At 65.3% G+C, this 42,980-nt stretch carries 38 protein-coding genes and 1 tRNA gene; 22 read left to right on the top strand and 17 right to left on the bottom strand.

The window, feature by feature from the left end:
- Both U1E26_08810 and U1E26_08805 read right to left on the bottom strand, forming a co-directional pair.
- On the bottom strand, positions 1-1,016 hold a 1,016-nt coding region (locus tag U1E26_08810; GenBank protein ID MDZ4169740.1), incomplete at its 3' end, for an ice-binding family protein.
- A gap of 221 nt (positions 1,017-1,237) precedes the next feature.
- Positions 1,238-2,542, bottom strand: a complete 1,305-nt coding sequence (locus U1E26_08805; GenBank protein ID MDZ4169739.1) for a sensor domain-containing diguanylate cyclase — start codon at positions 2,540-2,542, stop codon at positions 1,238-1,240.
- Between the two features lie 468 nt (positions 2,543-3,010).
- On the opposite strand from U1E26_08805, the gene U1E26_08800 reads away from it, so the two are divergent.
- Complete coding sequence (locus tag U1E26_08800) at positions 3,011-3,583, top strand: hypothetical protein (GenBank protein ID MDZ4169738.1); 573 nt, start codon at positions 3,011-3,013, stop codon at positions 3,581-3,583.
- A 98-nt stretch (positions 3,584-3,681) separates the two neighbouring features.
- On the opposite strand, the gene U1E26_08795 is transcribed toward U1E26_08800, so the two are convergent.
- The 3 genes from U1E26_08795 to U1E26_08785 form a co-directional block, all read right to left on the bottom strand.
- Positions 3,682-3,767: transfer RNA gene (locus U1E26_08795), tRNA-Leu, on the bottom strand.
- A gap of 110 nt (positions 3,768-3,877) precedes the next feature.
- Entirely contained in the window at positions 3,878-4,660 is a 783-nt protein-coding gene (locus tag U1E26_08790; GenBank protein ID MDZ4169737.1) for a hypothetical protein, read from the bottom strand.
- A gap of 251 nt (positions 4,661-4,911) precedes the next feature.
- Positions 4,912-5,511, bottom strand: coding sequence for a hypothetical protein (locus U1E26_08785; protein ID MDZ4169736.1), 600 nt, complete (start codon positions 5,509-5,511; stop codon positions 4,912-4,914).
- A gap of 67 nt (positions 5,512-5,578) precedes the next feature.
- Between U1E26_08785 and U1E26_08780 the strand changes: the two genes are divergently transcribed.
- On the top strand, positions 5,579-6,331 hold the full coding sequence (locus tag U1E26_08780; GenBank protein ID MDZ4169735.1) for a hypothetical protein: 753 nt from the start codon (positions 5,579-5,581) through the stop codon (positions 6,329-6,331).
- A gap of 113 nt (positions 6,332-6,444) precedes the next feature.
- Here the strand turns inward: U1E26_08780 and U1E26_08775 are convergent, their stop codons facing one another.
- Together U1E26_08775 and U1E26_08770 are read right to left on the bottom strand one after the other, a co-directional pair.
- Entirely contained in the window at positions 6,445-7,143 is a 699-nt protein-coding gene (locus U1E26_08775) for a hypothetical protein (protein ID MDZ4169734.1), read from the bottom strand.
- 145 nt (positions 7,144-7,288) lie between these two features.
- Entirely contained in the window at positions 7,289-9,949 is a 2,661-nt protein-coding gene (locus U1E26_08770) for a bifunctional acetate--CoA ligase family protein/GNAT family N-acetyltransferase (GenBank protein MDZ4169733.1), read from the bottom strand.
- A gap of 121 nt (positions 9,950-10,070) precedes the next feature.
- On the opposite strand from U1E26_08770, the gene U1E26_08765 reads away from it, so the two are divergent.
- Entirely contained in the window at positions 10,071-11,234 is a 1,164-nt protein-coding gene (locus U1E26_08765) for an acetoin utilization protein AcuC (protein MDZ4169732.1), read from the top strand.
- A 36-nt stretch (positions 11,235-11,270) separates the two neighbouring features.
- On the opposite strand, the gene U1E26_08760 is transcribed toward U1E26_08765, so the two are convergent.
- The 5 genes from U1E26_08760 to U1E26_08740 all read right to left on the bottom strand — a co-directional run bounded on the left by U1E26_08760 (position 11,271) and on the right by U1E26_08740 (position 14,490).
- Positions 11,271-11,717 (bottom strand): DUF5684 domain-containing protein, encoded by a 447-nt coding sequence (locus U1E26_08760; GenBank protein ID MDZ4169731.1) that lies wholly within the window; start codon positions 11,715-11,717, stop codon positions 11,271-11,273.
- Positions 11,718-11,823: 106 nt separating this feature from the next.
- Entirely contained in the window at positions 11,824-12,906 is a 1,083-nt protein-coding gene (locus U1E26_08755; GenBank protein ID MDZ4169730.1) for a hypothetical protein, read from the bottom strand.
- A complete protein-coding gene (locus U1E26_08750) occupies positions 12,890-13,231 on the bottom strand; it encodes a hypothetical protein (protein MDZ4169729.1) in 342 nt (113 codons plus the stop codon). Before U1E26_08750 ends, U1E26_08755 begins: the two co-directional genes overlap by 17 nt.
- A gap of 57 nt (positions 13,232-13,288) precedes the next feature.
- Entirely contained in the window at positions 13,289-14,077 is a 789-nt protein-coding gene (locus U1E26_08745; protein MDZ4169728.1) for a PPC domain-containing protein, read from the bottom strand.
- Between the two features lie 5 nt (positions 14,078-14,082).
- Positions 14,083-14,490 (bottom strand): hypothetical protein, encoded by a 408-nt coding sequence (locus U1E26_08740; protein ID MDZ4169727.1) that lies wholly within the window; start codon positions 14,488-14,490, stop codon positions 14,083-14,085.
- A 161-nt stretch (positions 14,491-14,651) separates the two neighbouring features.
- On the opposite strand from U1E26_08740, the gene U1E26_08735 reads away from it, so the two are divergent.
- From U1E26_08735 to U1E26_08655, 17 genes are all read left to right on the top strand, one after another.
- Positions 14,652-16,424 (top strand): serine/threonine-protein kinase, encoded by a 1,773-nt coding sequence (locus U1E26_08735; protein MDZ4169726.1) that lies wholly within the window; start codon positions 14,652-14,654, stop codon positions 16,422-16,424.
- Positions 16,421-17,305 (top strand): DUF3662 and FHA domain-containing protein, encoded by an 885-nt coding sequence (locus U1E26_08730; GenBank protein ID MDZ4169725.1) that lies wholly within the window; start codon positions 16,421-16,423, stop codon positions 17,303-17,305. Before U1E26_08735 ends, U1E26_08730 begins: the two co-directional genes overlap by 4 nt.
- Complete coding sequence (locus tag U1E26_08725) at positions 17,302-17,718, top strand: FHA domain-containing protein (GenBank protein MDZ4169724.1); 417 nt, start codon at positions 17,302-17,304, stop codon at positions 17,716-17,718. Before U1E26_08730 ends, U1E26_08725 begins: the two co-directional genes overlap by 4 nt.
- The gene (locus U1E26_08720) at positions 17,715-18,785 is read left to right on the top strand and encodes a Stp1/IreP family PP2C-type Ser/Thr phosphatase (protein ID MDZ4169723.1); all 1,071 of its coding nucleotides are present in this window, start codon (positions 17,715-17,717) and stop codon (positions 18,783-18,785) included. The genes U1E26_08725 and U1E26_08720 overlap by 4 nt, the downstream gene beginning before the upstream one ends.
- A 10-nt stretch (positions 18,786-18,795) precedes the next feature.
- Positions 18,796-21,552 carry an FtsW/RodA/SpoVE family cell cycle protein gene (locus tag U1E26_08715; GenBank protein ID MDZ4169722.1) on the top strand — a complete coding sequence of 919 codons (2,757 nt, stop codon included), beginning with the start codon at positions 18,796-18,798 and terminating at the stop codon, positions 21,550-21,552.
- 80 nt (positions 21,553-21,632) lie between these two features.
- Positions 21,633-23,471: a Stk1 family PASTA domain-containing Ser/Thr kinase gene (pknB, locus tag U1E26_08710; GenBank protein MDZ4169721.1), complete on the top strand. Its 1,839-nt coding sequence runs from the start codon at positions 21,633-21,635 to the stop codon at positions 23,469-23,471.
- A gap of 82 nt (positions 23,472-23,553) precedes the next feature.
- A complete protein-coding gene (locus tag U1E26_08705) occupies positions 23,554-24,795 on the top strand; it encodes a hypothetical protein (GenBank protein MDZ4169720.1) in 1,242 nt (413 codons plus the stop codon).
- Between the two features lie 78 nt (positions 24,796-24,873).
- Positions 24,874-25,326, top strand: a complete 453-nt coding sequence (locus U1E26_08700) for a MarR family transcriptional regulator (GenBank protein ID MDZ4169719.1) — start codon at positions 24,874-24,876, stop codon at positions 25,324-25,326.
- A gap of 40 nt (positions 25,327-25,366) precedes the next feature.
- Positions 25,367-28,954: an efflux RND transporter permease subunit gene (locus U1E26_08695; protein ID MDZ4169718.1), complete on the top strand. Its 3,588-nt coding sequence runs from the start codon at positions 25,367-25,369 to the stop codon at positions 28,952-28,954.
- 36 nt (positions 28,955-28,990) lie between these two features.
- Positions 28,991-29,353, top strand: a complete 363-nt coding sequence (locus U1E26_08690; GenBank protein ID MDZ4169717.1) for a molybdenum cofactor biosynthesis protein MoaE — start codon at positions 28,991-28,993, stop codon at positions 29,351-29,353.
- A gap of 104 nt (positions 29,354-29,457) precedes the next feature.
- The gene (locus tag U1E26_08685; GenBank protein ID MDZ4169716.1) at positions 29,458-29,895 is read left to right on the top strand and encodes a PadR family transcriptional regulator; all 438 of its coding nucleotides are present in this window, start codon (positions 29,458-29,460) and stop codon (positions 29,893-29,895) included.
- Positions 29,896-30,116: 221 nt separating this feature from the next.
- Positions 30,117-30,488, top strand: coding sequence for a NifB/NifX family molybdenum-iron cluster-binding protein (locus U1E26_08680; GenBank protein MDZ4169715.1), 372 nt, complete (start codon positions 30,117-30,119; stop codon positions 30,486-30,488).
- 37 nt (positions 30,489-30,525) lie between these two features.
- Complete coding sequence (locus U1E26_08675) at positions 30,526-30,903, top strand: NifB/NifX family molybdenum-iron cluster-binding protein (protein MDZ4169714.1); 378 nt, start codon at positions 30,526-30,528, stop codon at positions 30,901-30,903.
- 2 nt (positions 30,904-30,905) lie between these two features.
- Complete coding sequence (locus tag U1E26_08670) at positions 30,906-31,820, top strand: 4Fe-4S binding protein (protein MDZ4169713.1); 915 nt, start codon at positions 30,906-30,908, stop codon at positions 31,818-31,820.
- Positions 31,821-31,831: 11 nt separating this feature from the next.
- Positions 31,832-32,710, top strand: a complete 879-nt coding sequence (locus U1E26_08665) for an ATP-binding protein (GenBank protein ID MDZ4169712.1) — start codon at positions 31,832-31,834, stop codon at positions 32,708-32,710.
- A 146-nt stretch (positions 32,711-32,856) separates the two neighbouring features.
- Positions 32,857-33,570, top strand: coding sequence for a thioredoxin-dependent peroxiredoxin (prxU, locus tag U1E26_08660; protein ID MDZ4169711.1), 714 nt, complete (start codon positions 32,857-32,859; stop codon positions 33,568-33,570).
- Between the two features lie 70 nt (positions 33,571-33,640).
- Positions 33,641-33,769, top strand: a complete 129-nt coding sequence (locus U1E26_08655) for a hypothetical protein (protein MDZ4169710.1) — start codon at positions 33,641-33,643, stop codon at positions 33,767-33,769.
- 24 nt (positions 33,770-33,793) lie between these two features.
- Here the strand turns inward: U1E26_08655 and U1E26_08650 are convergent, their stop codons facing one another.
- From U1E26_08650 to U1E26_08640, 3 genes are all read right to left on the bottom strand, one after another.
- Entirely contained in the window at positions 33,794-35,062 is a 1,269-nt protein-coding gene (locus tag U1E26_08650; protein MDZ4169709.1) for a radical SAM protein, read from the bottom strand.
- A gap of 3 nt (positions 35,063-35,065) precedes the next feature.
- Positions 35,066-35,947 carry a radical SAM protein gene (locus tag U1E26_08645; GenBank protein ID MDZ4169708.1) on the bottom strand — a complete coding sequence of 294 codons (882 nt, stop codon included), beginning with the start codon at positions 35,945-35,947 and terminating at the stop codon, positions 35,066-35,068.
- A gap of 176 nt (positions 35,948-36,123) precedes the next feature.
- Entirely contained in the window at positions 36,124-37,209 is a 1,086-nt protein-coding gene (locus U1E26_08640) for a response regulator (protein MDZ4169707.1), read from the bottom strand.
- 140 nt (positions 37,210-37,349) lie between these two features.
- Here U1E26_08640 and U1E26_08635 point away from each other — a divergent pair, with 140 nt between their 5' ends.
- Together U1E26_08635 and U1E26_08630 are read left to right on the top strand one after the other, a co-directional pair.
- The gene (locus tag U1E26_08635) at positions 37,350-38,174 is read left to right on the top strand and encodes an alpha/beta fold hydrolase (GenBank protein MDZ4169706.1); all 825 of its coding nucleotides are present in this window, start codon (positions 37,350-37,352) and stop codon (positions 38,172-38,174) included.
- Positions 38,158-40,140, top strand: coding sequence for a response regulator (locus tag U1E26_08630; protein ID MDZ4169705.1), 1,983 nt, complete (start codon positions 38,158-38,160; stop codon positions 40,138-40,140). Before U1E26_08635 ends, U1E26_08630 begins: the two co-directional genes overlap by 17 nt.
- A gap of 12 nt (positions 40,141-40,152) precedes the next feature.
- Here the strand turns inward: U1E26_08630 and U1E26_08625 are convergent, their stop codons facing one another.
- Together U1E26_08625 and U1E26_08620 are read right to left on the bottom strand one after the other, a co-directional pair.
- On the bottom strand, positions 40,153-41,481 hold the full coding sequence (locus U1E26_08625) for an ATP-binding protein (GenBank protein ID MDZ4169704.1): 1,329 nt from the start codon (positions 41,479-41,481) through the stop codon (positions 40,153-40,155).
- Between the two features lie 136 nt (positions 41,482-41,617).
- On the bottom strand, positions 41,618-42,980 hold a 1,363-nt coding region (locus U1E26_08620; GenBank protein MDZ4169703.1), incomplete at its 5' end, for a 4Fe-4S binding protein.

The following is a 42,980-nucleotide window of genomic DNA, read 5'->3' as shown; positions in this document are numbered from 1 at the left end:
CCCGGAGCCAGCGTGATGTTGCCGTTCGCGTCACCATCGCCGCTGAACGTCGCGGTGTACGCGGCCGAGGCGTCCTCGCTCACCGCGTAGGTACCGGCGGGGACCGTGTAGGTCGTTCCCGGCGATTCAGCACCGGCGGCCGGACTACCGACGACGTCGGTGCCTCCCGATTTGACGTGAACGTTGTAGTCCGATGCGACCGACGTTCCCCCTCTGTCGTTGATGTCGTGCTTGATCACGTGAAGGGTTGCTGCCGATGAACAGACATCGTTTCGGATCACATTGGAGTCGAGGGTGACTGCACCGTTGCGCGCAAGAAGTCGCCCGTCAACCGCTGCACCCGTGACTAGAGTGATCGACGTCAGCGCAAGGATGTTCCCCTTGAACTGAGTGCCCGATCCCAAGGTCGCGGAACTGCCGACCTGCCAGTAGACGTTGCAAGACTGGGCGCCGTTGATGAACACGACGCTGCTGTTTGACGCTGTGGTAAGGGTCGTGCCGATCTTGAATATGAAGACGGCGTCCGGATTGCCCAGACCGTTGAGAGTGAGCTGGCCTGTCAACTGCGCCGACGAGCTGAACGAGTAGACTCCCGGCGTCAACGTAAGTCCGCCCAGGTCTTGGCCGGTGAGGTCCTGAGTCGTCGAACGGCCTGCGGCATCGAGGTACGCGGCGGTCAATGCCGTCTGGGCCTGGCTGGCGGCAGCGTCTGCTGAATGCATGACGCCAGATATCACCCCAGGCGGGAAGCCGGTGATCGCCGTGCCCGGAGACACGCCGATGTCTCCACCGGCCAAGCCGCTGATTGTCGTCGGCCCCGTATTGGTGATCGTGGAGCCAGCCAGCACCGCGAAGGATGAGGCTGCCCCCAAGTTGAGCGGTGCGTCTGCCGCCAGAGCAGTGACAGGGGTCGCGTGCTGAAGTCCAAACGGCAGAACGAGCAGAGCAAAAACCAGCCCCCACGAAATCGCATGCCTCGACAGATGGCTAAGTCGGACGGATTGGGCCGAATTCATGATATCCCCAAACATAGAGCTTCCAAGGCAGGGTTCCCTAGTGATACCTTGGTAAGTTTGTTTCTTCATACCCGCCACCAGCAGCACTCAACCCTATGCGGACGGCACCCGGAGGCTTCAGGCGCGTTCTCCTGGCCAATTCGTGCTGGCGAGTCGGTTACGATGCGCACGGGTACATGGACCTGAACCATGCGCGTCTGCCATTCCGCCACACCCGCGTCTCAGGCAGCGCCCGCCGATTCTCGACGCATCGGAAGCACGGCGGTGGCCTGCAGTTCCTCGCCCCACACGCGCCAGACCACGCCTTCACGCTTCGCCGCGTACATCGCGCTGTCTGCCTTCGCGAGAAGGGTGTCCGCATCATCGTGCCGGGGGTCGAACAGCGCGGCACCTATGCTGGCGGTGACCGAGATGTCCTGACCTGAAATGCGGGTAGGTTTCGCAGCGCACCTGGCGACCTTGCGGGCCGCCGCGTGGATCGACTCGGCTTCTGAGAGCCGGGGAAGGATGACCGCGAACTCGTCGCCGCCCATGCGGGCCACGGTATCGGTCGTACGCAGGCCGGATTTCAAGCTCCGGGCCAGCTCGACCAGAACCTGGTCGCCCGCCGCATGGCCCAACCGATCGTTCACCGGCTTGAAATCGTCCAGGTCCAAGAACAGCACCGCTAGGGCGTCTCCGTGGCGGCGCGCATCGGCGATCGCCAGCTCCAGCGCTTGCTCGAAGTGAGCGCGGTTCGAAAGGCCGGTGAGCGGATCGCTCAACGCCATCCGGTGTATCGCCTCGTTGGCCTTGACGCGTTCCGTGATGTCTCGCACCACCGAGATGACCGCCGCGTCCTCACCCAGTTGCACGACGCTCGCGTGGACCTCGACAGGATACGTTTCACCCTCTGCCGATGTGTCCTGACTCTCGAAGACACGTGAGCCCTCCTCCAGAAGGAGTGTCAGACGTTCAGGGGCTGTGCTCCGGGCGTCCTCGGCCAGCCATTCCCAAGGTCCCAGCAGCATGAACTCCTCGGGGGTCATGCCTGCGGAAGCGGCGGCTGCGCTGTTCGCAAGCACGAGGTTGCCCTCGAGATCGTGGACAATGATCGGGTCCAGAACGGCGTCGAGCACATCGGATCTGAGGTGCAACTCTGCCTCAAGCCGTACGCGTTCACCGATGTCGCGAACGTGCGCTACCAGCAGCTCGCAGCAGCCGACGGAACTCTGCTTCCAGCCGACCTCGACCGGAAACGCGGTGCCATCCTTGCGCACGTGGGTCGAAGGAGCCAGCAGCCCCTCGCCACGCGCCGTCGAGGGTACGTCGCAGGGCGCCCGGCTTGACTCCTCCGTGCACAGCCGTGATACGTGCATGCCGATGAGTTCCTCGGCTCGGTACCCGTACAGCCGTGCGGCCTCGTCATTGGCCTCGAGAATCACGGCATCGGTGTCCATGACCAGGCACGCGTCACGTGTGAGTTCCGCAATTGCGTGGATGATACTGGGGTTGCACGGGCGCCGAGTAGTCTGCTGACTACTCATGGTGCCTCCTTGGTCAAGCCTCTGGTCCTACACTATGTGTATCGGCACCATTGAGGACGGGCATCATCATGGGCTGGCGAACGGTAGTCGTAGCGGCCTATCGAGTCCACGGAAGACAATGCCGATGGAGCACTGATAGGGTTCATCTAGACGCCAAACTGGGGAAGGCGCACATGGGGACACGGACCGGCATCCGAATCTCAGACACGGCGGCGAATTCCGACTCACCGTCAGTGACGACGGTGCGGGGTTCGACCCTGAAGAACGGGAGTCAACGCTCCTTGAGGGTGGGGGCTTCGGACTGTTCAACATAAGCGAGCACATCGCCTAACTGGACGGTGAACTCACGATGTCTTCCAGCCCCGGAGCGGGAACGACCGTCGCATCACCGTCCCGTGCTCGAGTGAAGAGTCCGATTCCGGGTACACAATTCCTTGACGGCTGCTCTCTCGCGGGGAGGCGAAAGACGTGCACTCACGAATCGCGTTTACGGTCCTACTGCTCTGTGCTGTGATCATCTCGGGCTGCGGTGGCGGAGCGACTGAGGCTCCCCCGCCTACGGGTAGCGAAACCGCGCCCGACGCATCCGAAGCTCCCGCACAGGCCCCTGCGGTCATCAAACTGGAGGACGGCTGGGCAATCAACGACATCATCACACCGGAGGACGTGGGCGCCGTCACCGGGAAGAAGATGACCTACTTCCCTGAGGCCAGCAGCGCGGCACAGAACGGCAAGCCGAAGGCCGGCTACACGAATGACGGAGCTCCGAACTCGAAGCTCTTCATCTCGGTGGACGTAGCGGGTGGCGAAGAGGGCTTCGAATCGAACAAGCAGTTCACGGAAGAAGCAACCATCCGTGACGTCCCGGGACTTGGCGACGCCGCCATCGCGTGCTCGTTCCCCAATGACAACGTCGGAGTGATCGTGCTTCGCGGGGATGCGGTCATCCGCATCGACTGGCCGCCGGCGGTGTATGGAGACGATGCAGAGGCCTTGGGCGCAGAAATCGCGAACCTCCTCATGGGCAAGATGTTCGAGTAGGCGATTCTCTACCGCAGCGTCTCATCCGCAACTGCAATCGCGCACAGAAGACAAAAGTGCCTTCCGCGTACGAATGCGGAAGGCACTGGTCTTCGTTGTGGTGCGGGTGAAAGGAGTTGAACCTTCACGGGGTTGCCCCCACATGGACCTGAACCATGCGCGTCTGCCATTCCGCCACACCCGCGTAGCGCGAAACGTGATGTTAGCACCGCGGGTGGGAGCGAGCAAACGGAAAGGTGCGGTGCGGCGGTCGACAGATCGAAATGTCACTCACGAACAGGGAGCCGATCACGCCTACTTCACGGTGAACTCGCGCCACGCGGTGTAGCGGCGTTTCATGGTCTCGTCTCCGATGGACGCCCTCACACGCCAGCGTCCGGCGGACAGCTTCGCGCGCGCGGCGTACGTGCAGCCCCTCAGGTAGACCGTGATGTCATCGCTTCCATACGGGGCCGTACGATACGAGAGCAGGTACCCGCTCTTCGTGGACCAGCGGCTACCGACCTTCTTCTGCACCTGGACGGTCACCGGCTTTCCGTCGAACAAGTATCCGGGCTTGATGGCCCCGCTGATGGTGAAGTACCGGTTGCGGACGATCCGCGAGGGGAGCGAGGGGCGCCCTATCGAGTAGACGGGCGCGGTCGAGGCGTGCACCGCGTAGCCGCCATCAGCACTTGCCTCGTACATGACCACGCGAATCGAGTAGAGTCCGCCCTCCGGCGCCTTCCAGATGAGTGACTGCTGCGTCGCGTCAGAGGCGACGGTGCGCGAAACCGCCCGCGGTTCCATGCCCGCGGTCGCGTACGGTCCGTAGAGATACACACCGAATCGCGTCCCGGTCCCACTGCGCATCAGCACCGTGAGCGTCTGCCCCTCGCCCAGGAGGAACTCGGAGTAGTCGCTCCAATCATCGGGCGACGCGAGGGTGTCGATGTAGCCGAACGGCAGTATGCGCGCCGTGCCAGGGAGTCCGTCATCGCTGGCGAGCGCCCCAGCCGGCATCCACAAGGCCGAGAGCATCACTCCGGACAGCACGACCAGCCTGCACAGCAGCCGTCTCGCATTCTCACTCGTCATCCGAGAACCCCCGTTCCGTGTCCCGCATCCGGATGGACTCTGGCTGATCGGTCGATTCGTGAAGGCCTCGTGCGGCATGTTCATCGAGGAACGCTCGACACGACAAGCGTACTCCCTCTTCAAACCCGCGTCGACACGCTCCTGGGAGCGGAGCGCGTATGAGTTTGAGGGAGTCTGCTCACCGTTCGACGCAAGCGACTATGGCGACGCGCACGTGGCGACCCACTGCTCCTGATCGCGCATCGTCCGATTCACTCAGCGGGTGCTGCGATCACGTTGGTGAAGCCGACTCCCTTGGAGTCCGCGTTCTGAGACCATGAGCCGGGGTCGGAGTCCACAACCTTGTAGGTACCGGGCGGTACCACCTCGTCAGGCTTGGCTACCCATGTCGCATTCGGGACGCCACCTTGACCGGGCAGCCCGCTCGTCTGCCACGGACCATAGGTCTTGCCGTCCCCGGACTGAAGTGCGAGAGTGCCGGGCGACTTACCCTTCCCGTCGTTCCAGTGGTAGGTGTTGATCTCGGTCACAATCATCGACGTCTCGGCCTCCCACGTCGGCGAGGTTCCGCCGTTCTGAACCGCCTTCGGATTGCCGATCGCGACGACGGGTTCGGCCGACGCGGCATCGGTTCCGCCTCCCGAAGGCTGTTCCTGAGGCTCGGCCTGCCCAGCGCTGGGATCATCGCGCTGCAAAGCCTCCTTTTGGTATCTCCTCTTCTCGTAGAACGCCCTGTCGTAGTCGCCGCAGGAGTCCGTTATGAGACAACCGGCGCTCAGAGCGGCGAGTACCGCAATCGCCAGCAACATGGTCTTGGCCTTGCCGTGAATGTGCGCTCGTTCGCTACTCATCTTTCGCGCTCCTCCCCCGTCTTCGCGCGCTGCTTCGCGGGCGGCCCCTGCGCTCCGCAAGCAAGGTATGGATACCCACCGCGCGCGAGATCATGCCGAGCGCATCGGCTATTCTGGCTGCATGGATACGCGACAGACACCGCGCCCGCCTGCGCGCGCGCTCGCGGCCGTGTTGGGCGGCTTCGCCGTTTCGGCGGGGTTCACCCTGACCAGCGACCTGTCACTGGCCGGCTTCTGCTGGTCTTTCTGGCTGGTGGGCTTGTACTCAGCGTACTTCGCTGCCCTGCGCTTCGCCCTGAGCCTATTCGTTCACCGCGCCACCCTGCTCAAGGAGCGGTTCGTGCCGAACGCGACAGTCGCTCCGGCGACGCTTATGCTTGTCGCGATCGCGGTGACCGGGATCGTCGGCGCTGCGCTCTTGTACGCCGCGAGCTGGGTCTACGGGTTCTACGGGCTGTTCCTGTCGGTCTGGGTCAGGATGCCACCGGAAGAGCTGTTCGGCCCCAACGGGTTCATCAACTCCGACTTCTGGACCCCCGTCGCCTACCTGACCCGTGCGTACTGGCCGCTTGTGGCGGGACAACTCGTGAGCGAAGCTGCTTGGCTGCTTTCGACGGGTAGTCTGTGGAGTGTCCAGGGCGGAGCTCCGGAGAGGCGCATCGTGGCGCTTCACGTCATGATCATGGCCCTGCCGTTCGCTGCGATGCTCTCGTGGATGCTGCTGGGTGGCCGCTACGAGACGCTGACGCTACTGATCCTGCTCGCGCTCAAGAGTGCTTTCGACCTGAGGCCGGCGCGGGCCACCGCCGCCACCGCCTGAAGCGCCGCGCTCCTCGGATGCTGTTCGTGATGAGCGCGGGAGAAGCAGAAGCGCCCACCGCAGCGGTGGGCGCTTCTTGAAGAATCGTACTGCCGTGACAGATGCTCGTGGCGCTACTTCACCCTGAAGCGGACCAACCTGCTCGCACCAGGTGAATGAGTTGCATCGTCGTAGTAGGCCCGGGCCTCGTAGTCGCCCTTCGCCGGAATCGCGAAGCTGGCCTTCCACAGCGACATCTGGCTGCCGGACTTGTAGACCTTGCCGGTGAACTCACCGACAAGCTCGCGCACCAGGACGGGCCTTCCGAACCCATTACCGCGATGCCATGACCGCTTGATGCTCGTCTTCCACACCTTGACCGTGATCGTCGAATCGACCGACAGCGTGGGCATGATCGATCCCTTCACCACAACCCGCTCGCCGCGACGGTAGGAGCCGCGCGAGGACGCCATGAGCGTCGAGCGCACACCGCCCGTCGCAATCGCGCTCTCGAGCGCGCCCTGGACCGCGCGAATCTCGAAGTCAGCGGAAGGCTTGGGCAACACGACCGTCGCGGGCTTGGTCGATTCAACCGCACGCGTGGCAGAAATGGTCCTGAACGTCCGCCATTCTCCGCCGGCGTACCGAACCTGCACGTCAATCGGCTGCGAAGCCGGCTCGCTCCAGCGCACGGTGAACTGCGCCGGATGCGGGTAGGTCACTACCTTGGCGCCGCGCGCCGAAACACCGAGCGTACCGACGGCGCCCGCTACTGCGGACACCGCAAGTACTCCGATGAGCGCCGCGACGCCGATCATGCGCTTCGTCTTCATATGCAACCTCCTTGTACTCGTCAATCAGCCGGGATTCGGCGCACGCGCCGATCGACCCCATGGTTACTCTCTACCCCGCACGACGTTGATTGCTGACGTTTCTTTCACCTACCGGACGGTGAGCGCGTGTCGCCGGGCCACCCCACTACTTGAGCCCGAGCCGAATCTCGATCACTCCCTCGACCGTCCTGACGCGCTCGAAGCCCAGCTGATCGACGACTCGGAGCATGCGTCGATTCTCAACGGCAACGAAGCCGGTCACCTCTTGGTACTGCTTGTCCTGCGCGATACCTATGATCGTGTCTACCAACTTGAATCCGAGCCCCTTGCCGTGGAACTCATCGTGCACCAGCGTGGCGAACTCCCCGGTGCCGCGGTCCGGATCCCCCATCAGTCGGGCCACGCCGATGATCCGCTTGGTCTGCCCGCGCGTCAGCTCAGCAACGATCGCGATCTCACGGTCGTAGTCGTTGTTGGTGAACCTGACCAGCCGCGCGTGATCGAAGTTCGGGACGTTACCGAAGAATCTGAATCGCAGCGACTGCTCCGAGACGGTGTTCAGCATCTCGCCAAGCATCGGCTCATCTTCGGGCCTGATCGGACGAAGGAGCACATCCGTACCGTCCGTCAGGCGCCACGGTGCCACGTACCGCGTCGGGTACGGAGTGATGACGAGATGCGGCGACGAACTGTCGCCGCCGAGCACCGACTCGTCCATCACGATCCGTGCGTCGACCACCTGCGCCCGACCCTCGGAGATCACGACGGGATTGATGTCGATCTCGGAGATCTCGGGGAAGTCGACGACGAGGTTTGAGAGCATCGTGAGCAGCTCCTCGAGTTCGCAGAAGTCGGGGGGCTGAACCCCTTTGGGGGGCTTGCGCATGGTCCGGTAGATCCGCGTCTCCTCCATCATCCGCTGCGCCAGCACCTGATTCAGAGGCGGGAGACTGACCGAGAAGTCCGCAAGGCCCTCCGCTCTCACGCCGCCGGCCCCGAACACCAGCACCGAGCCGAACTGCCAGTCCTTCTTCATGCCGAGGATGAGCTCGTAGTCGATGTGGCGCACCATCTTCTGAACGGCTATGCCTTCCACCTTCGCGTCAGGCGAGACCTCGGACACCCGGGCCATGATGCGCGCGTACGCCTTCTCGAGGTCCTGGGGCGAACACACCCCCACCTCCACGCCTCCGGAGGCGTTCTTGTGGGTGATCTCATGTGACACCACTTTGAGAACCACCGGGTACTCGAGTTCTGCGGCGATACACAGCGCCTCATCGACGCTGCGCGCCGTGCTCTGCCGCACGATCGGCATCCCGTAGGTGGTGACGAAGTGCTTCGACTCCTCCTCGGTGAGCACCAACCGCCCAGTCGCCGCGACTCGTCGCAGCAGAGCCTTGAGGTTGTGCTTGGGCGGCGACACGTCGATGGGCAGCTCGGCGGGGGTCTCGTACAGGAGTTCGAGGTTGCGCGAGTATCGGTACATCCCGAGGTACGTCTTGACCGCCGCCTCAGGCGTGTCGTAGCACGGCACCCCCGCATCGTGGAGGATCCGCCGGCCGTTCTCGACCGTCGCTCCGCCCATGAGTGCGGTGATGACGGGCTTGCGCGAACCCTTCGCCAGAACTGCGATCTTCTCGGCGATCTCGTCGGGTCGTGCGTTGCCCTGCGGTGTGTACAGAAGCAGCACGCCGTTGATCCCGGGCTCGGCAAGGCAGGCCTCGAGTGCGACGACGAAGCGTTCGCTCGTGGCGTCGCCCAGCACGTCGATGGGGTTCGAGTGGCTCCAGAAGGGCGGGAGGGCCGCATCGAGCGCCTCGATCATCTCGTCCGGAAGCCTCGCCAGATGACCCCCGTTCTCGATGAGTGAGTCAGTCGCCATGACTCCGAGGCCGCCGGCGTTGGTGACGATGGCCACGTCGCGCCCGCCGGGCAAGCGCCGTGAGTCGAGCACCTCCGCCGCGTGGAACAGGTCGGCCACCTCGTGGACACGCACGACTCCGACGCGCCTGAATGCGGCCTCGTAGATCTCGTCGCCCCCAGCCATCGAGCCGGTGTGGGACAGGGCCGCGGCGGCGCTCTCAGCGTAGCGACCGGGCTTGAGCACGATGATCGGCTTGTTGCGAGCGAACGCCCGCGCCGCGCTCATGAAGCGGCGCGCATTGCCGATGTTCTCCATGTAGATGAGGATCGACCGCGTGTGCGGGTCCTCACCCAGGAAGTCCACGAGGTCAGCGAAGTCGACGTCGAGCATGCTACCCACCGAAGCGAACAGCGAGAAGCCGACGCTCGCGCTCACCGCCCAGTCGAGCATGCCGGTACCCAGTGCACCGCTTTGGGATATGAGCGCGATATTGCCTGGCTCCGGTTCGACGGTCAGGAACGAGGCGTTGAGGCCCACGGTAGGGCGAATGATGCCTAGGCAGTTCGGCCCGATGACGCGCATCGGGCTGTCACGCAGCACCGCCTTGATCTGTGCCTCAAGCTCTCTACCTGCCGCTCCGGTCTCTCCAAAACCGGCAGACACGACGACCGCACCGCCCGCTCCAGCCGCAACGCACTGCGCGATGACCCCCGGCACGGTCGCGGCGGGTGTCGCGACGACGACGAGGTCGACCGGATCGGGCACATCACCGATGCTGCCGAAACACGGTATGCCGAGAATCGATTCATGGTGAGGGTTGACGGGGAACAGCCCACGCGCGCCTGAGCGCATCAAGTTGTCCATGATGGTCCGCCCGACGGCACCCTCCGTCTCCGTGGCTCCGATGATCGCCACGGACCTGGGGTCGAACATGCGCTTCATGTGGGTTACCTCCATCGGTGACTCTTCCCCTAAACTACGCTGCAGCCGCGCTTGCGTGGTGCGCGCCGACGGCGGAGTGCACCAAGGCAGCCCCGAGAGGCGCGGCCGTGAAAGGGCCAAAGTGTCAAACGCGGCGTTCATATGGGATCCGGGTCTGGCCGACTACGACCTGGGCCCGCACCATCCACTCAACCCATTGCGGCTCAAGCTCACCGTCGATCTTCTCGATGCCTACGATGTCTTCAGCCGCTGCGAGACGCTCGCGCCCCGTGCTGCATCCGAGCGCCAGATTGCCCTGGTGCACACGCCGGGCTACATCGACACGGTTGTCGAATCGAGCGACTGGGGAGCGGGACTGCACACCGGATCCGGGCTCGGTACCGAGGACAATCCCATCTATCCGGGGATGCACACGATAGCTGCGCTCACCTGCGGAGGCTCGATCCTCGGACTCGAAGAGGTCCTGTCGGGGCGACGCACCAAGGCGTTCTCTATTGCCGGCGGCATGCACCACGCGCACCGTAGCCGGGCAGCCGGTTTCTCCGTCTACAACGATGCGGCGGTCGCGATTGCCGTGGCGCGCGAGGCGAACCCCGAGCTCAAGGTGCTCTATCTCGACATCGACGCGCACCACGGGGACGGCGTGCAGGAGGCGTTCTTCGGGCGACCTGAAGTCATGACCATCTCTCTGCACGAGAGTGGTCTGTACGCCTTTCCGGGCACGGGCTTCCCGACTGAATCCGGCTACGGCGAGGGCGAGGGCACGGCCGTGAACGTACCCATGCCCCCGCTCGCGACCGACGAGTGCTACCGCCTCGCTTTTCGCGAGGTGGTCGCGCCTCTCGCTCGGGCGTTTGCACCCGACGTGATCGTGGCGCAACTCGGCGTCGACGCCCACTATGCGGATCCCCTCACTGACCTGGGGATGACGCTTCCGGGCTATCGAGACATCGTGCGTCGCACCATGTCTCTGTCCGAGGAACTCTGCGGCGGCCGTCTGCTAGCGATCGGTGGCGGAGGCTACCACGTGGTCGAGGTGGTTCCGCGCGCCTGGGCATGGGTCATGGCCGAGCTCATCGGCATCGAACTCGACGATCACTTGCCCCTGAGTTGGCGCGAGCACGTCTGCGAGACCACGGGCACCTGCGATCCCCCGACGAGCCTCGGCGCGACCGACCGCTTCGAGCTGCCTGTCGACGCGGCCGCGGTCGCACTCGAGCGAACGGCAGCAGCGATCCAAGAGGTCCGCGCCGCGGTGTTCGCGCGGCACGGCCTCGACATCTGAACTCCGCGCTGCGCGGCGGGTGACCCGCCGCGGTCCTTACAGCGCGGGCGGTGCCGGCGGGGCCGGGGCCACTGGCGGCAGAGTGCTCGCGGTGGCAACCCCGCCCGGACCGATGTAGCGGGCCGAGCCGAACCCGAGGATCAACATGAAGATCGCGCTCAAGAAGACCAGTCCGAGGGTGAAGCCGGCGCCCTTACCGAATGACTTCGACAGGTCGTTGTAGACCATGATCATGATGACCACGTTCACGAACGGGACCAGGAACAGGATGATCCACCAGATCGGCCGTCCGACGATCTCAAGCAGAACGATGATGTTGTAGATAGGGACGATGGATGCCCAACCCGGCTTGTTTGCCTTGGTGAAGATCTTCCACTGGGCGACGACGATGATCACGATGAATACCATCATGATCATCCAGTACGCGGCCATTGCCGCTGCGAGGCCGCCCGTCAGTGCAGCATCACCTGTCTGCTCGTACATGGTCCCTCCCCCGTTGAGAGAACGCCGCCGCGGCGGCACTCCGTTGTTGACCGATATGCTACTCCTCGACGCCCGAAGGTGCAGCATCGCCGTCGCGACCGATCGGTCAGCTACGTGCCGGGCCAGCGCTGAGACCGTGCCGCTCGGCAATCGCCGAGAGAGTCGCCCATGCTGCGGTGGCGACCACTTCATCCGGTGTACCTGACGCATCAACGACGAGGATCCTTGGGTGCTGGGCCGCGACCGTTTCATAACCTGCCAACTGCGCGGCGGTCTCGTCAGGAGTCATCTCCGCGCGACGGGATTGGATTACCTCGACGGGGGCGGTGAGCACGACGTAGACGTCCGGCCCGGGCACGAACCGTGCGGCGAGGTCGACCAGCGCCGCTGGGCCGCCGTAGCGATAACGGGCGGGATCGGCCACAACATCCAGATAGTATCGGTCGCACACGATGAGGCTCGAGCGCGCCAGCTTCGGCCGCAGCGTCAGCCAGTAGCCAGCGATGTAGTCCGTGAGCAGAAACGCCAACTTCAGGATGGACGGCAGCGGGGCGTACACGGGGATGTCATGGGGTCCCGTGCTACCGTCGGGTCCGCCGGGGACGCTACGGCCCGGCAGCAGGCCGGGTCGCATGTACACCACCTCCGAGACGGCGAACGCCGGGCGAAGGAGCGCGGCGACCCGATCGACTACCGTGGACTTGCCCACGCCGTCGGGACCCAGGAAGGCCACCTGGAATCCTCTCGATCGCGATGGATCCCCGTCTCCACGGCGCAACCGAGCAACGGTTGGTCCAGAGCCGCTCTGGTGCTCGGTGGAGATATCGATCGACACCAACTCGGGGCGTTTCGCTTCGCCGGGCAAGCCGAGTAGGTGGCGTCGGGTTGCCGGAGAGATCTGCACCGCCCGAAAGAACAGCCCGTCGCGCGCGATGGCGAACGAGGACAGAAGATCGAGAAGCGAGGGCATCGCGTCCACCGGGGCGCTGAGCGCTATGTCGGGGACGGTCCAGCCGGCACCGGAATGATCGAACGGCGGTCCCATACGATGAGCAAGGCCCGAATGCTCGAGAGTACGCAGAAGCGCGGAAGCGTGATCCGAACCAGACGCCCCGTCGCGAACGAGCTTCGTCTGTGCCTCGTCGACACCAGACGCGCGCGGCGCCGAATCGCTACTCTTCGGCGTCACGAGACAGTGGGTTGATCTTCTCGGTTCCGGTGCGTGCGCGATCCATGAGACTCTCGGTCTCCAGCGCCTCCGTCGACCACAGGTAGACCTGCCAGATGATCAAACCACCCATGATGATGATGACGATGAGCGCGAAGTAGCCCTTCAGGAGCATCTTTCGCTGTTCGCCCTTGATGCTCTTGATCTCCTTGTCGTACTCCTTGGAGCGCGACATGTCTCCCGCGTCAAGCGGCGTGACGTCACCCCGGCCGGCGTAGGTCCGAAGAACCTCGCGGTCAAGGCGTGACAGGGGGGATTCGTACTCCGAACGTTGCTCGTCATCCATGCGATTCCTCGCCATTCCTCAAGTGCTGTAGGGCGAATGATACTCCCCCGCACACACTCAGCGCACGGTGAACTCACGCCACGCCGAATAGCGTCGGGATTCGACCGAGTCACCGATAGACCCGCGAGCTCGCCAGCGTCCGGAGGAAAGCTGCGCCCTGGCGCCGTAGCGGCACTTGCCCAACTCGAAACCGAACGGTGCGGACTTGTGGCTGAGTTTGGTCACCCACCTGCTGCCGACCCGCTTCTGAAGCTGCACGGTCACGGCCTTGCCCGTGAACAGGTAGCCCGGTGTGACGTAGCCGGTGATGTTGAACCACTTGCCTCGGGTCACCTTCGCGGGAACGTTGGGCCTTGTGATGGAGTAGAGCGCCGTGCGCTTGACGTGGATGGCATAGCTGCCGTTCGGGCTGTCTTCCTGCATCCAGACGTGCAGGTAGTAGGTGCCCGCAGCAGGCGCCTTGTAGCGAAGATACTTCTGGGTGGGGTCGCCGTTGACCGTCTTGGAGAAGGCGACTATGTCGTCCGGATCGTCATAGATACTCGGCGTGCCCGGCCGAAGCAGACTGAGGTGGAACAACGTCTGTGACGAGCCGCGCATCCCGGTTCTCAGGGTTTCGCCCGCATTGAGCCAGACGGCGTAGATGTCCCCGACATCGCCGACCTCCTCCTCGCCGACGAAGAAGGTGAGCGTCCCCACTTCGCTGAAGGGCAACTTCTTGGAGAGCCCGGGAATCTGATCGTCGGGTTCGATCTCTGCGACAGCGAGCGAGGGGGCCGCAAGCGACGTCGCCAGCACGATCGTGCATATCCACGCACCGAAGCGACCACGCCGGACCGTGCTCACAGCCCTCACCTGCTTCCTCTTGCCCAGACGGGGGACATCACCTCGTCGAGGGCCCGAGCTACCATGGATACCACTTGTTCGAAGCGTGCTCTGTCCTGCGCCGAGACGTCGCCTTCCTGCGCCCTGAGACCGCGAGAGCGCACCTCGACGAGGGTGTCGAGTCCGTCCTGTCGCGCCACGACACTCACCCACTCATCACGACCATCGAGACGCATCGTGACCACATCCGGACCCTCGAGAACGCACGTGAGAAACGTCTCGCCATTCAGAGGAACGGCTCCATCGAGAGCGGCGCGTTCAAGCGCCTTGAAGGCACGGGGGCCCTCCACGATCCACATGGCCACGAGATGGAGGATGTCCGTCTCGTGATCCATCGCGACATAGGTAGCGGGCTGCGCCAGATACGTGGACATTCCCTCACCTCCCCCGAGGTCACGCCTATTCCCCCTGTATCGTCATCCTGCGGCGACTCCTGAAGAACCCATCGCCGAATGGCGACTGCGCGCGAGTGTCGGCGCCCCACGGTAGAATCACAGCGAACCTGCATGTGACGCCCCATCGACCGTGGAGGACCGTGGACGGACAGCTCATCCTCGACCGGTATCGGCCCCTGAGGGAGCTCGGCCGCGGCGGCTATGGCTCCGTGGTCCTTGCGTGGGATACCCGCATGCAGCGTCGTGTGGCCATCAAGCGCCTGCCGCTCCCCCTGGACGCCTCAGGTCGACCCGAGGAGTCTGTGGGGCTCACCGAGGCCCGCACCGCCGCCCTGCTCAACCACCCCGACATCGTCACGGTCTTCGACTTCGACACCGACTCAGACGAGGCGTTCCTCGTCATGGAGCACGTGGACGGGACGTCTCTGTCGGAGGTCCTGAGCTCGATTGACGGGCCCCTTACCCTCGATGAGGCGGCGGCGGTCGTCGAAGCGGTCGCCGACGCGGTGTCTCACGCGCATGACAACGGTGTCCTGCACCTCGACATCAAGCCGGAGAACGTGCTCGTCACGCGCCAGGGCCGGGTCAAAGTGGCCGACTTCGGGGTCGCAACGCTGTCCTCGGCCGGCGGGCACGGACCGGCCTACGGTGGTACCCCCGGACACATGCCCCCGGAGCAGCTCGAGGGCAGACAGGTGAGTGCCCGCACCGATGAGTGGGCGTTCGCGGTGCTCGTCTACGAGCTCCTCACCGGCGAGAACCCCTTCGCCTTCGCAGGGGCTGACGCCCGCGCGGTGGCCGCGCTCGAACCGCCGCCCCCTTCAGAGCGCGAACCGGGGCTGCCCGAAGACCTCGATCACATCATCCTGACCGCGCTCAGCATCCAGCCGCGCGAGCGCTACCCGGATGTCCGGACGTTCGCCGACGCACTGGCCGAGCATCTGGGCGATGCACCCTCAGGCCGCGCCTCGCTCTCCGAGCTACTGACCGACTTCGCCCAAGACGAGCCGGATGACGAAGACGATTGGGAATCGATCGGCCTGTGGGACCGCCTCGGTGGCCGGCTCGGCTCTCTCTTGCTGCGCGCAACCGCCGCGGTGGAGTCAGGATGGCTCGCGTGGGCGGGTCTGTCCCCGCTTTCTCTCGAACGGCCTGCGCTGGCGGCGGCTACCGCCCTGATCGGAGCCGCCGGTGCCTTGGCGCCCTCGCTCGGGATCGGGCTCGGCCTTGGGTGCCTCGTGGCGGGAGTCGCGGCCAACGGCGCCTGGCTCGCTGCGATTCTCTTGGCTCTGGGGGGTGGCGCGTGGTGGTGGTGGCTCGCCCGCCGTAGCCCTGGCTCGGCCGTGCTGCCGCTTGCCGCCCCCGTGCTCTCCTCGGTGCGACTCGGGCTCGCGCAACCGCTGCTGGCCGGCTTCGCGTTGCGGCCCCTACCGGCCGCCGCCGCGGCCCTGCTGGGAGGCGTCCTGACGCTCATCGCATCTGCGGCCACGCTCGGTAGCCCGCCCTACGTCTGGGTCGCGCCCAGGATCGCGCTCGCCCCCTGGGAGTCGGGAGCGGCCGAGGCGGCACTTCAGGCGCTGTTCAGCTCACCCGCAACCTACGTCGCGCTGGCCGCTTGGCCGGCGGCAGCCGCCGTGATGTCGCTCGGGTGCTCGCGCGCCACACGCATCGGTGCAGCGCTCGGTGCGGTCGCCGGCGGCGCCGTGCTCGCCGGCGGCTACTGGCTCGCCGACAAGAGCCTCCAGTGGCTGGGGCTGGCGGGCACCGAACCGATGTGGATCGGCACATCGTTGGCGTGGTCGCTTGGCGCCTCACTTATACTGGTGCTCGTGACCGTGGCTGTGGGTCCGCCGCTCCGTGGCGAGACCGATGACCTTCCAGAACCGGAGTTCTCCGACAGGGAGCCCGCGTGAGCATCCTCTCCGACTTCGAAGACCGTGTGGGACGAGCCATCGAGGGCGTATTCACGGGCATCTTCCGCTCACCTGTCCAGCCTGCGGAGATCGCACGCGCCGCGGCTAAAGAGATGGACCGCAGCAAACGTCTGGGCGTGGGAAAAGTGTACGCACCGACCATGTACTCGGTTCTACTCTCGCCCGAGGACGCCGACGCCCTCGGAGGCTTCACCGACACGATCGCAGGCGAGCTCGAGACCTACCTGCTCGGCTACGCCGACGAACGGGACTACGAACTGGCGCACCGCCCGCGCGTACGGTTCCTCGTGGATGACGCGCTCAGGCTCGGGCGCTTCGAGGTCATCGGCGAACTGCTCTCTCCCGAAGAGATCGCGGCGGAACTAGCCGAAGAAGTGCCGGCATCCAGCCTGCCTGTGGCGCCCGGAGGCCAAGGGGCCGAGGCGCTCCACGCCTCAGACGAACCGCATCCCGTGATCCGCGGCGACATGCGCGTCGTCGGCCCGGTGACCCTGTACGACGACGACGTGTTCGCGGCGACGGGCGATTTCGAGCCCGCTGAGACCGGCCTCACGGTGTCGGACCGTATCGCGACCATCACCGTGCCCGGATTCAACCACGACGTCGCGCTCAACCGCGATCGCACCGTCATCGGGCGGCTGAACACCTGCGACATATGCCTCCAGGACGCCAACGCCTCGCGCGAGCACGCTGAGCTCGAGCGAGGGGCCTCGGGCTGGACGCTCGTCGATCTGGGCTCACTCAACGGAACCCTGCACAACGGGGTGCGCGCCTCACGTGCGACCCTCGCCGACGGTGACGTCATCACCATCGGCGTCACCGAGCTCGTATTCCATGAAGCGGGAGCTGACACGCCGTGATCGACGTCGTGCTGCTCGCCGGTCGGCTCCTGCTGCTCGCGCTGCTGTATCTGTTCCTCTTCGCCGTGGTGAAGACGGGCATCGGCCTTGTATCGTCCGGTCGCAGGGCTGCCGTCGGCGCCTACTCCCTCACGGTGACCCAGGGACCGCGAACGCTTGTCGGGACGACCCTGCCCGTGAGCGGACCGATCATCATCGGTCGCTCGCCGGGCGCAGACATCGTGGTCGGAGACGATTTCGTATCGGGACGCCACGCGCGCATCTTTCCTTCGGGAACGCAGGCGATACTTGAGGATCTCGGATCAACCAACGGGACGCTCGTGAACGGCGCCCGCGTGAGCGCCCCCCGCCCGCTTGAACCCGGCGACATCATCGATGTCGGCTCGGTTCGCCTCAGGGTGGGTCGCACATGACAGCCCGCGCGAAGCAGACCTGGGCCGCCCTGACCGATGTCGGACGGGTGCGCTCGCACAACGAAGACGCGATCATGACCGATCCGCCCCTGTTCGCCGTGGCCGACGGGCTCGGAGGGCACGAGGCGGGCGAAGTGGCAAGCCAGATCGCCATCGAGACACTCCGCGACCACGCTCCCCGCAAACCGGATGCGAACGCACTCGCGCGGGCGGTGCGCGCGGCGAACGCCGAGGTCATTCGTGCCGCGCGCGAGGGGGTGGGCCGCTCCGGAATGGGCACCACCATCACCGCAGCGATCGTCGACGGCACACAGATCGTGATCGCCCAAGTGGGCGACTCGCGCGCGTACCTGCTGCGACAGGGCCACCTCACGCGAATCACCGACGATCACTCGATGGTCGCCGACCTCATCCGGTCCGGTCAGCTCACGGAAGAGGAGTCGCGCGTCCACCCCAACCGGAGCGTGATCACCCGTGCGCTGGGCACCGACCCCAACATGGTCGCCGACACGTTCGCCGTGGAGGGCGAGCAAGATGATCGGCTCCTCCTGTGCAGCGACGGGCTCACCGGCATGCTCACCGACGACGTCATCGCCCAGATGCTGGGCGACTACCGCGACCCGGCCACGGCGGCTCGGACGCTGATCGATGCCGCAAACGAAGCAGGCGGCCAGGACAACGTGAGCGTCGTCGTCGTCGATATCGGGGGTGCGGGCTCCTCCGGCCGAGGATTTCGCTCGGGCGAGAAGCGCCTGCGCCAGTGGGTCGCCGTGCTTGCGTGGGTGCTGCTCGCCGCGCTTATCGCAGCAGCTATCGCAGGGGCTACCTATGCCTATGCTCGCTCCCGGGCCTACGTTGTGGTGGAGGATCGCGCCGTGGTCATATACCGCGGCGTCGAAGGTGAGGTGGCCGGCCTCTCTTTGCACTGGAAGGATGGTTCGCAGCCCATCGCGCTGGATCGGCTGACCCCGGCCCAGAAGGCGCAGCTGGCCCGGGGCATGACGTTTGACGGGGTCGAGGCGGCACGCGCCTACGTGCGCTCGCTCGAAACCTCGTCGGCGCCCTAAGGCGGCCTCGATGCGCACCCGTCGCACGACCGAACTGCTCCTTCTGCTAGCCGGCGCTCTGCCGGTGCTGCTGGTCTTCGCGCTTGTCGAGACCAACCTCGCCCGCGCGTTCGACGCTGCACAGCTCTTGGTCCCCGGGGCGCTGCTGGTTGCCTTCATCGCGGCTCACCTCGCGGTGCGGCGCTTCGCCCCCGGCGCTGACCCCGCGCTGCTGCCCGCCGCCTTCGTGCTGGCTGGACTGGGGCTCGCCTTCGTGACGCGGCTCGACCGTGAGTTGGCCTCAAGCCAGGTGATGTGGCTGTTCGTCAGCGTGGGGGCGCTTGTCGTGACGCTGATCGCGGTGCCGTCACTCGAACGGCTCGCGCGCTACAAGTACACGGTTATGCTCGTGGGCCTCACACTGCTCGTGCTCCCTGCCGTCATCGGGCGCGAGATCAACGGAGCAAAGCTGTGGATCCAGTTCGGCGGCATGAGCTTCCAGCCCGGCGAGATCGCCAAGATCGCCATCATCATCTTCCTCGCGGGGTACCTGGCCCAGAATCGCGAGATGCTCTCCGTATCGACGCGCGGTCTCTTCGGCGTGTGGATGCCCGAGCCGCGCACGCTCGGTCCGCTCCTGCTGATGTGGGCGGTGTCGCTGTTCGTCCTGGTGTTCGAACGCGATCTGGGCTCTTCGCTGCTGCTGTTCGGCATCTTCCTCGTGATGCTCTACACCGCGACCGGACGCTTCTCCTACGTGGCCGTCGGCACCGGACTCTTCGGCGCGGGCGCCGTCGTGGCGTGGCGACTGTTCGACCACGTGCAGACGCGCGTCGCCATCTGGATCGACCCTTTCGCCGATCCCACGGGGCGCGGATACCAACTCGTCCAGTCACTGTTCGCGTTGGCGGCGGGCGGACTCATCGGCACCGGGCCGGGCAACGGCATGCCCAACCGCATCCCCTTCGTCGAGACCGACTTCATCTTCAGCGCCATCGGCGAAGAGCTGGGACTTCTCGGTGCCGCCGCCGTCATCACCTGCTTCATGGTGCTGACGCTTCGGGGTCTGGCCACGGCGGCGCGCGCGAAGAGTGACGTCGCCGCTCTCGTCGCGGTGGGAATCGTCGCCTCGCTCGTGCTGCAGGCGTTCGTCATCGTCGGCGGCGTCACGCGCCTCATCCCCCTGACCGGCGTCACGCTTCCGTTCATGAGCTACGGCGGCTCCTCGCTCCTATCGACCTTCATCGCGCTCGGACTGCTCCTGCGCGCCGGTGACGAGAGCACGGGGGCCGAAACCGAGATGGAGTCCACCTCTGTCGACCTTGGCGTGCTCGGTCGCGTGGCTCTCGGACGCAGGCTCACGGCTGTCGCGGTGACGCTCGCGCTCATGCTGTCGGTCCTGATCGCGAACCTGACATGGATCCAGGTGGTGCAGGCGCGTTCGCTGGCGAACTCACCGGCCAACAGCCGTGACCTGGCCGAAGCCGCCCGCTCCGCCCGGGGCTCGATAGTGACCCGCGACGGCGTCGTGCTGGCCGAATCGGTCCGGACAAGTCGTACCCGGTTCGAGCGCCGCTATCCGCAAGACTCCCTTGCCGCGCACGTTGTCGGGTACTTCTCGTACCGCTACGGACGCAGCGGTATCGAGGCTGCGGCCAACGACGCGCTGGCCGGGCGGCGGTCATTCCGCACCTGGCCCGACGTGGTCGATGCCGCGGCAGGCAGACCCGTCGAGGGCGACGACGTGGTGCTCACCATCGACTCCCGGGTGCAGAGCGCGGCGGAGCGCCAGCTCAAGGGTAAGGTGGGCGCCATCGTCGTGATCGACCCGCGGACCGGGGCGCTGCTGGCAAGCGCGTCCAACCCCACCTACGACCCCGGCGAAGTCGACGCCCAGTGGGAGAAGCTCTCATCCGCGGCCGGGGCGCCGCTCCTGGACCGCACTCGCCTGACGTTGCTCGCTCCGGGGTCGACGTTCAAGGTGGTGACCCTCACCGGAGCCTACGACGCGGGGGTCGCCACATCGCAGACCACGTACCCGGGCCCGGGCTCGATGGAGATCGGCAACGCGCCGGTCACCAACTTCGAGGGCGGTTCGTATGGGCCGCTTGACCTCGTGAGCGCCACAGCAAAGTCGGTGAACACCGTCTTCGCCCAGCTCGCCGTGGACATGGGGCCCGTCAAGCTCGTGAACCAGGCAGTGCGCTTCGGGTTCAACGACGCTCCCCCGCTCGAGCTGCCGACGAAGGCCTCGCTCATGCCCGACCCTGACGAGATGACCACGTGGGAGACCGCGTGGGCGGGCGTCGGACAGCCCGTAGGCGAGCACGAAAGCCCGCCAGGACCTCAGGCCACCGCGCTGCAGATGGCGCTGATCGCATCCGGCATCGGCAACAGCGGCGAGGTCATGCGGCCGCATCTCATCGAACGAATCGTCGACCCAACCGCCGGCGGTACGACGTTGCTGGGCGCCACCACCCCCCGGCGCTGGACGCGCGCTACCGATCCGCAGACCGCCGCCCAAGTAGCTGAAGCGATGCGCGCGGTCGTGAAGAGCGGAAGCGGAACGCGAGCCAGCATCCCGGGTGTGGCGGTCGCGGGCAAGACCGGTACGGCCGAAGTCGGCAAGGGCCGGCGCACGAACGCGTGGTTCATCGCCTTTGCGCCGGCAGAGAACCCCACCGTGGCGATTGCAGTGATGATCGAGGGCGGTGGTACCGGCGGGCGCGTCGCAGCACCCGCAGCAAAGCCGGTGCTCGAGGCGGCACTGGGGGCGCAGACGCGGTGAGGCGACCGTCCCCCCTTGCGCCTACCCCAATCGGCTAGAATGTCGGTGGACGACCCTGTTCGTCCCCGCAGGTGACAAGCGTGGAGGCTGACGAGTTGGACGAGATGATCTTCGGGCGCCGCTATCGCGCAACCGAGAAGATCGGTTCGGGCGGGATGGCCGAGGTATACAAGGCCGTCGATGAAACGCTGGGCCGTACTGTCGCCGTGAAGATCATGCACCCTCGCTACGCCTCTGACCCGACCTTCACCGCACGCTTCCGTCAGGAGGCGCAGGCTGCCGCCAACCTGCAGAGCCCCTACATCGTCAACATCTACGACTGGGGCCAGGACGGCGACACGTACTACATCGTGATGGAGTACGTCCGCGGCACCGATTTGAAGTCGATCATCGAGGACCGCGGCGCACTCGATTCGCGCCGAGCCGCTGAGATAGGAAGTCAGGTGTGTGCGGCGCTGTCCGTCGCCCACGGCTACGACGTGATCCACCGCGACATCAAGCCGCACAACATCATGGTCACGCCCGATGGTGGCGTGAAGGTCATGGACTTCGGCATCGCTCGCGCGGGCAACACCACGATGACGCAGACCGGATCGGTGCTTGGGACGGCTCACTACGTCAGCCCCGAGCAGGCCCAGGGGCGCGAACTCAGGGCGCCGAGCGACCTGTACTCCTTGGGTATCGTGCTGTACGAGGCTTCGACGGGAAAGCTCCCCTTCGACGCGGACACGCCCGTCGCCGTCGCCCTGAAGCAGGTCAACGAGCAGCCGGTCCGTCCCACCAAGGTCAACCCGAACGTCTCGCCGGACCTGGAGCGTGTCATCGGACGGGCGTTGGCCAAAGACCCGGCCCGCAGGTACGCCACCGCTGAAGAGATGCGCCGCGATCTGCTCAAGGTAGTCACCGGCGAGGGCGGAGTCGGCGCGATTCCCGCGGTGGTGGCCGTCAGCGATGGCACTGCCGTCCTCCAGCCTGTAGGGTCCGACAACTACGACGCCCCGGTGGTGCGACCGGGCGACCAGAAGCGCAAGGTGTGGCCATGGATCGTGCTTGCCGCCGTGCTGGTCGCCGCAGGCCTCGCCGTAGCCGCCGCCATGGGACTGCTCGGGCCGCAAGGCCTGCCGGTTCCCGATGTCACCGGGAAGCGCCAGGTCGAGGCCGAAGCGACGCTCGTCGAGGCAGGCTTCATGATCGGCGAAGTCGAGCAGGTCTTCGACGACGAGGTCGCCGGCCTGGTCATCGACCAGTCTCCCGTGGCCAACGCGACAGCCGAGAAGGGCTCGCGCATCAACCTTACCGTGAGCAAGGGCCCGGAAGTGGTCCAGGTGCCCAAGCTCATCGGGCTCACCGAAGAGGACGCCCAACGCGAGCTGACGGCGGCAGGCCTCATCCCGCAGCCGCTGCCCGATGAGTACAGCGCCACCATCGATGCGGGCGTCATCTTCAAGCAGCAGCCGGCACCAGGCGAACCCGCGGAGAAGAACACTCCCGTGCAGTACGTCGTCTCGCGCGGCGTCGAGACCACCATTGTCCCCAACGTCACCGGCATGTCTCGCGCGAACGCCGAGTCCAAGCTCCGGGACGCCGGTTTCCAGGTCAAGTCATCGGATCAGTTCAGCGAGTCCGTAAAGACGGGCGTCGTCATCAGCCAGAACCCTCAGGAGAAGCTGAAGGTCGCGGTTGGCTCGCTTGTGCGCATCGTAGTCAGCAAGGGCTCCGAACGAGTTCCCGTGCCCGATGTCATCGGGCGCACGGTGATCGACGCCACCGCCGTTCTGGAAGCGGCCGGCTTCGAGGTCGAGCTCACCTACGAGCCCCACTCGGAGGCCGGAACGGTACTCGACCAGGATCCAAGCCCCGGTACGGCGGTTACCAAGGGATCCACCATCACGCTGCTTGTGGACCAGACCGCACCTTAGCGCCACGCAAATCATCGGCTGCGGCATACACCTTGCTGCGGACGTATCTACTCGCCCGATAGGACGACATGTTGGAGACCCCATGAAGCGCACCCTCGCCCTCGCCCTGTTCGCTCTCGCCCTCGCGGCAACCCCCATCGTGGCCATCGCGGCACCGCCTGCAGTGGAGTGGCAGCGAGTCGACGTCACCATGCATCAGGAGCAGGGACACTCGATCCTCATCATCTCGGGCAGCTTGCCTGAAGGAACCAAACTGCCCGCGACGGTTCAGCTCAGCGCGCCTAAGGGTGGCGAGATCCAGTGGGCTGGCGAGATTCTCGGCACGGGAGTTGAGAATGACATCGAGGCCAAGCCCCAGAAGACCGAGGGCAAGGACTTCGACACCTATAGCTTCACGCTGACCAAGGCACCGATAGGACAGATCGAGGTAGTGCCACCCGCGCCAGCGACCACCACGTCCGACGCTCAGAGCTTCGCCACCACCTTCGCGTGGACTCCGCCAACGGATGTCGAGACGGTGCGCATGAATGCGCTCGTGCCCGCTGGCGCCCAGATCGCTAACGAGAGCGAGGGCGCACAGCTGATTCCTGGCGGCGATGCCAGCACCAACTACGTCTCAAAGCAGTTCATGGAGGTGAAGGCTGGCGAGCCACTTGAGCTCGCCTTCAACTACACCGTGGTCGCGGCCCCGGCAGCTCCGCCTGCCTCCTCGTCTAGCAGCCCCGCCGTGGCAATAGCCCTCCTCGCCGTTGGCGCCCTGTTCGTCGGCACCTTCATCGCGATTCGCCGTAAGACCCAGCTCGTACGCGCCGGGGCCCTGCAGTCAGACGAGTCCGATGAAAGCGTCGAGGGCGGGCAGGCTGTCCTCGCCCTTGATGCATCCGACACCGCTGGAGACGTTGCTACTGCGAGGGTTGAGGCTTCCGAGGCTGAGGACGGCGAAGAGGACTACGTCGCAGCGCGCCCGAGCTCCCGCGCGCCCAAGATGATCGCGTTTGGCGTAATCGGCGTCATCATGGTGTTCGGCGCAATGGCCTCCTACCGCAGCGTGGCGCCTCAGACGGTGAACGGCACGGTCACCCGCACCTTTGGCACCGGCGACGAGTGCGCGCAGGCTTCGATCATCGTGAAGCCCAACCCAGGCGTCGATCTGGCGCGGTCTGCTGACGACGTACTTGGCGTCTTCTCAAACGTTCCCGGCGTCGCGAAGGCAAGCCTGAACGTGGCAGAGGGCCGTGTCGAGATCGGCTACTGCGGCTCTTCTGCCACCGAAGAATCGCTCAAGCAGGCGTTGGCCTCGTCAGGGCTCGTCGTGGTCGACTAGGGACTCTCGCTCGCCCTTGCACTAACGTTTCGATAGGCATATAGTTCGCCTCACGAATTATTCGGAGGTGAAACTACTTTGCCGCACGACTCCCTGCCCGACGCCCTGCTCGACGAGCTCGACGCGAGCGTGATGATGCTCGGTCGCATGTTCGCGGGACGCCACTCCGACGCATGCCACGACACCGTGCTGTCGATGCCGCAGATGCTGATGCTGCGCATCCTTCACGAAGCCGGTGCGATGCGCGTCGGCTCGCTTGCCACCGCACTCGGCATCAAGGCGCCGGCCACCTCGTCGATGGTCGAGGCGCTCGAGGAGCGCGAACTCATCGGACGCACGGGCGACCCGGATGATCGTCGCGTGTCGCTCGTTCACGCCACCGAGGCAGGCATCGCACAACTCGAGGCCGCCGAGCTCCTGCGCCGCAAACACATGCGCCGCTACGCAGAGTTGCTGGGCGAAGACGATGTACGCGCCCTGATCCGCATTCACCGGACACTCATCGAAGCCATGGTCTCCGAGCGCGTCTAAGCGCACCGGACCCAAGCCCGCGAAAGGACCTCCCTCCCCCATGGACCGCATCACACGCTTCTCGCTCAAGAACTCGGCCGCTGTCATCCTCGTGGCATTGCTCGTCACCCTGGGTGGCATGTGGTCGGCCTCGCAGCTCAAGCGCGAGACGATGCCTGACATCTCCATCCCCGTGGTCGCGGTCGTCACCCCGTACCCGGGCGCGGCACCCGGTGACGTCTACGACAACGTGACCGAGCCGCTGGAGCAGGCTCTACGCGGCGTCCCGGGCGTCAAGCGCGTGAGCGCACAGTCGCAGGATTCGGTGTCGGTCGTCGTCGCGGAGTTCAGCTTCTCTGAGGACATGGACGAGGCCGAGACCAACGTCAACAAGATCCTCGACACCGTGAAGCTCCCTGAGAACTCCATCGCCCCCAAGGTGAACCGCATCAGCTTCGGGTCGGCGCCGATCATGAAGATCGCCGTGATGGGTGACTCTGATGGCACACCTGCAGATGTGGTCGCCCTGCGGGCCGACGTGCGCGAGCGCGTCATTCCCGCGCTGCAGTCCGTGGAAGGCGTCGGCGAAGCACGGCTCGCTGCCGATGCCCCCGGCGCCATTCGTATCACCCTTGATCCGGACCGCCTCAAGGACGAAGGACTCACCGCCGAGTCCGTCATCCAGCAGCTTCAGGCCGCCAACCTCTCCTTCCCCATCGGCGCGGTCGACCTCGGCGCAAGCACCCAACCGATCCGCGTCGGTGGCTCGATCGAGGGCGTCAGGGACATCGAGAACTTCACCGTCGCCGTCTATCCCAACCAGGGCGAAATGATGGGAGAAGCGTTCGGCGCCATCGGCGAGGGTATGGGCCAGCTCGGCTCGGCCGTGGGCGGTCTGGCCAAGGGCCTCGGCGCCATCGGTCAAGCCACCGGTCAGCTCGGTGCAGGCGTGGGCCAGCTCGGCTCCGCCACCGGCGAGGTCGCGATGCAATCCGGCCTGATCAACGGCATCCAGCAGATCCAGGCGCAGATGTACACGCTGAAGTACGACACGCTGCCGCCGATGAAGGCCGCCGCGTCGCAGATGCCGACGGACTCCCCCGCCTACGCAGAGCTCCAGGGCCAGATCTACGGCATCGAGCAGGTTGCGCTGCCGCAGATGCAGCAGACGGTGGACTCGATGCAGGCCCAGATCACCGCGTCGCAGAATAAGCTCAAGGAGCTGCAGCCCTCGGGCGGTGCCACCGCCCCCTCAGGCGGCATGTCCATGCCCGCCGGTGGGTCATCCGGGGGCTCCGGCAGCGCCCCGACGCTCGAGATGAAGATCGGTCGTGTGAAGCTCGCCGATATCGCAGAGGTGAGCTACGGTCCGGCCGACGGCACGGTCGGCACGCGCGCCAACGGGCGTCCTGCAGCGCTCATCGATATCGTGAAGACTCAGGAAGCCAACACCGTCAATGTGAACCGCGGTGTGGATACGGAGATGGGACGCCTCTCGGGCGACTTCCCCGTGGCAGCCGAAGTGCTGACCGTCTACGACGCAAGCAGAGGCATCAACGCCTCAGTCGACGGCATGGTGCGCGAGGGTATGCTGGGCGCGCTCTTCGCAGTCATCGTCATTCTGCTGTTCTTGCGAAGCTGGCGTGCGACGATCATCGCTGCGGTCTCGATACCGCTGTCCGTCCTGGTCGCACTAGGGATGCTGAGCTTCACCGACGTGACGCTCAACGTCATGACGCTGGGTGGCCTCACCGTGGCCATCGGCCGCGTCGTGGACGACTCGATCGTCGTCATCGAGAACATCTTCCGACACATGCAGATGGGCGAGAAGCCCACGGTCGGCATGATTCGCGCGGCAACGCACGAGGTCTCAGAAGCCATCACGTACTCAACACTCACAACGGTCGCGGTGTTCCTGCCGCTTGGACTCGTGACCGGCGTCATCGGCAAGATCTTCCTTCCGTTCGCCCTGACCGTGGCCATCGCACTGCTGGCCTCGCTGCTCGTGGCCGTTACCGTCGTGCCGCTGATGGCGAAGTGGCTGCTCCTGCGCGCCAAAGTGCCCGCTGAAGAGCGCACCGACTCGAAGACCATGACGTGGTACCGCCACGCGCTGAGCTGGTCACTGGACCATCGCTGGATGGTTGTGGCCGGCGCACTTGCGCTGTTTGTCGGCTCGCTCGCGCTCATCCCCGTGATCGGCACCGGCTTCGTACCTGAAGCCCAGGAGAAGTACCTGCAGATCGAGGTCACCTACCCACAGGGCACCAAGTCCACGAAGGTGGACGGTACGGTGTTGGCCATCGAAGAGCTGGTGGCAAAGGACCCCGACGTCGAGATCCACCAGAGCACCGTCGGTGGCAGCAACGACTTCTCGATGTCAGGCGACATCGGCGGAACGAACAAGGCCGTCGTCTACGTGCGCCTGGGAAGCGACGCCGAGATGGAGCAGGTGCTCGCACGCCTGAAGAAGTCCGCTGAGCCGCTCAAGACCGACGGCGCCCAGATCGTCTTCCAGCGCGTGGACGCCAGCGGCACCAACAGCTCGCTCGACATCGTCGTGGTCGGGGACGATCTGGCTGCCATTCGCAGGACCTCCGAGGATGTCGAGAAGGTCCTTGTGGCTCGCCAGGACCTCGAGAACGTCACCTCCAACCTTGGCGACAGCCAAAAGCAGCTCGTGGTCGATGTGGATCAGGCGAAAGCGGCCAAGTACGGCCTCAACGCCGCCATGGTCGCAGGGACCGTCCGTGGTTTCGTAGCCGAGCAGCAGGCGGGCAGCGTCAAGCTCGATGGCAAGCCCACCGACGTCATGTACTCGCTCGCACTCGACCCCGTGAAGAAGGCGACTCAGATCAAGTCTCTGGAGCTTGCGACGCCGCTCGGCGAGAACGTGACTCTGTCCAAGATCGCCAAGGTCGAGGAGACGGGCTCGCCCATGGCGGTTCTGACGCGCAATGGGCAGCAGTACGCCGCAGTATCGGCCCGCATCACCGAGCGTGACTCGGGCTCGGTGATCGCCGCCGTGCGCGAGGACCTCAAGGGCGTGAAGCTTCCCCCGGGAGTCACCCTGGAGGTGGCGGGAGCAGCCGAACAGATGAACGAATCGTTCTCGCAGCTCAACATGGCCTTGCTCATCGCCATCGGTGCGGTGTACCTCGTCATGATCATCGCGTTCGGTGAGGCCGTGGCCCCGCTCGCCATCATGTTCTCGCTGCCGCTTGCGGTGGTCGGCGGGCTGTTCGGCCTGCTCATCGCAGGCCTCCCACTCGACATCCCGGCGATGATCGGTGCGCTGATGCTCATCGGTATCGTCGTGGCCAACGCGATCATGCTCATAGAACGCGTGCAACAGAACCAGCGTGCGGGATCCACGCGCCGCGAGGCACTCATGGAGGCCGGCGTGACGCGCACGCGGCCCATTCTCATGACCGCCGCCACCACGATCATGGCGCTCGTGCCGCTCGCCTCCGGCTTCGCCGAGGGCGCGCTCATCAGCCAGTCTCTGGCGGTCATCGTCATCGGCGGCCTGACGACCTCGACGCTGATGACGCTGCTCGTCGTGCCGGTCGCCTTCGATCTGCTCGAAGGCGCCAAGGAGCGGCTGTTCGGTCGCGAGACACGACTGGGCGAGACCGCGGAAGCGTAGATGCAGCAGCACTTGACCTAGGAGGGCGAAGGACGCATGAAGGTCCCGGATCTGAACGTCTGGATCGATGAGGTGAAGGCGTTGCCGGATGCCGATAGGGCCGGGATGTTGCTGGTTCACCGGGGTATCGTCCGCGGCACAACGCGTGACGGAGAGCCGATCACGGGGATGACGCTCTCTGTAGATCGCGAGAAGCTCGAACAGGTGTTGGCCGAGGCGACTAGATGGCCGGGCATCGTGGCCGTACGTGCGTGGGTGAATGAAGGCCCGCTGGACGTTGGCGATGACATCATGAGCGTGTTGGTGGCAGGTGACATCCGCGAGAACGTATTCAATGCTCTACAGCAGCTCGTGCGTGTCTTGAAGACCGAGGTCGTGACCGAGTACGAGCACTTCTGAGCACGTGCTCGGCGAATTGACGGTGACGCTTTGACAACTAGATGATAGATGCATATAGTACGGGGTGTCTCGTATATGCAGTCTACACCTAGTTGGGAGCGAGCATGGTTCCTGGTCGAGGATGCGACCCTGACGTCGTTGGGATGCAGGGTGCTCGGCACGGGGCATCCCGTCCGTGCTGCCGCAGGGGTGGCGGAGGAGGGCTCGGCGCCTTCGCCGAGCCAGCAGCACTTGCGGCTCTCGTAGGCCGAACCGGTCACGGCTATGACTTGCGTCGCGAGATCAGCGACATCACCAACGGTGAGATCGAAGTCGACGCGGGCGGACTCTACCGCGTCCTGCGCCGCCTCGAAGAGGAGGGGTTCGTCACCTCCGAGTGGTGCGAGAGCGAAGCCGGTCCCCAGCGTCGCGAGTATCGCCTCACAGAGGAAGGCCGCGAGCTTGCAGAAGACTGGGTAGCTCACCTGCGCGAGCGCGAGCGGCTGTCCCGTCGCCTCGCTGACGCACTTGGCTCGGCGCTCGGAAGCGTCGACGACACCTGATCATGGGAGGTAATCATCATGCCCGGATACGACAGCACCGGCCCGATCGGCCACGGAACGATGACGGGTCGCGGACAAGGGTTCTGCATCACCGACGACCCGGCGATACTCGGTAGCCTCTTGGCATCGTGGGAGAGAGGCATCGGCCGAGGACTCAAGAGCCGATGCGGTGGCCCCAGGGGCGGACGCCACCGGGGCTCGATCCTCGGAAGGCACAGGAGGTGGCAGTCGTGAAAGTGGGGGTTTCGGCTCTCGGACCGACGCTGCACGACCAGGTAGACGAGCGTTTTGGGCGTGCCGCCTATCTGGTAGTAGTTGACGTCGATACGCTTGAATTCGAGACGGTGGACAACACGCTGAACCGCAACGCCTTGCAGGGATCCGGCATCGGAGCCGCCGAGGCGGTGTCGGCTCGCCACGCGGAGGCGGTGATCACCGGTCATCTGGGCCCCAAGGCGTACAGGGCCTTGCATGCGATCGGGATAGAAGGCTATGCCGGTGCCGGAATGACGGTCCGAGAGGCTGTCGATGCATGGGCCGAGGGCACGTTGAGCATGCTGGTTGAGGGCGAAGCGCACGCCGGCATGGAGTGAGATCGCCACAGACGGCGATCCGGATCAGGAGGCACGAATGGCCGAGAACAAGATACTTGCGGTTCCCTCGATAGGTGAGGGCGGTTTGGAGGGCGAGCGTTCCGGCCACTTCGGCCACTGCGACTGCTTCACTCTGGTGGAGATCGTCGACGGGGCCATTGCCGAGGTGCGTGTCGTCGAGAACCCGCCTCACGAAGAGGGTGGCTGTCTACGACCGGTCAACCTACTCGCTTCACACGGAGTGCAGGCCCTGATCGTCGCAGGCATGGGGGCGAGGCCTCTGGCAGGTTTCGAGGCGGCTGGCATCACCGTCTACTTTGAGAACGCGACGCCCGGCATCGGTGAAGCTGTACAACTCGTGCTCGCGGGGGATCTGACGGTCATGGACTCGCGGCACGTCTGCGGTGGGCCCTAGGTTTGCCCGAACAGACATCATCTGCGGCCCTCCCCGCCTTCACGCTTGCCATCGCATCCGGCAAGGGCGGGACCGGCAAGACGCTGCTTGCCACGAACATCAGCGCCCTGTGTGCGGATGTCGGTGAGCGCGTGGCGCTCGTCGACTGTGACGCCGAGGCGCCGAACGACCATCTGTTCGGTCGATACGAGGGTCCCCGCAGCACGCGGGTGGACTCGCTCTTCGCTTCCGTCGACACAGATGCCTGCTCGGCGTGCGGGTTGTGCCGGGATGCGTGCGCCTACGGGGCGGTTAGGGTGCTGGGCTCCTCGGCGCTGGTGTTCGAGGAGCTGTGCCACGGGTGCGGTCTGTGCGTGGACATATGCCCTGAGAACGCGATCACCGAGATGCCGAAACGAATCGGAGAAGTCTCGGTAAGGCGATCGGCTGACTTCGCCCGTCTCACCTTGCTGACCGGTACGCTGGATGTGGGTCAGGTCAAGACGCCCGCAGTGATTCGAGCGGCGCGCGATGCCGCCGCATCGGTCCCGGCAGATCTCATCGTGCTTGATGCGCCACCGGGCGTCGCTTGCGCTGCGGTAGCAGCCGTTCGCGGAGCTGACGCTCTCCTCCTCGTGACCGAGCCGACCGCGTTCGGGCGACACGACCTAAGGCTCGGGCTGGAACTCGGTCGTTCACTTCGGTTGCCGATGGCCGTCGTGGTGAACCGAGCGGGCACAGGTGGCGACGGAATCGACGAGCTCTGCGACGAATTCGGTGTTCCCGTGATCGCCCGCATCCCCTTCGATCGGCGTATCGCCGAGGTGTACGCACGCGGAGGTCTGGCGGCGGCGGAGATGCCGGATGTGCGTCAAGCACTCAGCGGCATCCTCGATGAGATGCGCAAGATCGCGACTCGAGAGTCGGTGCGTCGTTGAGGAGCATCGTCGTGGCATCCGGCAAGGGCGGAACCGGCAAGACCACGCTGACGGCAGCGTTCGCTCACCTCGCCGCTGCACACAACCGGGTTGTCGTTGCTGACGCTGACGTCGAGGCGTCGAACCTGCCACTGGCCTTGCGCGTTCGCACTGACGACTGTCTCGCGTTCAGTGGTGGCGCCGAGGCGAGCATCGATGAGTCGACGTGTTCGGCGTGTGGCGCGTGCCACGATGTCTGCCGTTTCGCGGCGATTCTGCCCGGCACGGATCACTACCTCGTGGACCATCTGTCCTGCGAGGGGTGCGGTCGCTGCGAGCACGAATGCCCGGTCGGCGCCATCACGATGAGAGTTCGCACCGTCGGGGAAGCGTGCACGGGATCGAGCTCTATTGGACCCGCTGCTTTCGGCCAGCTGGGACCCGGACAGGACCTCTCGGGCCGGCTAGTGACTGAGGTCCGGCGCTTGGCCTCAGAAGCCGCCGGGCGCCACGATGCCGATCTGCTCCTGATCGACGGTCCTCCGGGCGTCGGCTGTCCCCTCATCGCCGCGGTCGCCAGTACGGATCTGCTTGTCGCCGTCGCAGAGCCATCGGTCTCCGGCGCGCATGATCTTGAGCGGTTGGTCAAGCTCGCACGGAGACTGAACCTCCCCGTGCTAGTGGTGTTGAACAAGGCCGATCTCGCCGAAGAGGGGGCGAAGCGGATTCGAGCGTTGTCACGCGACCACTCGTTGCCGATCATCGCCGAGGTGCCCTTCGATCCGACGATCGCGGGGATGCTGGAGGCGCTGGCCAGCGGACGGGATGCCATGGCGGTCCGCACGCCCGCGCTCGTCGCCATCACCGAAGCATGGGACAGGGTTCGAGACGAGTTGAACGGCGGGATCTGACGTGCACGACTACGGAGAGCACTTCGACTTCCCGGTAGACAGGTCGGGGATGCCTGCCGTCAACGGGGCATATGGTGACTGAGGCTTGAGGCTCGACGTTGTTTCGAATGAGCCAGAGCATCTCTCGAACGAGGAAGGAGAATGGCATGGCCGACAAGGCTATCGGCTGCGCACGCCCGACCGGTTCCGTGATCGGAGCAGAGCCGAGCGAGGAGAAGCCGGCACCACAGCAGACATCCAAGGAGGTCCCCGTGAGCAAGATAATGGTGGGCAGGAAAGCTCCCGACTTCACAGCGCCAGCGTACCAAGCTGGGGAGTTCACCCAGGTGAAGCTTTCGGATCATCTGGGCAAGTGGATCGTGCTCTGTTTCTATCCTGGTGATTTCACCTTCGTTTGAGCGACCGAGGTGTCGGCGGTCGCCGCGAAGTATCCCGAGTTCAAGGCGCTGGGTGTCGAGGTCTTCTCCGTCAGCGTGGACTCGCAGTTCGTTCACAAGATGTGGGACGACAACGAACTCTCGAAGATGGTCGATGGCGGTGTCCCGTTCGCGATGATCTCTGATGCCGCAGGGCATCTGGGAACCGCGTACGGAGTCTACGACGACGAGGCCGGCGTGGATGTCCGCGGCCGCTTCATCATCGATCCAGACGGCGTGATTCAAGGCATGGAGGTGCTCACACCTCCCGTGGGTCGGCGCGTGGACGAGACCCTGCGCCAGATCAAAGCCTTCCAGCACGTGCGAGCGACGGGCGGAGCCGAGGTCACACCATCCGGCTGGGAGCCCGGTAAGAAAGTGCTCAAGCCGGGGCCGGACCTTGTGGGGCACGTCTGGGAGGTCTGGAAGCCCGGAGCGGAGTAGGAACACCACTTGTCCCCCCTGGCAACCGCCCCCCCTCGGGTTCGCGGTCGGCGCACTCGATCTGGGGGGCATGGATAAGGATGTCGCGATAGAGGAGTCCGTCCCGAAGTGCTATGCCTTGCAGCATTCGGACGCAGCCGTTCTTGCAACGATTCTGGGATTCGTCGTCATGACGGGACTCGACTTGGCTTTGGGGTAGGCCGCCGCGGCGGCGCCCCGCGGGCTAGAGGCGGGCGCGATAGGAGTTCTGAATCGCTGCGGCCATGACTTCAAGGCGACGTATGTCTTCGAAGCGGATGTCGGCAGTCTGGATCACGCAGTGCTCACACGCGGCTTCGTATTCAAGCCCTAACTCCTGCGAGCGCTCTGACAAGTCCGTGCCGGGGAGCACGTGCAGTGTCGATGACTGCACGACGCCCGGGTCTATTTCGAAGAGCCACCGCAGACCCCCGATGACGTCGAACGCATCGTCCCCCGGAAGGCCGAAGATCAGGTCGCATTCGACGGATATTCCTTGGCGCTTGAGTTCCGCAACACCTCGGGCGAAATACTCAGGGTTGAAACTGCGATGGCACGTCTTGAGAGCGTCGGCGCCTATCGACTGTGGACCCGTCTCGACCGAGACGACGCCTGCCCTGCGCAGATCACGGGCTTGTTCCTCGTCGATACGCTCAATATCGACTTCGATCGTGTGGAGGGCCAGACCGCGTCTCGCATAGGGTTCAAGGATGCCTGCAAGCCAGTGCAGCCTCTCCGGAGTGAGGTTGAACACCGAGTCGACGAACGAGAAGGAGCGTACGCCGGGTGAATCGGCGACGGCCGCCACGTCGGCCGCGACGCGCTCTGCGGAGAAGTACCGGATGCGGGTACTCCCCTTGCCCTCGAAGCAGTAGCTGCACCGATGGGGACACCCACGATAGCTCTCGACATACGACAACGCCGCGTCCGGTGTGAGCAAGCCGGTGAGATAGGGAGACGGGATCTGATCGAGATCCTCCATGAGCGGACGGTCGGGGGCGCTGACGATCTCGTTTCCGTTCCGAGCGGTGACCCCGGGGCACCTCCATGGGTACTTGCCGGTCGCAATCACTCTGAGCAGCTCGGAGAAGGTCTCCTCACCCTCTCCGCGGACCACGATGTCCACGGCGGGGTTCGCCTCGAGCACCTGCTCGGCTACGCAGGTGACCTCGGGGCCTCCCAGTACGATTGTCAGATCGGGGTTCGCGTCGCGGATGATCGAACACGCTTGGTAGATGGCGCGTGCATTCCAGCAGTAGACGGAGAATCCCACCACATCGGGCGACATCCTGAGGATGCGATATGCGATCCACCAGGGATCGACCTCGGTAGTCAGATCCAGTGTCTGGAAAGCGGCCTTCCCTCGCAGCCGCGGGTGCGCCTCCGCGTAGGCTCTGAGATATCCCAGCGCGAGCGACTGATAGCCGGGGCGATTGAGAGCGACGAGCGCGACTTTGAGTGGAAGTTCAGGCATCGGTCACCCTGACCTCGGGGACCCAAAACCGTGGGAGACCCGCTCCGCGACCTGAGTCGCGTTGGGTGGCGGTGCGAGACTCGCCAGCACGGTGGCAGACGCTCCGGACACAGCTCCGCCGCACACACTGCCAAGTGCGCAGTCGCCGCACGCCTCAGCCTTGTCCCCGCTTACCAGGCGATACACGGAGGCAAGGTGCAGTTCCCACCCCCGTGCGAATCCGTACGGCACCCCTCGCACCTCAACCCATGTCGTGTTGACGACCCCTGTGTCGCACGCCGCCTCGAGCCATGGGCTCGCCTGATTCAGATCGAGATCGGTGTCATCCACGTCGAGAATCACCGCGTGCGCGCCGAATCCGCATGCAGCGGTGACGATCGCGGGTGCTTCGCGGAGATTATGGCGACAGACCGGTACGCGAAACGTGAGGTGAACCCGCACCCCGCCCTCCCGCGCCTCATCAAGGAAGGTCCTCACGCCCTCGACTGTCTGGTCGTAAGAGCCATGACGTCCCGACAGCGCATCATGGCGCTCGGCGTTCGGTCCAAGCACGGAGACTGTCAGCTGCCGAACACCGGAACGGAGCGCTCTGGAGGAAATCTCGCGGGAGGCCAGGGCGTGAGCGTCTGTTTCGAGGCCGATTCGGGCCGCACCGCTCTCGACCGCCGCGTGCAGCAGCTCGAATAGCGCGGGATGACGCAAGGGTTCAGCACCGACCAGATAGATGTTGGGACCGGACCCACCGGGCCATCCTTGGCAGACCTCACGGATTTCGGTCGCTACACCGGAGGGGTCGCGAAAGTGCTCGTCGATCGGTCGATGACAGCGCATACAACGTGGAACACCGCTGGCCGTTCCCAAGGCGATATCCGCGAAACTGAGCACGCGAGAGCCTCGTTTCTCAGGGCCGGTGCGTTCCTGTCCACTCTGCGCGGGATGAAGCGGCCGGAGCCCGGCGAGCCAGCCGCGGGCACTAGTCGGTCGTTGCCGGTTCGTCTACCTACGCCGGACACACGCCGGTTCCTGCCTACAGGGGTCAACGAGTACCGTCGGCCCCTCGTTCACCAGCACGCAGAGATCTCCGCGAACTGGTCGGCGGTCGAAGCGAACACCTCGACGAGTGCAGGATCGAAGTGGGTGCCGGCGCCGTCGAGGATGATGCGCGCGCTGTCGTCGTGGGCGAACGCGTCCTTGTAGACACGTTTGGATCGCAGCGCGTCATAGACATCCGCAATCGCCATGATGCGCGCACTGAGCGGAATCGCGTCGGCCCCAAGCCCGTCGGGGTAGCCGGTGCCATCCCAGCGTTCGTGGTGCGACCGCGTGATCTCGATGCCGACCTCGATGAATCGGTTACCCGGGTAGCGATCGCGCACCGCCTCGAGTGTGCGGGCTCCGACCGTGGTGTGCTCCTTCATGACCTCGAACTCGAGCACGTTCAGCTTGCCCGGCTTGAGCAGGATGTCGTCGCTGATGGCGACCTTGCCGATGTCGTGCAGCGTGCTCGCCTCAACGAGGCTGTCGACGAAGCTGCGCGTCACCCCGGGCTCCTCGTTGCGCCTGCGGTAGCCTTCGCCCAGCAGCCGACAGAACGCCTGCACGCGCTCGAGGTGGGTGCCGGTCTCGTCGTCGCGCGATTCAGCGAGCCGGGCGAGCGCCAGAATCGTTGCCATCTGCGCGTTGGCGATCTCGCGCACCTGCTCCATCACGATGTCCTCGAGTCGGTGCGTGTACTCCTCGACCTCTGTCTGCAGCTGCCGTAGACGCAGGTGGGTGCGCACGCGTGCGAGGACCTCGTCGACCTGGAATGGCTTCGTGATGTAGTCGACGCCGCCTGCTGCGAACGCATCGACCTTGTGGTCGGTGCCGTCGAGTGCGGACAGGAAGATCACGGGTGTCTGCGCAAACGCTCGGTTCGCCTTCATGCGCCGGCACACCTCGATGCCGTTCATGCCGGGCATCATTATGTCGAGCAGCACCAGATCGGGGACCTTGAGCTCCGCGGCCTTCAGCGCGGCTTCGCCAGACAAGGCCGACCGCGTGCGGTAACCCTCCGTCTTGAGCATGTCGGCGAGTATCCGCACGTTGGCGGGCACATCGTCAACCAGCAGCAGGTCCGGCTCCTCGCCATCAAAGGTCAAAGGCATTGCGGCTCCGATGTCGATTGCGACCTTCGGTTACACAGTGTCACAATACCCCTGCTGCACGTTGGATGCGCGGGGCGGCCGGGGGGACGGCGTTCCGATGGGGCCGTGTCCGCCGCCATTCACGCCGGTGAGGGGGATCAATGAGCCCGCTGTCCTACGCTGAAGTCGGCAACCACCGTCTGGCGTATCACCGCAGCGGTTCCGGAGAGACCGTCGTGCTGGTACACGGCATCACGACCTACTCGTTTCTGTGGGAGGGCGTTGCGGAGCCGCTGGAGGAGGAGTTCGACGTCATCGCCGTCGATCTGCTCGGGTGCGGCGACTCGGACATGCCTCTCGATGTCTCGTACGCCATCCAGGACCACGCGGATCGGCTCTACGAGTTCGTGACCGCGCTCGGAGTCGAGCGCTTCCACCTCGTGGGGCACGACCTGGGCGGGGGCGTCGCTCAGATCTTCGCCGTGCGGCATCCGGAGATGCTGCTGGACCTCACCGTCGCCAACAGCGTCGCCTACGACTTCTGGCCGGTGCAGCCGATCACCGCGTTGCGCACGCCGATCATCCGCCAGCTGCTCATGGCGACGTTCGACATGGGCACCTTCCGCCTGGTCATCAAGCGAGGGGTCTACCACACCGAACGCGTCGACGATGCGCTCATGGCCAAGTTCCAACGGCCGCTGTCCACGACGGAGGGGCGGCAGGCGTTCATGCACTTCGCCCGTTGCCTCGACAACCACAACCTCACCGACATCGCCGACGACATCCACGCGCTGCCGATGCCCGTTCTCATCATCCGGGGTGACGCCGACCCGTTTCTGAGCGCCGAGATCTCGGAGAAGCTGCACGCCAACATCCCCGGTAGCCGGCTCGAGCACATCCCCACCGCGTCGCATTTCGTGCAGATCGACGAACCGGAGATCCTGTCCGGCCTGATCGCGGGGTTCTGCCGTGAGCACCCTGCCTGACGACACCGCTGAGCTGCGCGCACTCGCCGAGGCCCTCAGCGAACGGGTGCGCATCCTCGAGGCCGAGAACGACCTGCTCACCGAGCGATCCGAGGACATGCTCCTGCTGGGACTCATCGGCGAGGGCCTGTCAGCGGCCGAATCGGTGCAGGCGGTGCTCGAGCATGGCCTCGAGCGCATCTCGCTGCTGAAGGCGATCCCGCTGTGCGCGTGCTACGCGCTCGGGCCCTCCGGCGCCAATCCTCTCGCCGTACACTCGGCGCACAGCAGCCGGCGTGTCGAGCCTCAGTCCGTCCCGCTGTTCTGCCAGTCTCTGCTCATCGAGACGCGCGAGTCCGTCTACCTGAACGGCCCCGACTGTGCCGATCTCATCGTCGAGCTGCCAGGCTCCCGCTTCCGTCCGACATCGATTCTCGGCATGCCGGTGCGCCGGCGCGATGCCACCTCCTTCCTGTTCGTCTTCGCCGATGACAGCAGCGACGACCACCTCGCGTCCCAGAGTCTGCTGTTGCACCGCCTCGTGGACATGATGCTCGCGCGCGTCGACTCTCTCGAGTTGATGGAGTCACTGCGCCACGTGAACGACGAGCTCTCGGGCGCCAACGACTTGCTGCGCCAGGCCACGCAGGCCAAGAGCGCCTTCCTGTCACTTATCAGCCACGAGATCCGCACGCCGATGAACGCGATCCTGGGATTCGCCCAGCTCATGGCCCGGGAGCCGGGCATCACACAGCAGCAGCGCGAGCGGTTGGCGATCATCGATCGAAACGGCGAGTACCTGCTCGCCCTCATCAACGACGTCCTTGAGATGGCTAAGATCGAGTCGGGACGCTCGACGCTCAGAGCTTCGACGTTCGACCTCGCGGTCATGCTCGCCGACCTTGACGCGATCTTCCGCGACCGTGCGCACAGTGCGGGCATCGACCTGCGCGTGGAGCTGACTGCCGACCTGCCTCGCTTCGTCACGACCGACAAGGCGAAGCTCCGCCAGGTGCTGGTGAACCTGCTGGGCAACGCGGTGAAGTTCACCCAGACTGGATCGGTGACCCTTGAGGCGACCGCGGAGCGGAGCGGCGAGGATACCGCGCTGACGTTCATCGTCACGGACACCGGGGTCGGCGTGGACGAGTCCGAGATCGAGCTCATGTTCGAGCCGTTCAGCCAGACCGAGAGCGGCCGGACCATGGGAACCGGGACGGGCTTGGGGCTGGCCATCTCTCAGCAGTACGTACGGCTGCTGGGTGGCGAGCTGACCGCGACGAGTTCCCGCGGGGTCGGCAGCCGCTTCGAGTTCACGGTGTGTGTGGAAGAGGGCGAAGCCGACGCAGCGGAGACACCATCGGCTCCTGAGCGCATCAGGCGCGCACCCGACGGCGGCCTGCGTGTCCTCGTCGCCGACGACTTCGCCGAGATGCGCACGCTCCTGAGCGAGATGCTCACGAACCTCGGCTACGAAGTCGAGACCGCATCTGACGGCCGCGAGGCGCTGGAGCGGTTCCACGCGGCGCCGCCCGACCTCGTGTTGCTGGATATGCGCATGCCGATCATGGGCGGACTTGAGGTCATCCGCGAGATTCGCACCGGCGACGTCGCGCCTGAAACGCCGATCGTCGCGCTCACCGCGAACGCGTTCGTCGAGACGCGCGGCGAGCTGCTCGACGCCGGAGCGAATGACTTCCTGAGCAAGCCGTGCACGGAGACCGAACTCGCCGACGCGCTCGGAGAGCTGCTCGAGCCGACGCCCGCCGCCACAGCCCCGGCACGCGAAGCGGTCGCGGGCGAGCCAGCCGCGGCGCCGCAGCACCTCATCGCGCGCGTGAAGCGAGCCGCTGTCATGGGCGACTTCGACAAGGTGGCCGCCCTAGTCGACGAGGTGCGCGAGTTCGATTCCCGGCTCGCGGAGCAGCTGCACGGCTTCGCCGCGGACTACGACGCCGACGCGATCGTGGACGCGTTCGGGCGGTAGAGGCGGGCGCGGTTACCGTGCGTCCAGCGTCTCTCTGAGCAGCCAGCGCCACGCGGGGATGACGCGCACCGGACCGGCGGGCGTTTCGTACTCTCCCGACTCGGTGAGCGTCACCACCGTCGCGAAGGCGGCGCCCGTCCCCCGCATGGCGGCCTCGGCACCCCGCAGCTCACGCGCACGCGTCCGTGCATCGGACAGCGAGGCACACACTTGCACGATCAGCGGTTCCGACGCATCCGTGTCCACAACGAAATCGGCACTGCCGTCGGAATCCGAGTAGTAGCTGACCGCCTCCTCGTGCAGACGCGAGTACCGTCGACGAAGGTCGAGGTAGACCGCGTTTTCGAGCAGGTAGCCTGTGTCCTCCGCCGACGGGTGAGCTGTGGCGGCGGCGAGCCCGGGATCCACCGCGTAGATCTTGCGAGGGTTCACCTGTCGCGCCCGGTAGGACGCCCTTCTGATGCCGACAGCGTGGACGAGCCGTGCATCGATCAGGTGTCCCAAGTACGCGCGCAGGGTGTCTTCCCCCACTTTCACTCCCTGCGACTTCAAGTCGTTGAGCATCCTGTTCACACTGAAATCGCGCGCGAAGTTGCTCAGCAGGTGAGAAACCATCCACGCCAATGCCACACGGTTCGTAGCCCCCCAGCGATTGGCGACATCCCGGTAGACCACCAGATCAACGTAGTCCTGCAGGGTCCGCCGGCGGTCGATACCCGACATATCCTGAACTGCCGGGAAGCCCCCCTCAACGAGGTAGAGCTCCAGAGCGCGCTCGAGTGCCGACCGTTGAGCCGCCCCCGGCAGCACCGCCGTCTCCGGTTCGAGACCCCGATGGCGCAGATACTCGCGGAAGCTGAACGGCAACACCTCGACGGCGGTGCTTCGGCCACGCAACTCGGTCGCCACCTCTGTGCTGAGAAGCTTGGCCGAAGAGCCCGTAAGGCGTACTCGGATGTTCTCCGTGTTGATGACACGCAATACGAAACGCTCCCACTCAGGGACCGCCTGTACCTCATCGAGAAACAGGTGAGCAGTCTGCTCGTAACGGCGTGGCCCGGTTCGAAACAACCATTCCAGAGCATCATTGAGGATGCCTGTGGTAACCGCTCCAAGACGGTCATCCTCGAGGTTCAACCACAGGATCGACGTGCGAGGTACGCCGGCATCAAGAAGTCGGCCAATCTCCTGGGCCATCAGATAACTCTTGCCGACGCGTCTCATTCCAACGAACGCCGTGGCCATGTTGGGCAACTCTGGCACGTAGACATCGCGAGCAGTGAGCTCTGGAAGCGGCATCGAGCCTTGTGCTTGAAGCAGCAGTTCCAGCCCTTGGTCCATCTCTCGCCCTCGCTATCATTGGGGGTTTATACCCTTACGGGTAAGGTTAATATTACGCACCATTACCCTTGCTGACAAGGGTATAAGAGTTCCCATCTGCACGAAATCGGTCGTGGCGCTGTCGGCACCGAGGCTCTCACTCGTCGATGCCGCGCACCCGTATCGCCGCTTCGCTGGGGACCGGGCAGTGGAGCTCGCACACCCCGCAACCGATGCAACGCTCGGCGATCACATGGGGGCGCTTGACCGCGAGCGTCGCGCCCTCCGGCGTGAGCACCTCGTCATCGGTGAAGACGATCGCTTTGTCCGCCACCGGGCAGAGCTCCTGACACACGAGGCAACTGCGATAGTCCGCCCACGGAATGCAGAGCGCGGTGTCGATGTAGGCCCGGCCGATGACGGTCGTGCGCTTCTCGGCAAGTTCGAGCGGTTCGATGGCGCCGGTGGGACAGACCCGCCCGCACTCAGCGCACGCCCAGTCGCAGCTGCCGACGCGGTAGTCCATCTCGGGCGTGAAGAGCCCCTCCGGCCCCGCCTTCGTAAGCGACGGCTGCAACACGTTCGTGGGACACACCTTCATGCACTGCCCGCAGCGGCTGCACAGCGCGAGAAGCGAATTCTCGGGCTGCGCGCCGGGGGGCCGGACGAGATGCGGGTCGCGCACCCGTCGGGGCAGCCCCGTGAACGTGAAGAAGCCTGCGAGCAGGGCCGCACCCGAACCGGCGAGGAACGCCCTGCGCGAGGGCTTACTGGATGCCTTGACGGGCCGCATGCCGAGGCTGATGGCGTCTGTCGGACAGACGTCCGCGCACTCCATGCAGAGCTGACAGCGCGAGGTGTCGGTGGCGAGGTACTCGTCCCTGACCGCATCGAGCGGACACGTGCGCTCGCATGCACCGCACGCGATGCAGGCATCGGCGTCGACCGCGCGGTTGCGCACGCCGAAGCGCCCGACCAGACCCAGCAGCGCACCGAGCGGGCACAGGTGGCGGCACCAGAGGCGGCGCTCCACCAGGTTCAGCGCGAGGATCCCCCCAAACACGCCCAGCGTGAACAGCGCCAGCCCGTAGACGCGCGGCTCCGCGTAGATGATGCGACCCGCAAGCGCCGTGGTGGCCGCATCGACGCCGCCGCGCAAGGGGGGCACGAGGTACGCGATGTCCCCCGCCAGACGCAACACGCGATCGATCAGCGGGAAGAGCAGCGTCGTGGCAGAACGCGTCAGCGTGGAGAGCGGGTCGAAGAAGAGGTACGCGCCGCTCGCGAAGAGGAGCAGGCCGGCGGAGAACAGGAGCACGAAGACGGGCACCACGCGCCAGAAGCCCCGGGCGCGCTGCGACAGTCCGATGCGGCGTTGCTTGGGCGAGGCGAACTCCACCACCGCCCCCATAGGACACACATAGCCGCAGAATGCCCGCCCCAGCACCAGGGGCACGACGAGCATCACCAGCGCGATCCACATCGGGGGCTTGATCACTCCGTTGACCGCCGAGTTGATC

This window comes from Coriobacteriia bacterium, assembly GCA_034370385.1.
In the GTDB taxonomy this organism is placed as follows: domain Bacteria; phylum Actinomycetota; class Coriobacteriia; order Anaerosomatales; family PHET01; genus JAXMKZ01.
The sequence above is the reverse complement of the archived record's forward strand: the minus strand, read 5'-3'. Positions and strand labels throughout refer to the sequence as shown.

Bases quoted from the DNA above. Each gene is read 5' to 3' on its own strand.
- U1E26_08775 (MDZ4169734.1), bottom strand. From the start codon at position 7,143: ATGAAGACGAAGCGCATGATCGGCGTCGCGGCGCTCATCGGAGTACTT.
- U1E26_08785 (MDZ4169736.1), bottom strand. From the start codon at position 5,511: ATGAGTAGCGAACGAGCGCACATTCACGGCAAGGCCAAGACCATGTTG.
- U1E26_08760 (MDZ4169731.1), bottom strand. From the start codon at position 11,717: ATGTACGAGCAGACAGGTGATGCTGCACTGACGGGCGGCCTCGCAGCG.
- U1E26_08675 (MDZ4169714.1), top strand. From the start codon at position 30,526: ATGGCCGAGAACAAGATACTTGCGGTTCCCTCGATAGGTGAGGGCGGT.
- U1E26_08805 (MDZ4169739.1), bottom strand. From the start codon at position 2,542: ATGAGTAGTCAGCAGACTACTCGGCGCCCGTGCAACCCCAGTATCATC.
- U1E26_08740 (MDZ4169727.1), bottom strand. From the start codon at position 14,490: ATGTCCACGTATCTGGCGCAGCCCGCTACCTATGTCGCGATGGATCAC.
- U1E26_08650 (MDZ4169709.1), bottom strand. From the start codon at position 35,062: ATGCCTGAACTTCCACTCAAAGTCGCGCTCGTCGCTCTCAATCGCCCC.
- U1E26_08640 (MDZ4169707.1), bottom strand. From the start codon at position 37,209: ATGCCTTTGACCTTTGATGGCGAGGAGCCGGACCTGCTGCTGGTTGAC.
- U1E26_08715 (MDZ4169722.1), top strand. From the start codon at position 18,796: ATGCGCACCCGTCGCACGACCGAACTGCTCCTTCTGCTAGCCGGCGCT.
- U1E26_08705 (MDZ4169720.1), top strand. From the start codon at position 23,554: ATGAAGCGCACCCTCGCCCTCGCCCTGTTCGCTCTCGCCCTCGCGGCA.
- U1E26_08780 (MDZ4169735.1), top strand. From the start codon at position 5,579: ATGGATACCCACCGCGCGCGAGATCATGCCGAGCGCATCGGCTATTCT.
- U1E26_08685 (MDZ4169716.1), top strand. From the start codon at position 29,458: ATGGTTCCTGGTCGAGGATGCGACCCTGACGTCGTTGGGATGCAGGGT.
- U1E26_08625 (MDZ4169704.1), bottom strand. From the start codon at position 41,481: ATGGACCAAGGGCTGGAACTGCTGCTTCAAGCACAAGGCTCGATGCCG.
- U1E26_08790 (MDZ4169737.1), bottom strand. From the start codon at position 4,660: ATGACGAGTGAGAATGCGAGACGGCTGCTGTGCAGGCTGGTCGTGCTG.
- U1E26_08655 (MDZ4169710.1), top strand. From the start codon at position 33,641: ATGGATAAGGATGTCGCGATAGAGGAGTCCGTCCCGAAGTGCTATGCC.
- U1E26_08750 (MDZ4169729.1), bottom strand. From the start codon at position 13,231: ATGGATGACGAGCAACGTTCGGAGTACGAATCCCCCCTGTCACGCCTT.
- U1E26_08695 (MDZ4169718.1), top strand. From the start codon at position 25,367: ATGGACCGCATCACACGCTTCTCGCTCAAGAACTCGGCCGCTGTCATC.
- U1E26_08635 (MDZ4169706.1), top strand. From the start codon at position 37,350: ATGAGCCCGCTGTCCTACGCTGAAGTCGGCAACCACCGTCTGGCGTAT.
- U1E26_08770 (MDZ4169733.1), bottom strand. From the start codon at position 9,949: ATGAAGCGCATGTTCGACCCCAGGTCCGTGGCGATCATCGGAGCCACG.
- U1E26_08720 (MDZ4169723.1), top strand. From the start codon at position 17,715: ATGACAGCCCGCGCGAAGCAGACCTGGGCCGCCCTGACCGATGTCGGA.
- U1E26_08690 (MDZ4169717.1), top strand. From the start codon at position 28,991: ATGAAGGTCCCGGATCTGAACGTCTGGATCGATGAGGTGAAGGCGTTG.